43 protein-coding genes (2 of these 43 cut by a window edge) are annotated in these 57,671 nt (G+C 44.5%); 16 read left to right on the top strand and 27 right to left on the bottom strand.

Going from position 1 to position 57,671, the window contains the following annotated elements; translation table 11 throughout:
- From HCJ96_RS12775 to HCJ96_RS12765, 3 genes are all read left to right on the top strand, one after another.
- Nucleotides 1–1,421, top strand: partial view of a hypothetical protein gene (locus HCJ96_RS12775; protein WP_169211445.1) — the 3' portion only. 247 nt of this gene lie to the left of the window's left edge; only the last 1,421 of its 1,668 coding nucleotides appear in the window; its start codon lies off the left edge, out of view; its stop codon occupies nt 1,419–1,421.
- Nucleotides 1,418–3,184 carry a tetratricopeptide repeat protein gene (locus tag HCJ96_RS12770; RefSeq protein ID WP_169211444.1) on the top strand — a complete coding sequence of 589 codons (1,767 nt, stop codon included), beginning with the start codon at nt 1,418–1,420 and terminating at the stop codon, nt 3,182–3,184. The genes HCJ96_RS12775 and HCJ96_RS12770 overlap by 4 nt, the downstream gene beginning before the upstream one ends.
- 85 nt (nt 3,185–3,269) lie before the next feature.
- Nucleotides 3,270–5,036, top strand: a complete 1,767-nt coding sequence (locus HCJ96_RS12765) for a tetratricopeptide repeat protein (protein ID WP_169211443.1) — start codon at nt 3,270–3,272, stop codon at nt 5,034–5,036.
- 56 nt (nt 5,037–5,092) lie between these two features.
- Here HCJ96_RS12765 and HCJ96_RS12760 read toward each other — a convergent pair whose 3' ends face one another.
- Genes HCJ96_RS12760 through HCJ96_RS12750 form a run of 3 tightly spaced genes read right to left on the bottom strand, consistent with a single transcriptional unit; the run spans nt 5,093 to nt 7,164 of the window.
- The gene (locus HCJ96_RS12760; RefSeq protein WP_169211442.1) at nt 5,093–6,082 is read right to left on the bottom strand and encodes a DUF4097 family beta strand repeat-containing protein; all 990 of its coding nucleotides are present in this window, start codon (nt 6,080–6,082) and stop codon (nt 5,093–5,095) included.
- 16 nt (nt 6,083–6,098) lie between these two features.
- The gene (locus HCJ96_RS12755; RefSeq protein ID WP_169211441.1) at nt 6,099–6,596 is read right to left on the bottom strand and encodes a hypothetical protein; all 498 of its coding nucleotides are present in this window, start codon (nt 6,594–6,596) and stop codon (nt 6,099–6,101) included.
- Nucleotides 6,589–7,164 (bottom strand): RNA polymerase sigma factor, encoded by a 576-nt coding sequence (locus HCJ96_RS12750; RefSeq protein WP_211162813.1) that lies wholly within the window; start codon nt 7,162–7,164, stop codon nt 6,589–6,591. Before HCJ96_RS12750 ends, HCJ96_RS12755 begins: the two co-directional genes overlap by 8 nt.
- 119 nt (nt 7,165–7,283) lie before the next feature.
- On the opposite strand from HCJ96_RS12750, the gene HCJ96_RS12745 reads away from it, so the two are divergent.
- Nucleotides 7,284–7,925 carry an MOSC domain-containing protein gene (locus tag HCJ96_RS12745; RefSeq protein WP_169211440.1) on the top strand — a complete coding sequence of 214 codons (642 nt, stop codon included), beginning with the start codon at nt 7,284–7,286 and terminating at the stop codon, nt 7,923–7,925.
- Between the two features lie 332 nt (nt 7,926–8,257).
- On the top strand, nt 8,258–9,316 hold the full coding sequence (locus HCJ96_RS12740; protein WP_169211439.1) for a sensor domain-containing diguanylate cyclase: 1,059 nt from the start codon (nt 8,258–8,260) through the stop codon (nt 9,314–9,316).
- A 42-nt stretch (nt 9,317–9,358) separates the two neighbouring features.
- Here the strand turns inward: HCJ96_RS12740 and rplI are convergent, their stop codons facing one another.
- From rplI to HCJ96_RS12720, 4 genes are all read right to left on the bottom strand, one after another.
- Nucleotides 9,359–9,811 carry a 50S ribosomal protein L9 gene (rplI, locus tag HCJ96_RS12735; protein ID WP_169211438.1) on the bottom strand — a complete coding sequence of 151 codons (453 nt, stop codon included), beginning with the start codon at nt 9,809–9,811 and terminating at the stop codon, nt 9,359–9,361.
- Nucleotides 9,812–9,832: 21 nt separating this feature from the next.
- Nucleotides 9,833–10,060 (bottom strand): 30S ribosomal protein S18, encoded by a 228-nt coding sequence (gene rpsR, locus HCJ96_RS12730; RefSeq protein WP_073316739.1) that lies wholly within the window; start codon nt 10,058–10,060, stop codon nt 9,833–9,835.
- 11 nt (nt 10,061–10,071) lie between these two features.
- Entirely contained in the window at nt 10,072–10,479 is a 408-nt protein-coding gene (gene rpsF, locus HCJ96_RS12725; RefSeq protein WP_169211437.1) for a 30S ribosomal protein S6, read from the bottom strand.
- 153 nt (nt 10,480–10,632) lie between these two features.
- A complete protein-coding gene (locus HCJ96_RS12720; RefSeq protein ID WP_343034717.1) occupies nt 10,633–11,505 on the bottom strand; it encodes a DMT family transporter in 873 nt (290 codons plus the stop codon).
- Between the two features lie 128 nt (nt 11,506–11,633).
- Between HCJ96_RS12720 and HCJ96_RS12715 the strand changes: the two genes are divergently transcribed.
- Nucleotides 11,634–11,969: a DUF3392 family protein gene (locus tag HCJ96_RS12715; RefSeq protein WP_169211436.1), complete on the top strand. Its 336-nt coding sequence runs from the start codon at nt 11,634–11,636 to the stop codon at nt 11,967–11,969.
- Nucleotides 11,970–11,991: 22 nt separating this feature from the next.
- Here the strand turns inward: HCJ96_RS12715 and HCJ96_RS12710 are convergent, their stop codons facing one another.
- The 6 genes from HCJ96_RS12710 to HCJ96_RS12685 all read right to left on the bottom strand — a co-directional run bounded on the left by HCJ96_RS12710 (nt 11,992) and on the right by HCJ96_RS12685 (nt 24,124).
- A complete protein-coding gene (locus HCJ96_RS12710) occupies nt 11,992–14,481 on the bottom strand; it encodes a leucine-rich repeat domain-containing protein (protein WP_169211435.1) in 2,490 nt (829 codons plus the stop codon).
- A gap of 414 nt (nt 14,482–14,895) precedes the next feature.
- A complete protein-coding gene (gene acnA / locus HCJ96_RS12705) occupies nt 14,896–17,610 on the bottom strand; it encodes an aconitate hydratase AcnA (RefSeq protein WP_169211434.1) in 2,715 nt (904 codons plus the stop codon).
- Between the two features lie 147 nt (nt 17,611–17,757).
- Nucleotides 17,758–20,151 (bottom strand): carbohydrate binding family 9 domain-containing protein, encoded by a 2,394-nt coding sequence (locus HCJ96_RS12700; protein ID WP_169211433.1) that lies wholly within the window; start codon nt 20,149–20,151, stop codon nt 17,758–17,760.
- 113 nt (nt 20,152–20,264) lie between these two features.
- Nucleotides 20,265–21,773, bottom strand: coding sequence for a trehalase family glycosidase (locus HCJ96_RS12695; RefSeq protein WP_169211432.1), 1,509 nt, complete (start codon nt 21,771–21,773; stop codon nt 20,265–20,267).
- On the bottom strand, nt 21,763–23,010 hold the full coding sequence (locus tag HCJ96_RS12690; protein WP_343034716.1) for an MFS transporter: 1,248 nt from the start codon (nt 23,008–23,010) through the stop codon (nt 21,763–21,765). Before HCJ96_RS12690 ends, HCJ96_RS12695 begins: the two co-directional genes overlap by 11 nt.
- Nucleotides 23,011–23,110: 100 nt before the next feature.
- Nucleotides 23,111–24,124, bottom strand: a complete 1,014-nt coding sequence (locus HCJ96_RS12685) for a LacI family DNA-binding transcriptional regulator (RefSeq protein ID WP_169211431.1) — start codon at nt 24,122–24,124, stop codon at nt 23,111–23,113.
- A 246-nt stretch (nt 24,125–24,370) separates the two neighbouring features.
- Between HCJ96_RS12685 and HCJ96_RS12680 the strand changes: the two genes are divergently transcribed.
- Nucleotides 24,371–26,644 (top strand): TonB-dependent receptor, encoded by a 2,274-nt coding sequence (locus HCJ96_RS12680; RefSeq protein WP_169211430.1) that lies wholly within the window; start codon nt 24,371–24,373, stop codon nt 26,642–26,644.
- 58 nt (nt 26,645–26,702) lie between these two features.
- Here HCJ96_RS12680 and HCJ96_RS12675 read toward each other — a convergent pair whose 3' ends face one another.
- Complete coding sequence (locus tag HCJ96_RS12675; RefSeq protein ID WP_169211429.1) at nt 26,703–27,392, bottom strand: SOS response-associated peptidase family protein; 690 nt, start codon at nt 27,390–27,392, stop codon at nt 26,703–26,705.
- Between the two features lie 38 nt (nt 27,393–27,430).
- Nucleotides 27,431–31,429: an ATP-binding protein gene (locus HCJ96_RS12670; protein WP_169211428.1), complete on the bottom strand. Its 3,999-nt coding sequence runs from the start codon at nt 31,427–31,429 to the stop codon at nt 27,431–27,433.
- Between the two features lie 419 nt (nt 31,430–31,848).
- Here HCJ96_RS12670 and HCJ96_RS12665 point away from each other — a divergent pair, with 419 nt between their 5' ends.
- Nucleotides 31,849–32,136 carry a YebG family protein gene (locus HCJ96_RS12665; RefSeq protein ID WP_169211427.1) on the top strand — a complete coding sequence of 96 codons (288 nt, stop codon included), beginning with the start codon at nt 31,849–31,851 and terminating at the stop codon, nt 32,134–32,136.
- Nucleotides 32,137–32,313: 177 nt separating this feature from the next.
- Here the strand turns inward: HCJ96_RS12665 and HCJ96_RS12660 are convergent, their stop codons facing one another.
- From HCJ96_RS12660 to HCJ96_RS12645, 4 genes are all read right to left on the bottom strand, one after another.
- Nucleotides 32,314–33,402, bottom strand: coding sequence for a methyl-accepting chemotaxis protein (locus HCJ96_RS12660; RefSeq protein WP_169211426.1), 1,089 nt, complete (start codon nt 33,400–33,402; stop codon nt 32,314–32,316).
- A 97-nt stretch (nt 33,403–33,499) separates the two neighbouring features.
- Entirely contained in the window at nt 33,500–34,507 is a 1,008-nt protein-coding gene (locus tag HCJ96_RS12655) for a LacI family DNA-binding transcriptional regulator (protein ID WP_169211425.1), read from the bottom strand.
- A gap of 45 nt (nt 34,508–34,552) precedes the next feature.
- On the bottom strand, nt 34,553–35,881 hold the full coding sequence (locus tag HCJ96_RS12650; RefSeq protein WP_169211424.1) for a glycoside-pentoside-hexuronide (GPH):cation symporter: 1,329 nt from the start codon (nt 35,879–35,881) through the stop codon (nt 34,553–34,555).
- 22 nt (nt 35,882–35,903) lie between these two features.
- Nucleotides 35,904–37,241: a GH1 family beta-glucosidase gene (locus tag HCJ96_RS12645; RefSeq protein WP_169211423.1), complete on the bottom strand. Its 1,338-nt coding sequence runs from the start codon at nt 37,239–37,241 to the stop codon at nt 35,904–35,906.
- Between the two features lie 427 nt (nt 37,242–37,668).
- Between HCJ96_RS12645 and HCJ96_RS12640 the strand changes: the two genes are divergently transcribed.
- Together HCJ96_RS12640 and HCJ96_RS12635 are read left to right on the top strand one after the other, a co-directional pair.
- Nucleotides 37,669–38,913, top strand: a complete 1,245-nt coding sequence (locus HCJ96_RS12640) for a sugar MFS transporter (RefSeq protein ID WP_169211422.1) — start codon at nt 37,669–37,671, stop codon at nt 38,911–38,913.
- Nucleotides 38,910–41,432, top strand: coding sequence for a glycoside hydrolase family 3 protein (locus HCJ96_RS12635; RefSeq protein WP_169211421.1), 2,523 nt, complete (start codon nt 38,910–38,912; stop codon nt 41,430–41,432). Before HCJ96_RS12640 ends, HCJ96_RS12635 begins: the two co-directional genes overlap by 4 nt.
- A gap of 22 nt (nt 41,433–41,454) precedes the next feature.
- On the opposite strand, the gene HCJ96_RS12630 is transcribed toward HCJ96_RS12635, so the two are convergent.
- Nucleotides 41,455–42,318, bottom strand: a complete 864-nt coding sequence (locus HCJ96_RS12630) for a cation diffusion facilitator family transporter (RefSeq protein ID WP_169211534.1) — start codon at nt 42,316–42,318, stop codon at nt 41,455–41,457.
- Between the two features lie 159 nt (nt 42,319–42,477).
- On the bottom strand, nt 42,478–43,419 hold the full coding sequence (locus tag HCJ96_RS12625) for a hypothetical protein (protein WP_169211420.1): 942 nt from the start codon (nt 43,417–43,419) through the stop codon (nt 42,478–42,480).
- A gap of 157 nt (nt 43,420–43,576) precedes the next feature.
- Here HCJ96_RS12625 and HCJ96_RS12620 point away from each other — a divergent pair, with 157 nt between their 5' ends.
- Nucleotides 43,577–44,380, top strand: coding sequence for a sulfite exporter TauE/SafE family protein (locus HCJ96_RS12620; RefSeq protein WP_246261363.1), 804 nt, complete (start codon nt 43,577–43,579; stop codon nt 44,378–44,380).
- A 26-nt stretch (nt 44,381–44,406) separates the two neighbouring features.
- Here the strand turns inward: HCJ96_RS12620 and HCJ96_RS12615 are convergent, their stop codons facing one another.
- Nucleotides 44,407–45,723 carry a methyl-accepting chemotaxis protein gene (locus HCJ96_RS12615; RefSeq protein ID WP_169211419.1) on the bottom strand — a complete coding sequence of 439 codons (1,317 nt, stop codon included), beginning with the start codon at nt 45,721–45,723 and terminating at the stop codon, nt 44,407–44,409.
- Between the two features lie 619 nt (nt 45,724–46,342).
- Here HCJ96_RS12615 and HCJ96_RS12610 point away from each other — a divergent pair.
- The 3 genes from HCJ96_RS12610 (at nt 46,343) to HCJ96_RS12600 (ending at nt 48,180) form a co-directional block, all read left to right on the top strand.
- On the top strand, nt 46,343–46,627 hold the full coding sequence (locus HCJ96_RS12610; protein WP_169211418.1) for a BON domain-containing protein: 285 nt from the start codon (nt 46,343–46,345) through the stop codon (nt 46,625–46,627).
- Nucleotides 46,628–46,760: 133 nt separating this feature from the next.
- Nucleotides 46,761–47,945, top strand: a complete 1,185-nt coding sequence (locus HCJ96_RS12605; protein WP_169211417.1) for an MFS transporter — start codon at nt 46,761–46,763, stop codon at nt 47,943–47,945.
- Between the two features lie 58 nt (nt 47,946–48,003).
- On the top strand, nt 48,004–48,180 hold the full coding sequence (locus HCJ96_RS12600) for a hypothetical protein (RefSeq protein WP_169211416.1): 177 nt from the start codon (nt 48,004–48,006) through the stop codon (nt 48,178–48,180).
- A gap of 67 nt (nt 48,181–48,247) precedes the next feature.
- On the opposite strand, the gene HCJ96_RS12595 is transcribed toward HCJ96_RS12600, so the two are convergent.
- From HCJ96_RS12595 to HCJ96_RS12575, 5 genes are all read right to left on the bottom strand, one after another.
- Complete coding sequence (locus HCJ96_RS12595; RefSeq protein ID WP_169211415.1) at nt 48,248–48,616, bottom strand: YidH family protein; 369 nt, start codon at nt 48,614–48,616, stop codon at nt 48,248–48,250.
- A 10-nt stretch (nt 48,617–48,626) separates the two neighbouring features.
- Nucleotides 48,627–49,091 (bottom strand): hypothetical protein, encoded by a 465-nt coding sequence (locus HCJ96_RS12590; protein ID WP_246261361.1) that lies wholly within the window; start codon nt 49,089–49,091, stop codon nt 48,627–48,629.
- A gap of 761 nt (nt 49,092–49,852) precedes the next feature.
- Nucleotides 49,853–50,746 (bottom strand): hypothetical protein, encoded by an 894-nt coding sequence (locus tag HCJ96_RS12585; protein ID WP_169211413.1) that lies wholly within the window; start codon nt 50,744–50,746, stop codon nt 49,853–49,855.
- A 225-nt stretch (nt 50,747–50,971) separates the two neighbouring features.
- Nucleotides 50,972–51,457 carry a hypothetical protein gene (locus HCJ96_RS12580; protein ID WP_169211412.1) on the bottom strand — a complete coding sequence of 162 codons (486 nt, stop codon included), beginning with the start codon at nt 51,455–51,457 and terminating at the stop codon, nt 50,972–50,974.
- Between the two features lie 433 nt (nt 51,458–51,890).
- The gene (locus HCJ96_RS12575; protein ID WP_343034715.1) at nt 51,891–52,424 is read right to left on the bottom strand and encodes a CC0125/CC1285 family lipoprotein; all 534 of its coding nucleotides are present in this window, start codon (nt 52,422–52,424) and stop codon (nt 51,891–51,893) included.
- A 207-nt stretch (nt 52,425–52,631) separates the two neighbouring features.
- Here HCJ96_RS12575 and HCJ96_RS12570 point away from each other — a divergent pair, with 207 nt between their 5' ends.
- Both HCJ96_RS12570 and HCJ96_RS12565 read left to right on the top strand, forming a co-directional pair.
- A complete protein-coding gene (locus tag HCJ96_RS12570) occupies nt 52,632–57,125 on the top strand; it encodes a PAS domain-containing protein (RefSeq protein ID WP_169211410.1) in 4,494 nt (1,497 codons plus the stop codon).
- A 138-nt stretch (nt 57,126–57,263) separates the two neighbouring features.
- Nucleotides 57,264–57,671 carry the 5' portion of a GNAT family N-acetyltransferase gene (locus HCJ96_RS12565; protein WP_169211409.1) on the top strand. Its footprint extends 105 nt past the window's final position, so 408 of the gene's 513 nt are visible here — the first part of the coding sequence; its start codon is at nt 57,264–57,266; its stop codon lies beyond the right edge, outside the window.

Here is a 57,671-nt window from a genome sequence, read left to right as displayed (position 1 = left end):
CAGATAAGATTGCCGCGCTTGAAACCATGCTCACACGTGCGGAATCGCAAGGTTGGCCACGTCTGGTACGCTGGTTTTCTGCGTTACTGGTTGAGTTGGAAATGAAAACGGGGAATTACGGTCACGCCCTCTTTCGCTTGTACGAAGAAATTGATTTTGCGCCTGACATAGGGCTCAACGACACCTACTTTGAATATCCAAAGTCTCTTATGCTCAGAGATATGGCGGCAACACTCTACTATCTCGGCGAATATGAGAAATCACTCGATTACTGCCAGCGCTTTGCAGCATCCCTGACTGACACTGGTGAGGGTGAACTACAGGGAGCACTGTGTGAGATTAGGGCGCAGATTCGATTAGGCCAACATGACGTAGCATTTGCCTCGCTAGAGACCCTGCCTACAGATTCAGTTTACGCTCCTTATGCTTTCACTGCCTCACTGCTACACGCAGAAGCTCTTCTTGAATCAGAGCGATTGAAAGAGGCGAAGAATTTGGGTGAAAAGGCGCATGCCCTACTTAACGAGAAGCCCAACCCACAGTCAGACGATATTTTTGACGTTAGCCTATTACTTGCGCAGATACATTTAAAGGTGGGCCACATAGAAGAAGCGGAAAAATACGCAGGCGTCGCAGAGCAAAACATAGGGTTGTTGGAAAATAGTAAACACCATATGCAAAGATTACTACGAATTCAGGGAGAGATTGCAGAGGCGAATGGAAATTTTGAATCTGCATTTCAGCTTTATGAAAGACTATATGATGTTAAATATGAAACTATCCCTTCTTTACCTTGGAAAAAAATTGAGAGTATATCGTCAGAATTAGACAATCAGGAAATCGAGTATTTGCGAATAAAAGCAAAGCAGGAAGAGTCTCGCCTAACTATTCTCAAAATAATTCTGATGACGGCTGTTATAACCACCCTTTTCAGCATTTTGCTTTATTACAATGCTGCAAAAAATAGGGTCATAGCAGACAAGTATTTAAAAATCGACCATTTGACCGGTGTATATAATCATGGGTATATATCAAAATTAGTTGCACAGAGAGCGCAAAGCGAGAAGACAGGCACGATAGCACTACTAAATATTTCCAATTTTATAATCGATGAAAATATTACCAACCCCTTAGCTGAATGGTCAAAGCTTATACAGCCTATGCTTGGCAAAGGCGATATAGTAGGGCGTTATGAAGGAAATACTTTTTTATTTTGGTTTGGAAAAAAATCGCAAATAGATGCTCAGGAACGTTTAGATAAAATAATGGCCCTGGCGATTAAAGGTCTTATCGGTGAAACAAAAACAGCAGTTGTGGTAGCTAAATATTGTGACCAAATGAACCTTAATCAACTGATTATAAAATGCGCTGAAAACATGGAAGAACAATTGCAGCAAAGCGAAGGGAATCAATTTTCGTGACGGCTTATCCGCATTTTTCACTGCTTAAATTTATTTTTTGTATAGTAGTCTTATACTTTTCATCTTTGCGTGTTGATGCATCAGAACAAATTAAGTATGAACAAGAACGTTCAAAAATTCTTAGATTAAAACATCATGAAATTTATGAAGCACTTCAAAATTCCACTGTCTTTGATAGCAGTACGCCGCTAGGCAGGTCTTTTATTTATTCAATTACAAGTCTTACTCATCGCGCACAAGATGCTACAGAATTAAGCGCAGCTGATCTAATTTCGCTTAAGCGTGAATATCCTGAAATCGAACTTGAATATAGAATTCACATAGTTAACGACAAGGAAACAGTGATTTCAAAACAGATTAAAAAACTTGAAATGTATGCGCATAAAGCGAAAAATGCGGGTTGGAAGAGGATTTATCATTACGCAATAGGCAGCATCGTTGATATAGAGCTTGGACAGGGAATGGTTCTTTCGGCATTAATTCGAATGCTTAAAATAGTTGATAGCGCCCCAATCTATGAGCATGTAGAACAAACTATGGACTACCCCCTGCAAAGTGTTTACAACGATCTTTCGATTGCATTTTACCAATTAGGTCAGAATGATCGAGCCATTACTTACTGTCAAATGTTTAAAGATTCACTGCCAAAAACCGACACCTATTTTCCTCAAGTGGACAATTGCCAGGTCTGGCCGCTCGCCGCATTAGGTCGATACAGTGAAGCCCTGCAACTTTTGTCTAAAAATATTCACCAAATTAAACAAGAGAACGATGCCCTCGGGTTGATAACAAATTACTTATACTCCGCAGAAATCGCACGAAGGATGGAACAGTACGATTTAGCAGAAGAATTGGTACATAATTCATTAAATTTGCTGCAGGAGCATAACTACGCAAATACAGGTGGTTATGCTTATGGATATTTAACACTTGCACGCATAAAAACCAAAACAAATGAAATAGCTCAAGCTAAAAAGTATCTTGAATTATCACATCAAGCAATCAAAGTACCTTCAATAAGCAACGTGATTAACAATGATTTTATGTTAGCGGAGGCACGCATTGCAGAATCTGAAGATGACTATGAAAAATCGGTAGTCATTTATAAAAAGTTAATAGATTTGATCGCTGACACTCAACAATCATTTCGCTGGGAAACCATAAGTGATCTGACATCTAAATTAAATGAAAAAAGAATAGCTAATCAAACTATTTACTCTGAATTCCTAAGCGATAAAAGCCGAATTACTTTTATTGCAGGTATAATATTGCTAGTGACCGGTATTATTATCTGGCTGATTTACCTCAATGTTTACCGTCGCAACCAAGACACCTATATTTCTCAGCAGGTAGATACAAATACCGGCGCCTACAATATGTCGGCTTTTTACCAGCGAGCGAAAGTCGTACCTGCAATATATAGCAACAGTTACGTTCTACTTATTGAATTAAAATTACATAACGATCTAAGTCTATTTGAAAATCTGTTCTCATCGTTTGCAAAACAAATTCGATACCAGCTTAAACCAACTGAAAGTATCGGTCGCTTCAGTGGTACTTTGCTCGCGTTAATACTAGAAGGTGATGACACTGACAAAGTGCATGACAGAATAACTAAAATACAAGGAACTTTAATAGCAAGCGACTTTGTCTTCAGAATGTCACCGATGCAAAGATTAAATAGAAAGAAGACTAAAAATGCAGTAGATGCATGCTGGCAATGCCTTAGAAATGAGTCTTTTGCAGATAAGTTGAAAGCATGAGACTGCAAAGCGTTAACGTGATTAGTTAGAAGTCATTTTTACCATTGACGACCAAGAAAATAAATTAGCAAGGGTAAAAGTTTACATGAGTACTTCTACACTTTTTTCACAGCTTAAATTTATTTTTTGCGCAGTGATTTTATGTTTTTCGACTATGAGCGTTAGTGCGTCTGAACAGCTGAAGTATGAACAAGAACGCTCAAGAATTCTTAGATTAAGCTATTATGAAAGTTTCGAAGCACTTCAAAACTCCTCCATCTTTGATAGCAGTACTCCGCTTGGCAGATATTTCATTAACTCAATAACAACGGTTTCTCATCGTGCAGAAGACGCTGTTGAATTAGATGAGACTGACTTAATTTCGCTTAAAAGTAATTATCCTGAAATCGAACTTGAATATAGAGTTCGTCAAATTATCTACAATGAAAATACAATTGCTGAAAAAGTTAGACAACTTGAATACTACGCAAGACAAGCGGAAAGTAATGGTTGGGAAAGGATTTACCTTTATGCAATGGGTATCATCGTCGATCTAGAATTAGGGAATGGTTTTGCGGTTTCGGCATTAATTAGATTGCTTGAAATAGTTGATAATGCCCCTCTCTATGAATATGCAGAAATATCCTTCGACTATCCGCTGCAAAGTGTTTACAACGATTTGGCATCTGCTTTTAATCAACTGAAACAACATGAAAGATCCATTACTTACTGTAAAATGTATGAAGATTCCCTACCCAAAAATTATCATGATATTCATACCGTTGCGCATTGTATGGTTTGGCCACTCAGCGCATTAGGTCGGTATAATGAAGCTCTGCAGCTTTTATTAAAAAGTGTTCAACTAGCTAAACAAGACAATGATATATGGGGCATAAGTAAAAGCTATCTATACTCCTCGGAAGTCGCATTAGAGATGAGACAATTTGATTTAGCGGAGGAGTTTGTACGCGAAGCCATTAAAGTTCAACAGGATAATCACTACGCAGGTATGGAAGGCTACGCTTACGATTACTTGCTTCTTGCACGCATAAAAATCAAAAAAAACGAAATTGCTGAGGCTAAAAAGTACTTAAGATTTTCGCGCGAGGAACAGAGTCTAGGCAAGCTAAGCAATTATTTAAATTATGACTTTATTTTATCTGAAGCCCGCATTGCAGAATCTGAAGGTGACCATGAAAAATCGGTCAGCCTTTATAAAAAAGCGATTAATTTGATCGCTGACACTCACCAGTCCATTCCCTGGGAAACCATAAGTGATCTGACATCTAAATTGAGTAAAAAACGAATAACTAATCAAATTAGTTCCTCTGAATTTCTTATCGGTGAAAGTCGGACGACTCTTATTGCAGGTATAATATTGCTGGTGACCAGTATTATTATCTGGCTGATTTACCTCAATGTTTACCGTCGCAACCAAGACACCTATATTTCTCAGCAGGTAGATACAACTACCGGCGCCTACAATATGTTGGCTTTTTACCAGCGAGCGAAAGGCGTACCTGCAATGTATAGCAACAGTTACGTTCTACTTATTGAATTAAAATTACGTAACGATCTAAGTCTATTTGAAAATCTACTCTCATCGTTTGCAAAACAAATTCGATACCAGCTTAAACCAACTGAAAGTATCGGTCGCTTCAGTGGTACTGTGCTCGCGTTAATACTAGAAGGTGATGACACTGACAAAGTGCATGACAGAATAACTAAAATACAAGGAACCTTAATAGCAAGCGACTTTGTCTTCAGAACGTCACCGGTACAGAGGTTGAATAAAAGTAAAGTGAAAAGAACGATAGATGCTTGCAGTGACAACCTTAAAACCAGACTTTTTTTAGGCGAAATAAAGGCATAAAAAAACAGGTGCAGCAGCACCTGTTTTTTTATGTTCAAGTGGACATTGAAGCTAAGTTAATTATTCAACACAACCCGACCACTTACCGTAGAAATATCCACGTTTGCAGAACCACCGTTATGGGAAAACTCCAGCCAGCGACGGGGGCCGTACTTGGCTTTCATCATGCGGTCTGAACTGATGTTGTTGTCAATACTGCCACCTGCGTGTGCTTCTACGTCAAATCGTGCAGAAACATTCTTCTGAAAAGTAAGCTCAACTCTGCCACCTACGGTTGAGGCATTTACATCGCCACTGTCGAGCAAATTCATTGAAGCCTCGATACGGCCATTTACCGTATTTAGCCTGGCTTGTTTGATATCAGCCAGTTTCAATTTCATATCGCCGTTGACGGTATCTACGGTTATGTCTGGACTTTTTGACGTTACCTCTATTTCACCATTTACTGATTCAAATCGGGCTTCTTGTTCCCCAATGTGGTCGCCGGTAACATCACCGTTAACCGATTCCAATCTTAACAGCGCATCGACGCCTTTCATGTCTATATCTCCATTAACCGATTCAACGTCCACTTTGCCGGTTAATTCATATAGGTCGACATTACCGTTCACTACCTCAACATTAGTTTTACCTGAAATTTCATACACTTTGACTGACGCATTAATCGAGGTGTAACTTATTTTGCTGCCAAAAGGTACATAGATTGTCAGATCATCGCCGTCGATATCGTTATTCCATTTCCATCCGTTGCGATGGCGCTTTACTTCCACTTCAATCGTAATCTCATTATTATTTCCGGTGAATTCAAAGTCTTCTGTGTGATCACCCAATTCACCCGTTACCCTGACTTCATTTTTGTTCCATCCTTTGATGACCGCTTTGCCATTCATATGCTCAATTTCTACAAATGGCTGGTCGCTGGCTTCCAGGGACTGGTCAACTTTTTGTCCAGCACTGACCCCCCAACTTAATAAAAACAGTCCTATACCCAGCGTCCACTTTAATTGCACGCTTGTGTTTGTTTGACAATTCTTAATGAAACTCATTTTATTCACCTTTACCTTAAATTTGCTGCCATTTGGGCGCGTGCACTCGCTCAACTAACATCATTTGTTGCTGATAGACGTTCTGAAGCATTTTAAGTAATGCTGTATTGTCAGGATCTTCTTCCAACGCGGCCTTAATTGCATTTGCCGCGCTGTCTAATTCTTGCAGCTGCTGTTTCCAATTCTGGGTCACCGCAGGCTGGCCTTCGAACTTCACCAGCAATGCGTCCATTTGTTGTTCATGTTGGTTGCTCAATGCCTGGACCAGTGTTTGCCCATTAAGAGTATCTTGAGAGTCGGGCGAGAAAGGTTTTAGCGTAAACCAACTCACCATCGCTACCAATGCGACACTGGCTGCCAGGGCAACGTGTTTGCCATGAAAACCGGATTCAGTTACTTCCTTACGATCGGCCTCAAGACTTAACTCAATGCCTTTCCACAAGTCTCGTTGCGGTTGTTTTTCTTGCGACAGCGAATCAAGCTGCTGCTGCAAGTCATGTTCAAATTTACTCATCACCATACCCCATCCACTCTTTCATCAGTTGCTTTGCACGATGAAATTGCGCCTTACTGGTGCCCACTGCCATATTTAGCATGTCGGCAATCTCTTCATGTCGATAACCTTCTATCGCATGCAGTACAAAAACCATTCGTGCCCGTTCAGGCAACTGTACAATGTATGATTCCAAATCCACCTCGGCACTGGACGATTCTGCCTGCTCGTACTCTGCAGCAGAATCTTCAATATTAAACATCCGCTGAAACCAGCCTCTTTGCTTGCGCATATATGACACAGTCACATTGGCGGTAACACTGTGTAACCAGGTGGTAAAACGACTCTGGCCATCAAAGTTAGTTAACTTTCGCCACAGCTGAATAAACACTTCCTGGGTGGCGTCTTCAGCCAATGCTCGATCCCCTGTCAGCCTGTAGCACAGCGCATATACACGTTTAACATGCAATTCGTACAACGTGTGGTATGCATGTTTATCTCCTTTTTGTGCAGCCTGGATCAGCGCTTTTTCTTTTGCCTGAGAGAAAGTTTCGCTGGCATCCACTACACTCGCCTGAGCATCAATCATTTCGCTAATTAATTATTGGATTGTTGAGTAGTTAGTCGTAGCCTACTTGATGATGGTTTAAATGGGAAAAAAGATTTTTTACTATGAACAAAAAAATCAAGAGTAATCAGGAAGCTAACATGAAGATACTTGGACTATACGCAGGTAAACCACAGCCTTTTGGTCCCCGTAAAGCGCCAAGCAGCATCATTAAGTCAGCGGTACCCATGTTAACTGTTCACAAGCATGGCACCTTAGAGGACGAACAAGGAAATAAAAAACTGCATGGCGGGCCTGAAAAGGTGTTACACCAATACGCTATGGAAAACTATGAGGTGTTGAAAGCGCATTACCCTGAGGGTCACTTTCCCCCCGGCAGTATAGGTGAAAATTTACTGGTCGAAGGTATGCACGATGGCAATGTGTGCATTGGTGATCGCTATCTGTTTGGTGAAGTAATTCTGCAGGTCAATGCTCCGCGTAGTCCGTGTAACAAGATTTCACATCGGTATGGCATCGCCAATCTCGATCGTTTTGTCAGTCAGCAGCAAATTACAGGCTGGTATTATCGGGTAGAACAGGAAGGGAAAATCCACCAACACTCTTCGGTTTCCCTGTTATCGCGAGTAGATAATGCCACTACCATCAAAGAGATGATTGCCTGTCTGTTCGTCACCAAAGATAAAGCAATGGCGTCTTCGCTGGCGGACCACGATGGATTGGATCCTGAGTGGCGCGAAAAATTGCTTCGCCTTGCGCATGCCTCGCGACAATCCCAATAGCTTACAGCTTTACCGTTTCGGCGATACGTTGAAATAATCTAGTTGAGCGAACCGAGCGCACTGTCGCTAGTTTTGATAACCATGGCAGTGTGCAACGACTGATCGCAGCGCGCTGATTATCGTATTAACTAGTCGTGCCTGAATGTAGCGCTGCAATCATTTGGTTGTGAAAGTAAAAGCTTAAATGTTTACTTAAGCCTGCATCTTAGAAAAGGTTTTTCTCGTTTAGATGGGTAAAAATAGAAGTCTGATTCGCGCACACCATATTGAATGTCGCAAATCGGTCGCGTTATAAATTATGGGCATTTTTTGTCGTATTCACCGGGGGAGTCATGCCCACTCAAATTCAACTGTTTGAAGTAATCGCGATCCAGCGTGATATCAGCAAAATTGGGATGGATGTAAGCTCTGTATTGAATCTTGTCGTTAAACGAGTCCTCAACCTACTTGATACCGACGGCGCTGCTATTGAACTAAAAGAAGGCAATCTGATGGTCTATCGCGCAGCTTCCGGGATTGCTGCGTCACATCTTGGTTTACATCTGGATGTTAATTCAAGCCTTTCCGGACATTGTGCCACCACAGGTAAGGCGCAATTTTGCGATGATACCAGCGACCACCCTTTAGTGGATAAAAAAGCGTCTTTAGCCCTCGGTATCGGCTCAATGCTGATGGTCCCCCTTACCCACGAGACTCAAACAGTGGGCGTATTGAAAGTGATGTCAAAGCAGGTGTCGGCTTTCAAACGAACTGATCTTGTGCTGCTGAACCTGTTGTCAGAGCAAATTGCTGCGACAGTTTATTTTTGCGAGCAACTATCAGCTGACAAGCTGTTGCGATTGGCAAGAAGAGATGAAATGACCGGTTTAGCCAACCGCTCTGTATTTATGGAGCAATTACGGGCGTTAATCAGTGTCAATCAGGATAGCCGGACACCGTTTAGCATTCTTATTATAGATATGGATAACTTGAAATATGTTAATGACACGTTCGGTCATCGAGCCGGTGATAAATTAATCATCGAATTCACAGCAAGATTAAAATTGGCGTTACCGGAGGTAGATACTATTGCGCGTTTGGGTGGTGATGAATTCGGGATTATTTTGAACAGCTTAGCGGGGCATAAGGAGCTAAACTTACTGCGCAAAAACCTACGTGAACACTTTTTAGATGACCTTGATTTTGAAGGAAATGTTTTGCCTTTAGATGCCAGTATAGGCGGGGCTACTTTTCCTGAAGATGGTGATAATATCGCGGAGTTGGTTGAAAAAGCAGATCAGCGTATGTATGCGCAAAAGCGATCAAAAAAAAGAGAAAGAGCCGTAGAGACAAGCGAGCATAGGTTTGCAAACCAAATAGGCACGAAGCCCAATCCAGTAAAACCGAATTAAAAAAACCGCTCAAAAGAGCGGTTTTTATCGAAATTGCTAAACTTATGCTTCAGCGATGATGATAACTTTAATCGTTGTCATGACATCAGAATGAAGCTGAATATCAATTTCATGTTCGCCAGTTTCACGCAATGTACCAGTAGGAAGCTTAACTTCAGACTTAGATACTTCAACGCCAGCAGCAGTAATTGCTTCAGCGATATCACGTGTACCAACAGAACCGAACAGTTTGCCTTCGTCACCGGCTGGTGCAGCGATGGTAACTTCGCCCAATTCATTTAATTTTTCAGCACGGCCTTCAGCACCCTTTAACTCGTCAGCAATTTTTGCTTCAAGTTCAGCGCGGCGAGCTTCAAATTTCTCAACGTTGTCTTTAGTTGCTGGAACTGCTTTACCCTGAGGGAAAAGGAAGTTACGAGCAAAACCAGATTTAACGTTTACCTGGTCACCCAGTCCGCCAAGGTTGGCGATTTTGTCTAGTAGAATGATTTCCATTTGCTAGTCCTCTTTCGCCAATTACTTGTGTGAATCAGTGTAAGGAAGAAGCGCTAGGAAACGAGCACGCTTGATTGCGCTCGAAAGCTGACGCTGATACTTTGCACTGGTGCCAGTGATACGGCTAGGTACGATTTTACCGCTTTCGGTGATGTAGTTTTTCAACGTAGCGATATCTTTATAATCAATTTCCGTCACACCTTCTGCAGAAAAACGGCAGAACTTACGACGTCTGAAAAAACGAGCCATGATAGTTCTCCTTACGCGTTGTCTTCAGTAGTTTCAGTTTGCTTCTCTGAACGCTCAGTGCGCTCTGTACGAGGAGCAGAATCTTCACGACGCTCACGACGCTCTTCTTTCATCATAGGAGAAGGCTCAGTGATCGCAGACTTGGTACGCATTACCATGTTACGCAGGATAATATCGTTAAAGCGGAATGCATTCTCAAGCTCAGCAACCGCTTCAGTAGTCGCTTCTGCATTGATAAGTACATAGTGTGCTTTATGAAGTTTTTCGATTGGGTAAGCCAGTTGACGGCGGCCCCAGTCTTCTAAACGATGAATTTGTCCATCGTCTTGCTTCAGGATAGTGGTATAACGCTCGATCATACCAGGTACTTGTTCACTCTGATCAGGGTGAACCATAAATACGATTTCGTAATGACGCATTGTTGCTCCTTACGGTTGTAGTCTCCACAGCACAGCCAAACTGCATAGAGACAAGGAACGAAGTTGTTGTAGCTGTAAGGGCGCGCATTATATAGATCAACCCTGCACAGCACAAGGATTAATCAACACCGATTCCTGTTTAGCTGAAACTTTTTATGTTGCTACCAGAATCCCCACGCCAGACAGCGCCACGAAAGACCATATCCACACCTTCTTGCTTACCCGTTCACCCAACACCAAGCCCACTAGCAGCGAGATGATCACGCTGGTAGCAAATAAGGTTTCGGCAATTGCAGCTTTGGTGTAAGTGAACGACACCATCTGCAGATACAGCGCTGCAAAGGTGCCCACCGCCGTGGCTAAAAAGAAATACCGCCAAAGCCTGGCTGAATTGGCCGTTTTTGGCAACCAGTTTTGGCGCAATAACAACATCAGGGCAACAATGACAACCATGCCCCCGGCCAGGCGAATTTGACTGGCGTTAAAAGCGTCCAGTTCGTAGCGAGTCAAAATGTCTCGCGAAATCACGGCTCCAACCGATTGGCACAACGCCGCCAGCGCCGCAAACACATAGCCACTGGGTGCAAACAAATGCATCTGTGTGCGCTTTTGCAGTTTGATAATCACATCCACTGACAAAATGATAATGGCAATACCCAGCCATTGTGCCCAACTTAACCACTCAGCAATCCATGCCATGGCCAATAAGGCAGTTAAGATCGGCCCCATGGTTTCAGCAATGAGTAATGCCTGACTGTCACCGATTTTATTCAGCGATTTAAAGAAAAAGGTATCGCCCAGACCTATCCCAATGATGCCGCTTAAAATCAGCCACCCATAAGCACTGACAGGCAGATTCACCGGCGGCATAAACCACTGGGTGATTATAAGCAGCAGTCCCATTGCCAACAGGCCTTTCCAGAAATTCAGCGCCAGCGGAGAGAATGAACTCCCTAACACCTGAAACATTCTAGCCGCCACAGCCCAGCACACTGCAGTTATCAAAGCGGCAGTTTCACCCATCATAAATACTTAGCACTTGGTTTTAAATTGTCAGGCAGAATAACAAAACCAAATCGTGTCACAAGCGTCTTTTTTCTGCTGCGATTACGCTATACACTCACGCCTTTCAATTTCTACTGCGAGAAGTAGTCATGCTTGCGCCTTTTTATTCTGTCTTAGCCAGCATCAGCAAAGCGTTATCCGCTTACTTTCCTGAAATGAGTTTAATGGTAATGGCTACCCTTTTAGTGATTTACGGCGACGTTATCAATGGCCATCTCAAGCGACTTTTTTCACCGTATCACTTTGTTATTCGGACCATTTTATTTGTGTTGGTGTGTGCGTTTGGTTATGGTGCACTAACCCTATATGGCGCGCCCTTGATATTGCATACCATCAAGTTCCTTCCGTGGGTTTGGCAGGGCATTGGTTTTGTTGCGGTATTTATTGCGCTCGGCATTTTGGCCGAGCGCAGAAGGTATATGTGACTAAATGCTTCACGATAAGGATTTATCGTCCATAACGAAGATTCCGTAGGCGATATACCAATCGATCTAGCTCCTCCAATGCTTCGTCGGTGAAAAATATATTATTTGTGAAATCTATCACTACTGAAGGATCTAATAACTCAAGTCCTATGGGGACATCGCGAAGGCGACTGTCACGTTGCTCTAGTACTTCTAATTTCAAGTTCGACGATACATCTAAGGCGTTAATCGGAGTTCCATTTGCTCTAAGATTAGTTAAAGCAGTATTAGCAGAGATATCGAGTGATGCTATATCGGTATTACTTATCGTCAACAACTCCAATTTTTCGTTATTAAGCAAATTTAATGAGTCGATGGATGTACTTTCCATAAAAAGTACTCGCAGCATTGGGTTGCGAGTAACATCTATCCCCACCAAGTTTGTTCGATCAACGTCTAAGTGTTCAAGCCTTTCGTTGGCGGAAACGTCAATAGATGCTATATCTGTGTAACCTAAAAGCAGTGCTTTTAACGAAGGGTTCGCTGAAACATCTATTTCGCTAATCTGTGTGTAACTTAAATAAAGAAATTCTAGAGATTGATGGGCCGAAACATCAAGATATGAAATATCAGTGCCATCTAAGTCCAAAGATTTAAGTAGCAAATTTGCAGATATATCGATCTCCGCCAATGGCGTATATCCGGCATGCAATACTTCCAGCTTAGTGTTGTTTTTAACGTTAAGCGAAGATATTTGCGTGTTGTTTATGAACAGTTCCTCTAAAACTGGAGCATTTATCAGATTTATGTCTACCAGTTCTGTGTCATGTACTACCAACTCTCTTAAGTTTGTATTTGATGCTAAATTGATGTGGGTCAATGGGGTGTGCCCTAAAATAACTTCTTCAATGGCCGGGTTGGCAGATAAGTCTAATGAAGCGAGGGATGACCCAAAAGCCCACAAAGATCTGAGTGAGGAGTTTCTGCCTAAATCTAACTGCGATATTCGAGTATTGTCTAATTTAAGTTCGGTCAAAGCTGGATTGAAAGACAAATCCAACTCAGTTATATCCGATTCGCTTACGTTCAACACCTCTAGTAAGCGATTAGTCCTAGTATCTATTGAAGTGATTTGAGTTCTGGATGCGGATAGTTCTTTTAATAATGTATTAGCAGTTAAATCAAGTGATTCAATAGGTGTTCCCGACACATCTAACGCCAATAGGGCTGGACAAGAAGACACACCAATAGTTGTTATTGCTGAACCGTTTAAAGAAATGTTTTGTAATTCAGAGTGAGAGCCGAATTTCACAGAAGATAACGATGTTGCCGATGCGTAAACCGATTCCAATTGGCTGTTATTCGAAAAATCTAACGATGTAACTTTGGTATTTGCTAGATTCAGTTCTTTGAGTTCTGGTGTATGTGATAAATCTAGCGATGTAAGATTGGTGTCATGAACTGTTATTTGCTGCAAGGACGGATTCGCAACACTAATTGATTGAATCTGAGAATTTTGGAGTTGAAGCAGACTTAACGATGTATTGTCAGATACATCAAGAAACCTGAGCGCACTCTTGCTTGCATCAAGAGAAATAAGGCCGGGATTTCCTGATAGATCAATATCTGTTAAAAGCGTTTCACTGATTTGAAGATGCTGTAAGTGAACATTATTTCTAACGTTCAACGACTCCAATGGATTTTGACTGATACCGAGGATTTCGAGCAACGGAACGTCACTTAAATCTAACGAGGTAAGCAAGTTTTCAAACAAATAGACCACTCGAAGATGTGTAAAACCATCAATGCCTGCAATGTCTTCAATATTTTTACCTTCGCAATAAATACCATAGACTCGATCAGCATATTTCTCGGAAAGAGTTTCGGTTAAACAAGCTCGCAAGTTTGCGTCGCTGAGACCTGCTATAACATCTGAAGTCAGAGGTGAATTTTTGCAATTAATCTCAATTGCAGGAGATTCAGATGTCGTGGTACCCTCGAAATTTTCAATAGTACACATCTGGTGTTCGGGGAACTTGACTAACTCCGCTTTATAATTCCATCCCTTTCTGGATTGTATTTCAAAGATTCCGTTGTATTTGAACTGAAAGTTGTCTTCAAGTGCATGAATAGTTACGACTCCGTCGAGCCCTTGAATATTTACTTTCAGCGGTATTGTTGCTATGGAATAAATGACCTTTATTGTACAGTCGGTTATTACTTGCTTAATTTCATAGCTTTTTTCATTAAGGATTCCATCACAGCCTGATATTGAATCTACTTCAAATCCAGAATCTGGCTTTAAGTCAAAGCTTACAGCTTCACCGTGATTCACTAAAGCAGACTCAGGTGAGATAGTCCCATAGTCAGATACTGACGTCGATACTCTGTAGGTCCTGACTTCCTCGGTTGGCGCTTCAGTTTGCTCGGAAGTTGCGGGTATTTCGGTAGATTCCGACCCACCACATCCGAAAAGCGATGTGTTCGCCACAAGCATCAATGGTAAAAGCAATTTTTGATTAGATCTGAGCATTTCCCTGCCTCAATATAATTTTGTTATTTCCCTATTAGGCGTAGCCATTTAGAGCGTTTATTGCAGACCTTAGATAAGATTAATGCTCTCGCAAAACTGCACTAGAGCCCGAATCGAAAAGATTTGCTGATGATTGGTTAACGAGAAAATTATAGTGCTGGAGACAAGACAACCCTCAATCTCTTCTCTTAAGTATAACTTCCCGTCATCCTTTGATTTCAGATGCCGTTCACCGGATGCCAATATCTCCAAGGCTCAACGACGAAATTATCAATAAGTGGCCAGGTGCGCAAGATTATTTATTCAACAAAATTGTGCGTATGACGAGGTCATTGGGAGGCAAGCAAATTTGCGTGCAAACTTGCTCGGAAATGAAAAGCGCTCGGTTGGAAGACCGAGCGCTATAAACCTAACTTAGCTTTTCTGCAAATACTGCCTAATCACATACTGTAAGATCCCGCCATGTTCGAAGTAGGTAAATTCGTTTGCGGTATCGATACGCACATCTACATCAAATGTCCGTATTTGACCGTCAGCAGATTCCACGGTTACCTTAACGTCTTTCTGACCGCGGTCGACTTTTTCGATGCTGAAACGTTCATCACCTTTAATGTTTAATGATGATGCGGTATCTCCCTGTTTAAACTGTAATGGCAAAATGCCCATGCCGATTAAGTTCGAGCGGTGGATGCGCTCATAACTTTCTGCCAGCACAGCTTTTACGCCGAGTAATGAAGGGCCTTTCGCAGCCCAGTCTCGGCTGGAGCCGGTACCGTATTCCTTACCGCCAATAACAACAGTCGCAACGCCATCATCTTTGTAGCGCATCGCAGCATGAAATATCGACATTTCATCACCACTGGGGTAGTGCGTAGTCGCACTGCCGGTAGTGCCTGGTGCCAGCTGATTTTTGAGCCTGACATTGGCAAAGGTGCCGCGCATCATAACTTCGTGGTTACCTCTACGCGAACCGTAAGAGTTGAAGTCTTTAGGCTTAATGCCGTTTTCCTGCAGGTACTCACCTGCCGGGCTGTCTGGTGCGATTGCACCGGCAGGAGAAATGTGGTCGGTGGTGATGGAATCGCCTACTTTTACCAGGCATCTCGCGTTGTTGATAGCATGCACAGGGTCAGGTTGCGGCCCCATATCAGCAAAAAACGGCGGATGTTTGATGTAGGTAGATTGTGGCCAGTCATACACCGCACTGCCTGACACTTTCAGCTCATTCCATACATCGTTGCCTTTAAAGACGTCGGCATACTTTTGTTTGAACAAGTCGGCAGACACGAATTCATCAATGTGCTGATGAATCTCTTCTTCGGTAGGCCAGATATCTTTTAAGTAGACAGGTGTGCCGTCTTTGGTTTTACCCAGCGGCTCACTTGAGATATCAATATTCATGTTGCCCGCAAGTGCGTAAGCTACCACTAATGGTGGCGAGGCAAGATAGTTGGCAGCTACATCTGGGTGTATGCGACCTTCAAAGTTTCGATTACCTGATAATACCGACGTTACCGTTAGCTTAGCTTTTCTGACGGCATCAGATATTTCATCTGGTAACGGGCCGGAGTTACCAATACAGGTTGTGCAGCCGTAGCCGACCAAATTAAAACCTAACTCACGCAGTGGCGCCATCAGCCCGGCATTTTCCAGATATTGAGTGACCACCTGCGAGCCTGGTGCAAGCGAGGTTTTTACCCAGGGTTTACGTGACAGACCGGCTTCGCGCGCTTTCTTCGCCAGTAAACCTGCGGCCATTAACACTGAGGGGTTTGACGTGTTGGTACAGCTGGTAATCGCCGCGATAACAATCGCGCCGTCTTCTAAGTTAAATTTATTGCCTTGAAATTCAACGAAAGAAGCGTGGTCTTCATCCAATTCGGGCGTCGCTCCGCCTTCTGCGACAAAGTCGGTTTTTTCGTCCACCACTTCAACATCAATTTGTTTGCGATACCAGTCCTTGAATGCCCCGGCAGCTTCATCAAGCCGAATCCTGTCTTGTGGCCGTTTAGGGCCGGCGATGGAAGGGACCACATCACTGAGCTCTAATTCGAGGGTTTCGTGATACACGGCATCTTTAGTATGGTCATCGTGCCATAAGCCAGCCTTTTTCGCGTAGTTTTCCACCAGCGAGAGTTGCTCTTGACTACGACCAGTTAAACGCATGTAATCCATGGTTACTTCGTCTACCGGGAAAATACCGCAGGTTGCACCGTATTCAGGTGCCATATTGGCAATGGTAGCGCGGTCAGCCACGGTCAGATGTTTAATGCCCGGGCCATAAAATTCAACGAATTTGCCCACGGCCCCGTGTTTACGAAGCTGCTCTGTAATAGTTAGTACCATATCTGTAGCAGTAACACCGGTAGCTAATCGCCCCGATAATTTGAAGCCAACTACTTTAGGCACCAGCATACTTACAGGCTGGCCAAGCATCGCAGCTTCTGCTTCGATGCCGCCGACACCCCAGCCAAGTATTCCCAGCCCATTAATCATTGTAGTATGTGAGTCAGTACCTACTAACGTGTCCGGATAGACCCAGTTTTGACCGTTTTCAGATTTACTGAATGCACAGCGGGCAAGGTATTCAAGATTAACCTGATGAACGATACCTCTACCGGGCGGTACCACCTTGAAGTTATCAAACGACGACTGTCCCCACTTAAGGAACTGATAACGCTCTTCGTTACGCTGAATTTCTACCGAAGTATTCTTCTCCAGTGAATCTTCAGAGCCAAAGTAATCCACCATTACTGAATGATCAATAACGAGTTCTACCGGGCTCAATGGGTTTATTGACTGTCCTTCGCCACCTAACTTTTGCATGGCATCACGCATGGCCGCAAGGTCAACGATAGCAGGAACGCCGGTAAAGTCCTGCAAAATAACCCGGGCAGGTACAAATGAAATTTCCTGTGAAATTTCGGTGCCGGTATCCCATTTGGCCACGGCTTCAATATGTGCTTTTTCAACAAAGTCATCCTGCTCGTGGCGGAGTAAATTTTCCAGCAGAATTTTGATACAAAAAGGTAGTCGGTCTATATCGTAGCGCTCAGCTACTTTGTCAAAACTGACCATCTGATAGTCGGTGTTATTGACCTGTAATGTGTCGATTTTTTGATAGCTCACAAGGACTCCTTCCAAAATAGTTTGCCAGTGCGACAGATTCAACCTGTCGCACAGTTAGAATAAGAGTTTGTGATAGGTACGTAGAGGGCAACACAAAAGGTTCACCCACTTGATGAGCAGGTGATTTAGTTATAGAAGCTGATGCGGTTATTGTAACCAGGCGTAACTGAATTTCATAAAGACAGATTGTTCATAATCCCGCAGCCCGTCAAGGGTAGGCTCATCAATTGCTGCACTTCCCACTCCAACAAAAAACTTTGTTAACGGATTCACCTTGTAGGAGTAAAGCAACTGTGCTCCCAATTGGCGTGAATAGCTGTCCACTGGCGCAGCATAATTTGCCTGGTTTCTGTAGGTATTATTGTAAATCATGATCAGTCGTAAAAATTGTCTGGCATCAAATTGATAGGTAAGACGAAGATCGCTGATACGCGCGATAAATAATTTAGCATTGTCTACATCCAAATCACTATAGATCTGACGCGCACTGAGTTGAGCATGACTACCAATGTTCACATCCATGCGTGATTCGACGTAAAGCTGTTCGCCCAACCGGTTATTGGCAAAATCGATTTGGTCGCCGATACGGGCAAATGTACTGACGAAAAGCAGGGAGTTAGGCCGGGTTTCCATATAAAAACTATTGGATGATTCGTTAAATAAATCGGTGTTTCCATCGATTGCCAGAGACGAAGGGTCGAAACGTAATCCAACCCGTTGACGCTTAACATGGCCTATCTCAACAAAAGACTGGTAGGTACCGCGGATACTCAGGTAAGCCTCGACTTCTCGTTCCAGCAATTCACCTTCATCACTGTGAGTGATGTCCCAGTCACCTTTTAAACGTATCCTGTTCCACCAACCGGTATCGTTCCACCACATGTAGCCAGCTCCCAGAATAGATTTATGGAAATCGGCTCTAGACTCAAACCCCAAATCAGCGCGAAAATCTCTATCATTGGCAAAGTGGTCGGCATTGAAAAACCAGTCGCGCTCTTGATGAAAATAGTTAACACGCCAGGATTGCCCAGAGAACGCATCATCTTGTCGCGTCCGCAAAACTATCTCACTGTTATCCTCTGCTGAGGTGCAATCGTTGGCACAAAAATCCTCATACAAGGTAAACGGATACTGCGTATCAGAAACCACATACTGCGCACGCAAGGTATCCTGCTCGCTTATCCGAAACTTCACATCGGCACCATTGACGTAATTGTGATATTCATCGGCATCGCGCAGCGTAGAAACCCAGCCGATGGAAAAATCATCGCTCATATCGTATCGATAGCGCAACGCGGTATTAATTGACTCGGTATTCAATGAGGCAACACTGGAACTTAAATTACCCGGCACAAGAAATTGGGTGGTTTCATCGTTGGCGGCGAAAATGCCAAAGGTGTGGTCGCCAGTTTGGCCGGTAAGCTTCGCACCATAGTCGGGATTACTAATGTTACGGGTGTAAACCAGCTCCTGATTGGATGAAAAGTAACCTGCATTTTCCACAAAGAATGGCCTAAGCTCATCAAAATACAAGGAAAACGTATTGTTAATACTAACCTGAGCCACGTCCGCCTCTACTTGTGAGAAGTCAGGGTTTATTGTTGCCTGCAATGACATTTGCGGGGTGATCCCCCAATTGACATCTACGCCAACCTCCTGATTATCAAACGATTTCCAATCTTCTGCGCTAAAAACGTCCCGCTTTCGGCCAGCCCCCACCACCAGAGTAGGAATAATGGCCAGATTATTACCCTGGCTGGCATTATTAAAGCCCTCTATCTCACCTAATTGGCATAGCACGCACTCATTGTTTCGGTCATACGGTAAGTTCGAAATACGGTAATTCTCGTTGCGCGGGTAGAAGCGCACAAATTCCGCGCCCCAAATTTTGCGTTCCGATTGCTCGTCAAAATTCATCGCACGCAGTGGAATAGCCATTTCCACCACGTAGCCAGTTTCGGTGATTTGTCCGGCTGAATCCCAAATTGCGTTCCAGCTATCACTCTCTGACTTGGTCATTTCATTTTCGATTGCATCAGCTTGCACACCGTGCGGATTGACAAAAAACTGATAAGCCAGGCGTTCGTTATTAAACGTGTCCAATTTAATGCCAACCAGATCATTGCTCCAAATCTTGTCCCTATCCCGGTAGAAACCGCTTATTTCGTGTGGAGCAGGATCGTATGCGATGAAACCGATATAAAGCGTTTGCCCGTCTTCAAATATGTAAACGTCGGTTTTCACTGGTGCTGCAGTATTGTCGAACGGCTGCGTGACAAAATCCAGGGTGAAGTGGTTTGCTTGCTGCCATTGCGGCTCGTCAAGCGTGGCATCCACCGCAATATTTCCGCTCAAAAATGGGATAAAAGCCTGTTTGAGCTCTTCTTTCCCAAATAGGTTATCAGCTCTTGAATCAGTATGCTCAGCGTTAGTTTGCTCTATTTTTGAATTGTTATCAGGTAACGTTTCAGGTGCAGGTTCATCTGCGTACACCGAAAAAATGAAAAGGCTGGCCAACAGCGCACTTAGCCGCGTAAGCATACTTCACGTCCTCATAGGTAAAATGCGGGCGAAGTATGCCAGATTGTTAAATTAATAGAATAATTTCACGATGATTAAGCTTATCAGTGCGACCAGAAGAAGCCACCCGGTTTTTATGCCACTTGTTTTTTCAATTTGGACAGAAACACCCGGGTTACGCCATTGGTCCAGCCGAAACCTGTTTGCACTGTGTACTCTCCCCCTTCTGCACGCTCATTAGGTTTGAACATATTATATTTTTCCATCATCGCATTAAACTGCCTGTACCCCTGTTCGACCCCATCGACCCAATTTCGCATAATATTGTTTGCTAAATCGTGATAGTTATACTTTGTAAGACCATCCACTACGAACCATTGCAATGGTGCCCACCCGTTGGGTGAGTCCCACTGCTGTTCACTTGCACTTAGCGTTGTTACAACGCCGCCAGATTGTAAAAACCGGGTAGCTACCACGTCAGCAACATAATTTGCTTGTGATGACGTTGCAAGACCAGCGTAAAGCGGCAGCACGCCTGCAAGCGACCATACGGTTGACTGCGTTTTATGCTTAACATCGTAGTCAAAGAACATGCCTTCATCCTGCGACCAAAAATACTTCTGCATCGCCTGTTTACGTTGGGCTGCGGCGAGTTGATAACGGACAGCTTTATCACTATACCCCGAATGGGTACATCGCATTGCCAGTTGATTTTCCAGTATCAAGAGTAAGCAATTGAGATCTACCGGTACAATATCGGTAGTACAAATACTTGTGAGCTCATTTGGATTTTTTAACCAGCGACTGCTGAAGTCCCATCCTGATTCACAAGCAGCGCGCAAATTACGGTAAAACTGCGCGCGATTTTCTTCTGCTAGGGAATCTGCCAGCGCCCGATCTTCTCGATAGGATTCTGGTCGTGGTGTAGTTTGACTGTCATAATACCTGTTCAGAATTTCTCCATCACCAAGAGTAACGGTCCTCGGGGATACTGGCAAACGTGGGTCCGCAGCACTTCCCATCCAGAATAAATATTCCTGCTCCAGAACTTGCACGACCTCTTGTTTATCAGGTTCTACTAACAACTGGGCAATAAGCGCCATCACAGGTGGTTGGCTGCGCGAGCGATAGTAGTGTCGGTTGCCATTTGGTATATACCCGTTTTCTTTTTGCAAAAATACAAAGTTATCCCACATGGCTTTGATAAGGTCGTGGCGACCATCTTCTGCCAACCCCAATGCAGTAAAGAAACTGTCCCAATAATAAATTTCACGAAAGCGCCCTCCCGGTACGACATAGGGTTGAGGCAAAGGCAGCAAAGTGTCACGCTTAATGGTGTCAGGTTGGCGGGTCAGTAACCGCCAGGTATCATAAATGTAATCCTGTAAGTCAGCCGGATGAGGTTGATTGTTTCGCTCGGTCGCCATCGGAAATTCAAAGTGTCGCAATACGAATTGCCTGAGATCGAAATCAACCAGTTTTTTTTGCTGATTATATGCGTCCTCAATCTGCTGCCAGGGATAGCGCAAGACTGCGTCGGCAAGGGTTTTACTGTCGTCAAAACATTGCTGCATTTGAGCGTTATGAAAGAGTTCACTCGTCAGAAAATATTCTATTTCCGAACGATTGATTTTATGCTGCATTGAGCGTCCCCTCTGTCAAATTCAGAATGCTTTTGCGAAAGAGTGCGAGGGTAAACAGAATAGTCACAATCGGTAGCACCAATAAATAAAAAGCATTCTGACCACCGAAATGTTCAAAAACCGCACCAGTAATAATTGAGCCCGTGGTACCACCCAGCGCAGAGAACACCACAATGAGTCCGGTCATTGATGCGTGCTTGTTTTTTGGTAGCGCACTTAACATGGCCGAATTGATAACAGGATAAATTGGTGCCATAAACAAGCCGATGAACGGCAGCAGCATCGCACTAACGGGTAGCTGAGACAATGTGGTGGAATCGCTACTGTCCAGCGGCTGTGCTAAAGGAAGAGTTAAGAGCATGAAACTTGCCATCAATATCACACAGGTATTTAAAAACGGGTACCAGTGAACATAGCGCAGTACGGCACCAGCCAGCAATCGACCAACCGCCAGCGCAACGGCAAATAGGCTGGTAATTTGCACGCTCAGACTTACCGGTAGGCCAATAACTTCCCGGTTAAAGGTGGGTAGCCAAGTGCCAATACCCTGTTCAATCAATACGTACAGAAAGATGGAAATTACAAACACCAGAACAATAGGCTGCCAGGCGAGTTTTAACATGGCAGCAAAACCATCAACAGTTTCGGGTAGCGGCTCACTAGCATCCGCATGGGTCGAAACGGGGGCAATTATGACGGCCACGATAGTAGCCATAACTAGCACGGCCAGCAGATAATAGACATTTAACCAGGTAAGTGAGGATACATCTTCGTTTATGTAAACACTGAAAATCCAGTAGCCGGACAACACGCCGAGCATAAATATACCTTCAACAATATTCATCAACGATGTGTGTTCTTTTACCGTTCGGCTAAGCTGGCCAATAATGGCGTAAACCGAAATCTTCACTAAAGCAAACGCCGTCCCCACACCTGCAAACAGTACTTTAATAAACCAAAAAGATGCAATCCATGGGGTAAATAAGCACAGCAGTCCCACTATTATCAACCCAATAATTATGGCCATTTTGTATCCAATCTTGGGCACAAACGAGGCAATTAGAAATGACACGATGGCGATTGAAAGATCTTTATAACCCTCAAGCGTGCTTGCTTGAATTTTGGTGACCTCGAAGCTATTAATGGATTGCAGGATGACGGTACCGACGCTGTTAAGAAGAACGGCAAAAATAAAATAGCTGGCAGAGATAGCTAAAATAATTAACAGTCTGGACACGATTTACTCCTCACTTGGCTTCTAGCGGGAGTGTAGTCTACTGATTTTCTTTATGCAATCGTTTGCATAGATATAATTTTACTTTCAGTTAACAATTGCATCATGAAGAACTACGAATAACCAGGTCGATGTTAACCATAACTGAACTCGCATCTTCACCGGTAATCCGCCGCAATAATTGGCTTACCATACATTGCGCGGCTTGTCTGGTGTCCTGGCGGATGGTTGTCAACGCAGGATGCATCAGTTCTGCAAGAATTATGTCGTCATACCCTACCAGACCGACGTCCGCTGGCACATTGATGTATCTTTCTTTTAACGCTTTGAGTGCACCAAACGCTACCATATCACTGACTGCTACGATGCCATCGAAACACAGCCCTTTTTCTTTTACATAGCGAGTAATGTACTCGTAAGCGGCCTGGCTGGTAATATCGATTGGAAAGGTGAGTATACTGTCTGGCGTAATACCGCGCTCAACGTGAGCCTTAAGGTAACCCGCGTGCCGTTCATTCATTTCCGCGTGGCCTGGATCGCCCAAAAAAGCGATTTTAGATTTACCTTGCTCAAACAGGTGTTTCGTAGCCTGATAACCACCTGAACGATTGTCACCACCGATAATGGGATAGGTCGTTGAGGAAGTGGGGTCGCCCCATACTACCAGCGGTACCCCGGTGGCAGCTGCGTGGTCGATTCGCGTACTGCTTTTACCCTGCCCTATTACAATCAAACCATCAGCGCGGCCACTGGTAATAAAATAGTTGGCCCAGTCATTACTGGCCATTACCGAATTTGACAATAATAAATCGTAACCGTGTGCATTTAGCGCCTGATTCAACTCTCCGACCAGTTTCAATAAAAAGGGGTCGGTAATGCTTTGCTCCGTCTCCTCAATCAAATTGAGAATGACCGCAATTACATGGGTTTTTTTTGTTCTCAATCGGCTTGCCGAGGCATTTACCCGGTAATTGTGCTGTCGGGCCAATGTCTGCACTTTTTCTCTGGTCTCTTTTTTAATTAGCGGATTGTCTTTTAGCGCGCGGGATGCAGTTGACGTAGACACACCGGCCAGAGCCGCTAAATCAGCTAATGTAAATGCGGATTCTATTTTCAACGATACGTTTCTTTTTTAAATTACGGACAAATTCAATTTTCACTATATCGTGAATAATTCACTTTGCCTACCTTGTGACTGGCCGTCTGATTATCTAATTCAATAATTTTGCAAACGATTGCAAAATTGCCTTGCAATCGTTTGCAAAGCGATCTACTTTTACTCAAAAGAAACAAAATAAACATTTATTTTATATTTTTAACTCAACCTGTTTACATTTAACTGAGCAGTGATCAGGAGCACAACATGAAACCACGGTTCACCCCAAAACGTTTAGCCTCTGCGGTTACCCTGGCGCTGGTAACGCTAACGGCAACGGCGCAAGAAAACGCAAACGCAGCTAAAACCCGCGCTACTGCAGAAAACACTGAAATTATTATTGTCAGTGGCACGCCGGGGGGTACCGGCATTCGAAAAATTGATGCCAGCTATGCTGTTACCAATATTGATGCGTCGGATATAGCTCGCCTTGCTCCTAAATCTACTGCTGATTTATTTAAAGCCATTCCGGGGGTTTGGGTAGAAAGTTCCGGTGGTGAGTCAGGTGCCAATGTATTTGTAAGAGGCTTTCCAGGCGGTGGTGATGCACCATTTCTAACGATCAGTCTGGAAAACTCGCCGATATACCCTGCTCCTACCCTGTCATTTCTGGAAAACTCACAGTTATTTCGAATCGATGAAACGATTGAAATGGTAGAAGGATTGCGGGGGGGACCTAACCCTGTGGTAAGTAATGGGCAGCCTGGATTAACCACAAACTTTCGCCTCAAACGGGGAAGTGAAGAACAGTCGACTACGGGTAAATATAGTGTCACAGACTACGGACTGAACCGGGTAGATTTAGTTAACAGTGGTGAAATTTCTGATGACTTTTACTACATGATCGGGGGTTATGTGAAAAGCTCGCCGGGAATTCGCGATGCCGGTTTCCAATCGGAAAAAGGGCATCAGTGGACCCTTAATCTGACTCGCATTTTTAATAGTGGAGAGTTAAATCTGTACACTCGCCAGACCGACGATCACGGTACCTGGTATTTACCCACCCCCTTAAACATAGAGGGCATTGATGCAGAATACACACAAATTGGACCGCGTAATCGTCAAGCCATGATCACTTACGGGGCGGATAACCAATCAGATACATTTGATTTTGGTAACGGCCGCGGCTGGGATGGCCACGTGAGTGGCGGAAGCTTGCGTCTTGATCTGGCCAATGACTGGCAGTTAATCGATCGTTTTAATTTGACGAAAGGCAAAGCTAATACCTTCGGTCTAGTTCCTAATGGCGCAGCAACGACCATAGGCGCAGTGGCAGCAGATGAAGAGGACGTAACTGGTGCAGTTACTGGCAACGCCTATAGTGAGGCGACTGCAATCCAACAAATTGGGCGCTGGGTCGTGCTTAAAGATATTGAATCATTTACTAACGACATTGCGTTATCCAAACAGTTCGGTACAGTCGCCACCGCGTTTGGTATTTATTCAGCTTCAACTGAGGCAAAAGACTGGTGGAGCCTTGGTAATACTGCCTACCATGTATTGCAACCGGGCGGTGAGCTGTTATCCGGGATTGCGTGCAACAGCAGTGCTGCCGGTTGCGATTGGAATTACGATATAAATTCTGTGGGTGACGCGAATACCCTGGCTGGCTATTTCACCACCAAATGGTTTGTCACAGAAAACTTGGATATTGATGCCGGTATCCGCCGGGAAAATCATGAGGTCAATTATTCCGTTGATGAAGGTCTGGATGGAGTTATTACCAAAACCGTTGATTATGATGAAACGAAAACCTCATGGACTGCTGGAATAAACTACGCATTGAACGACTTCAGCGGCATCTTTGCCCGCATCAACCGTGGCTACAAGATGCCCTACTTCGATGATTTTAGGGACAACTTCGGGGCCTTTAGCGGCGGAAACGATCTCATTAAAGAAGTGACCCAAGGTGAAGTAGGTTACAAATTAATGAATGAAGAATTTCGTTTTTTTGCCACCGCTTTTGCTAACGAGGTCAGAGGCGATACTTTTGTTCGTCGCCCTGGGGCACCAGCCGAAATCCTTACTAATGAAGCGTACGGCATAGAGTTAGATGGTAACTACCTGCACGAATCTGGCTTTGCACTTAACCTGAATGCAACTCTTCAGGAAACAGAGATTACCGAGAGCCCAAGTAATGAAAGTAACGAAGCGCAACGTCAGCCTGGCTGGCAGGTGCGCTTAACACCCAGTTATGAGTTTGAAGTTGGTGACATGTTTGCAACCATTTTTGGCACCATCTCGGCAGTGGACGATCGCTTTGGTGACAACGAAAATACAGTGGTGCTCGAAGGGTATGAAAAGTTTGACGTAGGCCTTATGTTAGAACCCAACGACTCGTTGAAACTGCAATTGGTGGTAGACAACATAACCGACGAACAGGGGATTACGGAAGGTGATCCACGTAATCCTGACGCACCGAACGGGCGTTACATTTTACCTCGAAGCGTTAAATTTAGTGTGTCTTACACGTTATTCTAAAAAACCAAGTAATCGAATTCGGCGTCGTGCAGCATCGCATGACGCCGTTTTTTTATGTTTAATTGTCAATATGCAGTGTATGCACCGAACCGACTTTCTCTGCACTTTTAAACGTCTTAACCGGTGTCACTTCAAGCTCCATGTGTAGCTTTGGATTATCAAGCTCCTGCATTGCTGCTGGATGTAATGGTTCTCCTGATAGCCAGTCAGCGACAAATTGCCCGTCAATCGGCAAAAAAAACGGAAAGGACTTTTCATGAAACTGGCTGAAGCGTTCATGCGGTGGACGGGTAATCACAGCGCTGGCATAGCGCCCGTTGTCGAAAGGACGGTATAGCGCACCCAACATAAACGCGCGCTTCCCTTGCATGAAATAATGCTGCTTGCCATTACCAACCGGATTGGATTCACCGATGGCGGTAGCAATAACGATACCGCGGTGGTGGTTAAGGGCATGTCGCCAAAACCCGCTGTCCAGGTTTCTGGCATTAAAGGTTGTGCGCTTACCCACTGCCAAATGATCTCCTTCTGGCTGACAATCAAACCACCAGGTCGCATCAATTACGTTATCTGCACCGGTTATCAACGAGGTCAGCTGACGTGAGTCGTTACCACCGAAGGCCGGATAAAAATTGAGAGTTGCCGGAGGTTGCTCTGCAAAATGTGGTACTAAATCTCCTAATCCTACTTCTTCCAGCAGATCGATAATGGTGGGGTTGTCTGTGACACGTTGGATAAATCCGCACATAGTTCAATGCTCTGATGTTTTTAATCCAGCCTAGCTTATTATGCGCGCTTTTTCTCTTCTGCGTAGGAATCCTGATATTGACTTGGACTCATCCCGTATTTTTCTTTAAAGCGGGAGGAGAAGTAACTGGTAGAGTTAAAACCTACTTCCAGTGCAATTTGGGTTACTTGTTCGCCACTGCGTAAAAGCGCTTTTGACTTATTTAAGCGATAATTTTTCAGATACTCGGTGAAGTTATATTCCAACAAGGCTGCAAGTTTGCGGTTCAACTGCCGCTCGCTAACGGCTAATTCACTGGCTGCCTGAGCACGATTGAAGGTTTCTTCCTGATAGTACTTTTCTACTATCGCTATAAATTTAACGTAAAAGGCCTGGTCTTTTTCACACTCGTAGGTCGGTATATCAATTGATTCATCCTGAAAATTATCCGGCTCGGTTAAATGAGGAATCGCTTCAACACAGCGCTCTCGAAGCGCCAGCAGGGTTTCAATACGTAGCAAGAGCTCATCATCAGCAATAGGCTTGGTTAAACAGTGATCAATGTGCGTGGCTAAACTTCTTGCCTGAGTTTCGCTATCCCCTCTGGCAGTAAGTAAGATTATGGGAATATGCGAAATATGTTCCCGTTTACGCAACTTTGCGGCAAGTGATATACCATCCATAACGGGCATCATGTAATCGGTGATCACCAGGTCAGGGTCAATCGTTTTGACAATGTTCATCGCATCCATGCCATGTCTTGCCAATAAGCACGTAAATCTGTGCTTTAACAGCGAATACAGGTAAGCACGCATATCCTCATTATCTTCTACCAGAAGAATAATGGGCTTGTTCTTAGCGATACCGTTGGGTTCTGGCAGTGCGTTGACAATCGGACTTTGCGCCTGCTGGCTTATTCCCGTGCTTAAGAGCAGTGATGTATCAATCAGCGGAAGGTAGACGGTAAAGGTACTGCCTTTACCTTCTTTACTTGCTACATCTATCCAACCTTGATTAATAAGAACCAGTTCTTTGACTAATGCTAAGCCCACTCCCGTGCCGGTTTCTGCAGTGTCATTTTCAGCTCGTGCAAAACGATGAAAAATTTGCGTAATTTGTTCTTCGGGAATACCGCGTCCTGAATCAGACACCTTGATAACCAGATGTAACTCCTGACAGCTGGCCTCAACTTTTACCCTGCCTTTGTTGTCGGTATATTTAACTGCATTCGAGATAAGGTTATGACAAATTTTTTCCAGCGAGTCTGCGGTCAATGTTATTTGGCCTCTGCCTCTGATTACGCTAATAAACTCCTGTTCTTTGAGATCGGCCAGCGGCTGCACGCTAGCTACTATTTTACTCAGGTCAGTTTTAATATCGTACGACTTACAGTCATTTTCGCATAACGATTCTACCTGCTCGATTTCCAATAAGTGATCGACCAGTTTTTCAAGTTTACCCACATTATCCAGCGCTAAATCAATTCGTTGCGGGTTTTCGGCGTCATTTGGCCTGGACTTAATTTGTTTTAGTGGGCCTAACACGAGCGCCAATGGCGTACGCAACTCATGCGATATATTGGTAAACATGACTTGTTTACGTTCCAACAGCTTACGAATCGATAAACTGCTATCCGCAAGAGCCGTCTGCTTTTCATCTACCATGCCACTCAATTCTGTGCCACGCAGAGCGATTTTTTGTTGATATCTTCGGAACAAAACAAACGCTAGGACACACAGTATCGCTAAATAGAGAATTACCGCTTCCAGTGAGAGCCAGAGAGGAGGCAATACACGTAATTTTAAACTGGAGACGGGTTGAATGGCATCGCTTCTCGGATCGACCACTCGGGCTTCAAAAATGTAATGGCCAAATGGTAAGGACGAAAAAACGATTTTGGCTGTTGAATCACTGGCCCTGGTCCATTGCTCTTTCAGACCTATGAGACGATATTCGACTTGCAGGCGCTCACGTTCCATAAAGTTTGCCGCAGTGACTTCAACTTCAAACATAAATTCGTCGTTTTTTAACTCAAGGGGGTTGCCTGACTTTAGTGCCTCATGAAAGCGTTTCCCTGTGGGAATAACCACATTCTTTTCTTCGTCGAAGGCTCCAAATGAAGTAATTACCGCATGATGCTTTATCTGCGATGCATGTTCTATTGACTGAATCAGTTTTTGATTATCAATGATGTAATTTAAATTATCTCCAGCAATCAAGGTGTGGGTATCAGAGGTGTAGATCCCCTTGTAGGCAAAATCGGTATCAGGTATGCCAAATTCATTGCCTATTTGAAAGGATTGATTATCAACCTTGTCGTATAAAAACAGACCTATGTTGGTAGTAACTAATAACCACTGTTGATTAATAGCCGCAATGGCTCTGATATAATTTGCGGGTATCGAATTTACTCGATTAAATTTTGTAGATCCGATTTCTAGCTTATATACACCCTCACCGGAGGTACACGCCCAAATTTCACCATCGTGGTCTTCGAACAAGAAGACCACACTACTCAATTCAAAATTTGAGTCTTTTCCGACCTTCTTAATGCCATTTTTATCGCTGATTTCAAAAATCCCTTCCCCAGATGCGGCTGCCAAAACTGTATCCGCATCTGAGACAAAAAGAGTGGAAAATGCATTTGACAATAATTTCTTTAATGAGCCATCTCTTTCTCCAATTAAGTAGTCTCTTTCCTCCCCCTCTTCGATAAACACTAGTTGTCCTGCTGTATTAACTTCCAACTCAAGAATGGTAGATGATTTATGCAATAATACATTTTCAAATGTTTTTACATCAGAAGTACTAATTTCAACACTGAGATGACTTCCAGTACGTCCGACCAATTCAACCGTGTTATCAGATATATTTCCGATAAACAGTTCTTCACTGGTGGGTAAAATTTTAAAGTCTATACGATTATTAATGACATCATAAATTCCTAACTGACCCTCGGATAGAAAAGCGAGCTGATTTTCACTAACGAACCTTGCCGAACTGATGTGTTTATCGAATATGTCCAAATTGTCATTAAGATATGAAACAGCAATAGATTGAGGAGGGATAACTACAAGTCCTTTACTAGTATCAATTGCAATAAGGTTGCCGAGAGTATCGAACTCGATGTCTAAAACTGTATCCAATTCATCTCTGGCTAAAAATGGGTGAAGTTGTGGTGCTGATTCAAACTTACCTTCTTCAAAATTAACCGTATAAAGACGTTCTGCAGCAACCCACAACACACCAGTGGGGCTTCGTTTAATCGATTTAATTGGATTATATTTTTCATAAATAACCGGGGGTCTCTCACTGATCATTGCTGTGAAACCAGATGAGATATCTACTTCGAAAAGTCCAATTTCAGTTCCTACATATGCCTTTTCTTTTTCGACATGTAATGCTGAGACGTTTTTGCTATTAAGAAAATTTTCATTACTTAAATAAGAGATCCAGTTTTCATTACGCAGTGAATATGAAAAGACCCCTCGTTTTTCGTCAGTCCACCATACTGTTTCAGTATCAGCATGAAAGGCTACATTAAAAACTCTATTCCCAACATTGATTCCTAACTCCCTAAAATCCGCTTCAACCTTAAGAGTATGTGTGTTTAATAGATAAACGTTTGAAATAGATGAGACTACTATATATGCCTCAGAAATTGCGAGTTTCCAAACGGCGTCTAGATCGTGGTTTAGAGCATGCTGAATTTTTTCAAAGGAATGCTCAATTGTATCAAACACATAAAGACCTCCTCCGTAAACGGCAATTAGTAATTTGTCTTTATCAAGTTGTGCTATTGCTGACACATAGTTTTTGTTCAATGAGGACTTTTTATCGCAGAAATGTGAGGATTGTTTACCTACAATCCCAAACAGTCCGTTCTCTCCACCTACCCATATAGAATCATTATCGGTCACTACTACTGACGTTAATACTCCTGTAGCGTTTCCGTCAAACTGATTAATGAACTGGAGTGGACTTGCGTATATTGCGAACGAGACAGACAGCGCTATAGATAAAACGATTCTGCAAATCAGAGCTCTTAGTCTCAGCATTAACAATCCTTGTCTTACACTTGAATGAGTGCATAAATCCTAATCTTAAAATCAATTCCGTTATTTATATAAATAACAAAGCACATTATTTAAATCAATGTTATAAGGATATTCTTATGAAAGGTAATAGGAGATTTACCGATCAACCAATTCATCTAAATTCTGTAGAGCTGAAAATAGTCGTTGGGGGATGCCATCGCGAAACAGATAATGGTCAGATTTGCCATAATCCGTCCGTAAACAGTTATATCGACTTACGAAAACTAAGGCCACCGAAACGTCCAGTCGACAAATAACTGATTATAGGCTGCCTGGCAGCCTTTAATTTCCAAGATTATGTAACTTTGCAAAACAACTGTTTATTTATACAGTTAAAACTGTTACCTTAACTCAACACTATCCAATCAAAAAGGTGAATCATGGCGATTACAATTAAATACGTGGTAACGCATAAAGGGGTGGAGAAGCTGGTGACGACGGATAAGAAGGAAGCCGATCAGTTTGATAAAATGTTAGACACGGCAGATAATCTGGCGGCTTTTATTGAAGCAAAGGGCATTAAGTTAGACGATGCGATTACTGAAGAATTGTCAGTTATGCTGGCAAAAAACAAAGATAATGTGGCTAAGTTGCTAAAGGGTGCTAGTGCTGAATCCGTATTGGAAAAAGATGCGGCTGAAGTGGTAAAGCTTAAAGCAAACGGGTAATGCACGAAGGATGGCAACATCCAAACAGGGTAAGCGCAACATGTGGTATTTTGGCAGCAAATTTATAATGAGATGCCTACCCAGCATTCATTTTAAAAATATAATTTGTGATGGGATTAACGGTTCAAATACTAAAAAGCCCCTGCATTTGAGGGGCTCAATATAGGTTGAAGCGAATCACCCTTCGTGCGATAGCCTGTCCAACAACGACATAACTTGCGAACTGGCCTGTTCCATTTCGCTTAGGTGTTTGTCTCGACGTGCCACATCACCATCTTTATGGGCTTTCATCGCTGCGACACCAGCGGTATGCACGTTGGCATGCTGACGGTCGAGACGTGAAAAAGCATCAGATTTGGCAATTGGCTTACTGATTGACTCTTTATACCATTTTGCCAGACGAGATGAAGCTGAGTCAGCAAAGTCAGACGCTGATTTTTTGCTACGCCCTTGAATAACTGCGTATACCTCAGACTTCCAAACTACGTGATCAAGCTTAACTGTTTGGATAAAGGTTTCGTGTGAACCTCTATGAATGGTGTCTTTCATACTGGTGCAGTGACTGACCATTTGGTCGTAGGCTTTGTTCAAGCTGCCCACGCCTTCAGCCAAATGTGTATTATTAGTTTGTAACTCGGTCACTGAGCCTACTGCCGCACGAGTTGACTGAATAATACCCTGCACTAATTCGGCAACCTCATTGGCTGACTTGTTAGTTTCATTGGCTAGTGCACGTACTTCATCTGCAACCACGCTAAAACCGCGACCTGCATCACCTGCACGCGCAGCTTCGATAGCAGCGTTCAATGCCAGCAGGTTGGTTTGATCAGAGATGCTGGTAATGGTGCTGACAAATTTATTGATGTTGTCGGCGGTATCTGAAAGACCAGAGATACGCTCGTTCATGCGGCTCATTTTGCCACTAAGCTGGTCCATGTCTTTTAATATTTGTGACAACGCGGTTGAGGACTCTGAAAACAGCACATTGATGTTTTCGATTGAATCGCTTTCGTTTTCGATATGCTGATAGGCAGTGAGCACGGTGTCGCGGATGCCTTCAACCTGAGATAATGCATCAAGCATTGATTCAGTCAGCAGCGAGTGACCACTTTTTCCTGTCGTTGCCTGCAATTGCTGGTTTTCTTCTGCCAGCATTTCATTCTGTTCTTCGAGCTGCTTGACTTTTTTCTGCAAGTCGGACTGTTCGCGCTTAAGCGCATGTAATTCTTCGAGTTTTTCTTCGTATGTAGACTTAAGTACGAGCATGTGAACCTCTGTATTCAGGCAAAGGATTAAAGCATAGAAATTTATAGTAACCTGATATCGGCCAAAATAGTAAGAAGCATTAACAAATGTTTTGCATTTATTTTTCAGCAGCTTGTTTAGTCGTTCCGCGCAGAACCAGTTTCGGCTCTAAAACATGAGTAAGTGACATTTTATGATCACCATATGCCCGGTTTAGGATCCATCGCGCCGCCATTTCCCCTATTTCACGCATGGGGTAATCGATTGTGGTCAATCCTGGGGTGAGATAGCTTGCAAAATCGACGTTATCAAAACCAATTACCGAGACATCTTCCGGGACACATTTATTTTGTTCACGCAATGCGTTGATGGCACCCGACGCCATTTCATCATTAGCACAGACAACCGCTGAATACTGGCGCTCCTGCTTAGCTAATGCTTTAATCCCGGCATCACCTGACTGGGCCTGAAAGTCACCCTCGAACATCAACGCTTCGTCAAAGCGCAAACCGGCCTCTGACAATGCCCGCTTATGACCAGCGAGGCGGTTCACACCGTCCGCTTTAAATAACGATCCCGACAGGTAAGCAATTTGTGAGTGGCCCAAATCAATCAAATGGCGGGTTGCCAGATACCCCCCCAATTCGTTGTCCAGGCTAATGCAGTTTTCTTCAATCTCTTTAATGTAGCGATTTACGATCACCAGCGGCACATCTTGTTCAGCTAGATGTATCAGGTAGTCATCACTGATCGCTTCAACATGCAGGATCAGGGCATCACATCGTCGACTTAGTAATGCCTCAATTTCCCGCATTTCCAATTTTTCATCGGAATGGCCCGTCGCTACAAACATATGTTTGTTTGCATTACGCAGTACCTTTTCCGACCCCGCCATCATATTGCCGAAAAACGAACCATGTAATTCTGGCACTACGTAACCAATGGTATTGGTTTTTTTGGAGGCTAGAGAGGCAGCGAGGACATTGTGGCGATAACCGAGTCGCGCCATGGCATCCATTACCTTTACGCGGGTTTTTTCTTTAACCGTATCAGTATTGTTAATTACGCGGGAAACAGTAGCTGACGAGACCCCCGCCATTTCACTGACTTGTTTAATTGTTACCATGTTTTTTCCTGATACCGCCGTTCGGATGCATCAAGGCTGGTTAGCCTAACCAGCTTTACTTAACGACAACGATGCTTGAACCGATTCCATCTTATGGCTGTCTAATGTATACCACCGCATAATAATCGCAACTGCTATTGATGCTAAAGCAGGGAAAATACAGAACGAAACAATAATTCCATTTGCAACGTCTGGCTCAAATACATTTGCCTGATAATCATAAAAGGCTAACAACCACCCGGCCAGTGCGCCGCCTACAGCCAACCCGACTTTAATGAAGAACACTACCGTCGAGTAAGTAATTCCGGTCATTCGTATACCGGTTTTACTTTCGCCATAGTCAACAACATCGGCAATTTTTGCCCACAGCAGAGGTGTGGCCATTTGCAAAAACAAACCCCACAAAAAATGAATTCCAAGGGCACCCAGCCACATGTCTGCAGGGACAAAATAATTAAGTAGGCACATCACTGCACTAATTAATTGCAACACCATATAAGCCCTGACTTTGCACATCTTTTTGGCTAGCGGATTAGCCAGTGCGCATCCAATAATGCTGCCTATCATTCCTGCCGTCACAAACAGGGTGACATCATCCGGGCGCTGCAATACATACTTAACATAATAAATAGCCAAGGTATTTCGTAACACCATACCGGTCAGTAATAATACCGCAACCACGCAGAGCACACGGCACTGGTCGTTATACCACAAGGCCTGCAACTGCTCCCGGATGGATGCTGCGCCCTGATTCGTCGGCCTAACGCGCTCTCTGGTTCCGGCGAAACAGAGCAGGAACAAGATCATGCCAAGTACGCTCATTGCCATCATCGTGCGCTGATATCCCAGCGCCTGATCACCTTCACCAAAAAAATCCACCAAGGGTAGCGTGAATGTGGTGACCAGCAAGCCGCCCACCATCGCGAATACGAATCGATAAGACTGAATAGATACCCGCTCAGTGGGATTTGCACTCATGACGCCACCAAGCGCAGAATAAGGAATATTAATGGCGGTATACATCAACATTAACAATGCGTAAGTGACGAACGCATAGGCCATCTTACCTTCTTCAGGCAGTGCGGGAGAGGTAAATGCGAGGATACTACATAACGCAAAAGGCAGTGCCAGCCATAGCAGATAAGGACGGTAAGAGCCCCAGCGCGTATTGGTTTTGTCGGCCAATGCCCCCATCAGAGGATCGGTGATAGCATCAAACGCCCGCACTACCAAAAACATGGTACCAACCGCTGCCGGCGGCAAACCGATAATATCGGTATAGTAAAAGGTTAAAAACAGCATCACCGTCTGGAATATGAAGTTACTGGCGGTATCCCCTAAACCATATGCGATTTTTTCGCGAGCACTTACCATTGTGGTATTCCCGTTCTGCTGTTTATTGACGACGGTTCGACAGGCTCTTGGTCAGCGCAAGCGCACTGTTTTTTAACGTTCGCTGTTGAGTCTGGTAATCAACATACACGATACCGAAGCGCTTTTCATATCCTAATGCCCACTCAAAGTTATCTAATAAACTCCAGACAAAATAGCCGGTAATGTTTACGCCTTGGTCCATGGCGTCGGCAACTGCATCCATATGATTTTGCAGATAGCGGATGCGTTGTTGATCATTGACTTCACCATCAATCAGGTGGTCATCGCTGGCCAATCCATTTTCCGTAATAATGACCGGAGGCAGACTGAAATCGCGGTGCAATTGTAATAACAGGTCGGTCAATCCTTGCGGATAGACTTCCCAGCCCATCGCAGTTTGTTCACTGGCATCAGGTGCAGGAAGATGAACCGGGTCGCCAGGAGCATCGCATTTAACCCGTGCACGGGTGTAATAATTTACCCCTAAATAATCAATTGGCTGCGCAATGATATCGAGATCACCGGGTTCTACGTCGGGTCGATGAGAGACCGGTATCTGGTCGATTAGCGCTGGATAGCGGCCTTCGAGGATCGGCCGGATGTACCAGTCATTAAAGTGGTCGTGAGCAAGCTGTGTAGCGCGAATATCCTGGTCGCTTTCTGATGCTGGATAAAATGGGGTGAAATTAAGCACTATTCCGCTGTGAGCTTCAGGGGCGAATCGGCGCAGTACCTTCATGCCCAGACCATGAGCCAGCAACAGGTGGTGAATAGCTTTCTTACCGTATTCTTTTTTGGCTTTTCCAGGCGCATGAATACCAACTTCGTAGCCTAGATACGCGCTACAAAATGGTTCGTTTAATGTGGCGTATGAATACACCAGCTCACCAAACGCTTTTACTACCACTTCGGCGTAGGAAGCGAACGCATAAGCAGTATCACGATTTAACCAGCCTCCCTGGTCTTCTAAATATTGCGGTAAGTCCCAATGATAAAGTGTAACGTACGCTTTGATACCCTTGGACTTCAATCTCTTTAGCAGGTTCAGGTAAAACTCTACACCGTCCTGGTTTACGCTGCCGTCCTGTCTGATAATGCGCGGCCATGAAACGGAAAATCGGTATGCATCAACATTTAAACTATCGATAATATCCAGGTCTTGTTGCCAGCGATTGACATGATCGCAGGCAATTTTGCCGTCGCTTCCATCCAGAATTTTTCCGGATTGCTGGCAGAATCGGTCCCAGATTGACTCTTCGCGACGATCGGCGGCCCCTTCAATCTGAAAAGATGACGTCGCTACACCAAAGGTGAAGGTATTACTGCGAAAGTGTGCGTTTAACGTTAAAGAGTTGCTCATACATTTGGCTTAATCGTGATAAGTGTATTTCATAAAAGAAAAAGCTAAGTTTGCTGCCGGATATTCAGCGAAGGAAACTGTAAGCGCTTTCATTACAGTTTTACAATGTTTTAACAGGGTATTGCAAGTATTATTCGCGCACAGATTCAATACGTCACATAACGTTGCCATTACGTTAAGCCCCAATCTATTGATTTATAAAAAATACTGTACGGAAAAGTTTGCTCTAAAAAAGTGGGGCGCAAAGGTTGAAGTCACTTAATTCCCTCATTGCAGGTAACAATGCAGCAAAGTGAGACCAAAATGTAAGCGCTTGCATTTTGCTTGAATGACTTTATACTCACGATATTTGTTAATGAAATGTTTGTTACTACAATTTACGTTTATTAAACAAAAAATGTTTGATACCTAGAAACCGGGAACCCGCATGACAAACTCAGCTTACGTGTCGCCATCGCCAACACACACAACATCATTCTTTGCACTTGCCACGCTTACCTCATTATTTTTCATGTGGGGTTTCATAACTGCACTCAATGACATCCTGATCCCTCATTTAAAAGGGCTCTTTTCACTCAACTATACGCAGGCGATGCTGGTGCAGTCGTGCTTTTTTGGTGCCTATTTTCTGATTTCCGTGCCTGCTGGAAAACTGGTGAATAACGTAGGCTATCAGAAGGGTATAGGGATTGGATTAGTTACCGCTGCACTTGGCTGTTTGATGTTTATTCCCTCCGCATTGGCTGCCCAATACTGGATGTTTTTAACGGCGTTATTTGTATTGGCATCAGGCATTACAATTTTGCAGGTTGCGGCGAATCCATTAGTGACCGTAATGGGGGATCCGGAAACTGCGTCCAGCCGACTGACGATGACACAGGCCTTCAATTCATTAGGCACCACAGTTGCACCATTGGTCGGCGGGATGTTGCTGTTTTCCGCCCATGGTGAAGTAAGTGCACAGGCAGAAGCGAACTCAACCATCATCCCGTATCTGGGCCTGGCCCTGGTTCTGGTGGTAATGGCCTTGATGATGATTAAGGTGCAATTACCCAAGCCCGCTGATACTGAAGATATTGTAATCGGCGAAATAACAGGTAGCGTGCTGAAACATCGCCACCTTATGCTGGGTGTCATTGGTATTTTTGTTTACGTGGGCGCTGAGGTTTCCATAGGAAGTTTTCTGGTCAACTACTTTATTTCTGAAGAGGTACTCAGTCTAAGTGAACGTCAAGCCGCCAACTTTATCGCTTACTATTGGGGTGGAGCCATGGTTGGACGCTTCATTGGCGCGGTCGTCATGCAAAAAGTCAATCCCGGCAAGTGCCTGGCGTTTAACAGCTTTTTATCCTGTGTTCTCATTACCGTTTCGGTAAACAGCTCAGGACACTTGGCCATGTGGTCAATTCTGGCGGTTGGCTTGTGCAATTCCATTATGTTTCCCACTATTTTCAGCCTTGCGCTTAAAGGACTTGGTAAACAAACCGCACAAGGCTCAGGCATGTTGTGCCTTGCCATTGTGGGCGGCGCGATTGTACCGCTAATGCAAGGCGTACTGGCAGACAGTTTCGGCCTGCAAATTTCATTTTTGTTACCCCTCATTTGTTACATTTATATTGCCTACTATGGCTTAGCAGGCTGCAAACCCGTCAAGCAGGAGGTTGCGGCATGAAAAAAACACTAATCACTATCAGCGTCCTATTGTCATGTACGTCATTTCTTTCTGCATGCAGTTATTCAGAAGCAGAAAAAACGGACTCTGCAGCGGTAGCGGCTGAAAAAAAAGCGGCTGATTTTTGGCCGGACATCTCGTTTGCCACAGCCAACCACGACGAAGTCGAGCAGCGGGTTTCAGCATTACTGAAAGATATGACTCTGAAACAAAAAGTTGCTCAGGTCATTCAACCAGAGATTCGTGACATTACGATTGAAGACATGCGTCAATACGGCTTTGGGTCATACTTAAACGGCGGGGGGGCGTTCCCTGAGAATAACAAACATGCATCTGTCGAAGATTGGGTTTCGCTGGCAGAGAAAATGTATCAGGCATCAATTGATGATTCAGTGGATGGCAGCTCAATTCCTACTATGTGGGGAACAGATGCGGTGCACGGTCACAACAATGTCGTCGGTGCAACATTGTTCCCGCACAACATCGGGTTGGGCGCCATGAATAACCCCGGTCTGATTACCCAAATTGCAGAAGCTACCTCTAAAGAAGTGAAAGCAACGGGTATTGACTGGATTTTTGCGCCAACGGTGGCTGTTGCTCGCAACGACCGATGGGGCAGAACCTATGAAAGCTATTCTGAAAATCCTGACATCGTGGGCGCCTATGCAGCCGCCATTGTGAAAGGCATGCAGGGTGATATGCGTGATGGTGTCATCGACGAATATCATGCCATCTCGACGGTTAAACATTTTCTCGGTGATGGCGGTACTCAGGACGGCGATGATCAGGGTGACAACATCAGCACTGAACAGGCGCTTTTTGACATACATGCTCAGGGTTATGTTCACGGCCTGGCTGCCGGTGCACAGAGCGTTATGGCGTCCTTCAATAGTTGGCACGGCAAGAAGATTCACGGGAGTAAATACTTACTTACCACAGTGCTTAAAGAAAAGATGGGTTTCGACGGGTTTGTCGTGGGCGACTGGAATGGTCACGGCCAGATTGAAGGATGTACTAACGAGAACTGTCCGCAGGCAATGAATGCAGGGTTGGATATCTACATGGTTCCTACCAGTGCCTGGAAACCCTTATACCACAATCTCATTGAGCAGGTTCAACAGGGGATTATCCCACAAACGCGACTGGACGACGCGGTTCGCCGTATTTTAAGAGTCAAAGTGCGTGCAGGTTTATTTGAACAACCTTCCCCCGCTAACCGCGTATTAGCAGGCAAAAGTAACCTCATTGGAGCGGATGAACATCGCCAGTTGGCTCGTGAGGCAGTACGTAAATCGTTAGTCATGTTAAAGAATAAAAAAGGAATTTTGCCACTGTCTCCTGCGTTACGCATTGGCCTGGCCGGAGACGCTGCAGATAACATCGGCAAGCAGTCAGGTGGCTGGACAATCACCTGGCAGGGAACGGGTAATACAAACGATGATTTCCCAGGGGGGAGTTCAATATTTGATGGGTTTAAAGCGCAGGTTGAAAGCGCCGGAGGCCAAATTGAGTTGGCTGAAAACGGTGACTTTACGCAAAAACCCGATGTTGCTGTGATTGTATTCGGTGAAAACCCTTACGCGGAAGGTAATGGAGATATCTCGAACCTGGAATATCAGCGCGGTGAAAAGTCTGACCTTGCGCTGCTCAAGAAACTTAAGTCACAGGGCATTCCAGTTGTATCAGTTTTTATTACAGGTCGTCCGCTCTGGGTTAACCCTGAACTAAATGCCAGTGACGCGTTTGTGGTTGCGTGGTTACCTGGCAGTGAGGGCGCAGGTGTCGCAGATGTTTTATTGAAAAGTAACGATGACGAGGTAAAGTTTGCGATGTCAGGCAAATTGCCCTTCAGCTGGCCTGCAGACCCATCACATGATGAAGTTAATTATGGTGACGGCAAAACGCCTCAATTTTCGTTTGGTTATGGGCTGAGCTACGACGATAAAGATAACCTGTCCAATGATCTGAGTGAGTCAATTGAAAATCAGGCTAATGAGGCAGAGCGTGAACTACCTGTATATGTTTTGTCAACGCAAAAACCGTGGCAGCTGGAAATTCGTGCAAACGGTGAATCAAGGATTATGAATAGCAATACTGCGTCACTCAATGATATCAATGTGCGCACAACCGATCGCAAAGTGCAGGAAGATGCACTTCTGATCCGTTGGGAAGATGCGGGTACAGTTGGTTTTTATACGCCTTTTAGTGAGGACATGCGAAACTTCAACGCACCTAATAGTGTTATCGCATTTGATATCAAGGGCTCAGCGATTGCTGGCACCCGCGTAGGCATTAGTTGTGTAAATAGTTGTGCAGAGGAGGTAAACCTGGCAACGTTTACACAAGACACCGAGGAATGGCAGGAAGTGGTCATCCCCGTTCAATGCCTTATCGACACAGGCACCAGCCTGGGTGCGGTGCAATCTGCCTTTAGTCTGCACCGCACACAACCAGGTGAATTGACCTTATCGAATCTGCGTTATACTCAGATCGCCGGGACGCTGCCGGCTTGCGAATAAATCGCAGGCTGCGGCGCTTTCGCTAGTGATGATGGACATGCCCGTTGAGCGTCTCGTCCCGACACGATTCACCGGGCATTTCAATTTCGATGGTAGTATGCCCCAGATTAAAAGGTGCTAACGCTGCATCAACTGACTGTTTAAGCTGTTTTAACGCGGCGGGTGGCAAATCGGTATGGGTAACCAGGTGCGCAGTTAATACGTGATGCTCGCCATCTAATGACCAAAAGTGCAAATGATGCATGTCTTTTACCTGCTCAAGACTCCGCAATTCATGTTGAATTTGTTTTTGCATCCCATCATCCGGCGTAGCCTGAAGAAAAAGTTTCAGGGTTTGGCGAATGTGCCGAACTACGTTAAACAAAATAAACAATGTGAAACCGATACTCAAAATAGGATCGAGGATAGGAAAAGGAAAAAAGTGTAACACAATTGCCACTATCAGCACGGCAACCCAACCAAACATATCTTCAAGCAAGTGCCAGTTAAGAACCTTCTCGTTTAGCGTGTGTCCGCCATGCAGTTTGAACGCCGCCACGCCGTTTACTATCACACCAAGCAATGCCAGCGCCATCATGCCCTCGGTAACCGGCATTTCAGGACTAAGCAGGCGCGGTATGGATTCGGTCAATACCCAAATGGAGCCCCCGACCAATATTACGCCGTTAATCAATGCACCGAGCAGACTAAGCCGTTTGAAACCATAAGTGAAGGTGTCGTCCGCTTGTTGTTTTCCCAATTTAGCTAATATCCAGGCCATACCAATGGACAAGGTATCCCCTAAATCATGCACCGCATCAGCCATGATAGCCACGCTGTTGGTTAGCAGCCCTCCCACAAATTCAACTATGGTAAAAACGAAATTTAACCAAAAGGCAAACCCCATGCGAGAGGTGTCCGTGTGGTCGTGGTGATGGTGGTGATGGTGGTGTTGGTGCACGGCTATCTTCTTTCACATCAAAGCAGAAAAAATGACTGGCGTATGTAATAGCATGCACCGCTTTACAATGAAAGCGTAAATCTGGTTTGCGTAACTAAAGCCGCGTCACCTGATAACGTGTGGGTAGGGAAACGCTTCCAATTTTTCTTGAATATGGTTTAGAATTTCAGGGATTCTGGGTGTTTGATGGCCCACCACAAATCGATTTTCGTTTTCTTCAAAAACAAAAATCTCGGTATTGATACCCTCGTTAAGCAACCATCTAAAGCCTTTGAACTCCACATCGCTGACTGTATTTCTTTTGGCCACCAGCTGTTCCATTCTCTTTTTCTGCTCTTTCTGAGGCAATTTAACGTGAGTATCTACATACAAATCTAACGCTTCTCTAAACTCCTGTTTAGTCAATCGAGAACGACTGAGTGACTGATTAACCGGCAGCAATTTAGTATTCTGCAATTGAGCGTAGGTGAGCGTATGTTTTTTTAAACATTTTTTACAGAAACGATCGTTCTTATTAGCCGCACTGTAACATTCTCCACACACATACGTATTTGCCTTAAATGTCCGCATTTCATCGGTGATCACAAGATAGTAGCCGTACAAAATATTGTCTGAGTGATGATGTTTGTGGACCACTACGAAATCTTGCAGTCTCTCTCCTGCATTGGTTGGGCTATCATGAGCCACTTCCCAGTTTTTATACAGGGGCATGCTGCTCTCCAACCATACCTCGCCAGATATTACGGGATTCTTAGTATCAAAGTAATGAGATGCGGGATAAGTAAAGAAGGGCTGGTTAGGACAGGCTTTTTTCGCCGCCTCAAAGCCCTGCTTACCCTCAAAAGCAACCACGCGGGTTACAATCAATGGCCAGCTTTTCCGCTGATTTACCACTTTATTGATTGCACTTGTTTCCAGACAACGCTTTGGGCAAAGCGACTTACATTTCGGACAACTAATGATCACTGTATGATCATGGTCAGTGTTGGCTGAAAACTGATGCGTGCAGTCTGGGCAAAAATAGCGTTTTACAGTCTTTACAGTCATGGTTACGTCGCATGCAATTCATCTATAAAATTACGTAATATTTAATCGTAAGCTTAACTGCAGATGTTGTTTTAATAATATTATGGGTAAAACTAAATAACCCTTACGTATATTCTTAGTATGATTCTTAAAACTGGGATGGCAAGTTTTTATATAGTTGATCTTAGCGCGTACACATGCAAAAGGAGCTCCTTTGGTCGTACTCATTGATTGGTTGGGCGCAGGTCAAGTTTCTGCTGTCGTTCTTTTTATATTAATCCTCGCCTCGGCGATTACATCATTTGTGACCGCCGCATTTGGCATCGGTGGCGGGGTCCTGCTGCTCGCCATCATGGCGCATTATGTACCGATTGAGGTTTTAATACCTGTTCATGGCCTGGTTCAACTTGGCTCGAACGGTTACAGAGCATGTAAAACGCATTTACACCTGGACAAGACAACGTTTAACTCGTTTGGCTTCGGTGCTGTGCTGGGGGCGGTGGCAGTATCTTTTATTCTGATTCAGCTACCATTGCAGTGGATCCAGTTAAGCGTTGGTCTATTTATTTTGTATCTGTTATGGGGGTTTAAACCCAGACCACACCAGGTATCGGCTACAGGAATGTTTGCAGTAGGTGTTGTCACAACCATGTTATCTACTTTCGTCGGCGCTACGGGGCCACTGCTGGCAGCTTTTTTACACCAGAACAAAATGGGAAAAATGGCGCATACAGCAACGTTTGCATCCTGTATGAGCTTACAAAATACGTTGAAGTTAGTTGTCTTTCTAGTAGCAGGCATTTATTTTGTTGACTGGCTTCCTTTAGCCGTTTTGATGATTATCAGCGGATTTATCGGAACGAGTGTCGGTTTAAATGCACTGGAAAAATTCTCAACAGAACTGTTCACCGTTCTGTATAGCACGATAGTGACGTTGCTGGCGCTTCACCTGCTGGTAAAGGCAGTTGTAGAACTGATTTGATGCTATCGCTGGTTTAGTTAAGCGGATCATTTTTCAAGTTTATTGGTGACCTGACTCACCGCATCGACTACCTGCCGAGCGCCCTGACGAATTTCTTCAATAACCTGTCCGGCATTTTTGGCTAATTCCAGACCTTTTTCTGCCTGCTGCTTGCCGCTGTCAACCAGACTTACAGCATCAGCTGCCAGTGACTGATTGCGCTGTACAACGCCAACAATCTCTTCCGTCGCGGCGGTCGTCCGAGAAGCAAGCTGTCTCACTTCATCTGCCACCACCGCAAAACCACGTCCCTGATCTCCGGCACGCGCCGCTTCGATTGCTGCGTTCAAAGCCAGAAGATTAGTTTGTTCGGCGATGCTGCTGATGCTTTCTATAATTGTCGCAATTTGCTGCGACTGTGTGTCCAGGTCATTAATACCCTGACTTGCTTTAACCATTTGATCGGCTAGTGAATTCATTACCTGCACAGTTTCTTTCACCACCGCACTACCACGACTGGCGGCTGCTTCAGTTTTATTAGATGTTTCAAATGCAATATCTGCCGCTTCATTAATGGTCTCTTCACGTTCTACTTGTGTGGTCACTACAGTTGCCAGCTTAACGACTTTGTACAGTACATCATGTTGATCATGCACGGGATTGTAGCTTGCCTCCAACCATACCGGATTACCGCGGCTATCAATGCGTTTGAACCGACCACTGATTGATTCACCGTGGCGTAACCGCTGCCAGAATCGGTCATATTCTGGCGAACTGGCTTCTTCTGCGGTGCAGAACATTTTATGATGCTTGCCCTTGATGTCCTTCAGCGAGTAACCCATAACATTTAAAAAGGGAGTATTTGCGGTATCTATATTGCCCTCTAAATCAAATTCAATTACAGCGGTTGAACGTTGTAAGGCTTGAATTAAATTTTCATACTCTCGCGATGTAGTAATTGTGCGAGTGAGGTCATTACCGTGCAGTGTGAAGTGCTTTAGCTCGCCCTGTTGTGACATTACAGGCTGTAAAATTACCCTTAACCACGCTTCTTCATCATTACCACGCGTACATTCAAACACTCCCACGTAATGCTTTGCTGACTTCAGCGCCTCTTCGAATCGATTGTAGTGTGGCGTGTTGCGCGCAATAGAAGGAACAAGTTGAAGGATCGGTTTACCAATCAGTTCCCTTTCGTTGAAATTCATGTCATTTTCGAACTCGCGATTTACCGAACGAATGCTGCCATCTGCATTTAATGTAACAAACAGCATTTCTTCTTCAAGGCTATCCCTTACCTGCCGTAAGCTATACAGCTCATCTTTCAATTCCTGAATTTCAGCTTTTAGATGTTGATTAAACATTTATCAACCTGTTAGATGATGTTTTTTAAAAGACTATTAGTAAAAAGTATCACTGATTTAAAAAAATGCTAACGAATCTGTCAAAATACTGAACCGCTTAAATTGTCGCCATTTAAAATGGAATGCTGCAAGTTCCTCCGTCCTCGTCCTCGATAACTTAGTGTATGAAAGAAACGACAGCGTGATGTGAAAAAACTACACAGCGAGGTTCAATGATATTTATGGCCAATATTGAAAAAACGTAAAAACTCCGTATTTTCAAAGTGATAGGCTTAGTCATATAGCAATAAGAATAGTGGCACAGTTGTCGCATAGTAAGAATCGACGGCAACGAGCAAAAGAGCAAGTGTGAAACGCTTAGGTATATCCTGAACTTCATTACTTCCTTACTATGCCCTCTTAGTTTTGTTTAGCTGATACCACGGATTTTGGAAAGTATCAGTCAAGGATGCACGGATTGATTGCAAAGCTGAGCCAACTTTTTTGCTTGATGGAAAAATGAATAGTTTGACAATTACATGGACGTCACAGAGGACAAGGTTAGATTAACCTACGACGTTGACATTGAGGTCGACAAAGCGCGGGCAAGGGAACAGTCAAAGCGCTTAAGGGAGTCAAATTGGTCGTAAACAGACCAGCCGTTGCAGCACCGTACAATGTTGACAGAAATGGATATACGTTCGCCAACAGCTTGCAGGAAGCAAAAGTAATAATCGCGATTAAGTCGGGTTTATTACTTGAGTCAAGCACTACTGGTGTCGACATAGATGTCCATGTTGAACAAAGGACTGTTACTCATTACGGCAAGGTGAAATCCTATCGCGAACAGGATTTGGCCATGGCCATTGCGAAGAACACTGATGACGTCAATGACGTAACAAGTGAACTGTCGGAAGGCAGTTAATCTCCCCTAGGTCTTCAGGACCTAACAATACCTCTGATTTTCACCCGTCATTTGGCGGGTGCTTTTTTTTGGGGCAAATTAATGTGTTAGTATGGGTACTCTTCTTGGGCGCGCATAACCTTAGTATTATTCGATGATTTTCAGCGTATTGTTTTTAGCGCTTTTTACCACCGCGATTGGACAAAGTGTCGTTATCACTACGCTGCCCTCGCTGGGACGAGAGGCGGGTTTAAGTGAAATTCAAGTCGCCATTATCATGTCCAGCTCTGCGGTCATGTTCGCGATCGGAACTAATTTGTGGAGCCGCGTAGCCAGACGCAAAGGATATCGTCGCACCTTAATGATAGGGTTGTCCGGCTATAGTATCGGCACTTTATTGTTTGCCTCCATGTGGTATTTGGGGATCCACTCTATTCTCAGTGGGGTCGGTCTGTTCCTGGCACTACTAATTTCGCGAACGCTGCAATCAAGCATTATGTCGGCTACGCCCCCTTCTGCAATCGGTTATGCCATTACGAACAGCGCACATACAGACCGAGTTAAAGCCATCAGTAAGGTAACCTCGGCAAATAATTTAGGTCAGGTGTTGGGTCCTACTTTCGCCGGAGCATTAGTGGGATTCGGTATTCTTACTCCACTCTACAGCGTTATTGTTTTGACCGTGTTGGCGTTCTTTGTCGTAAAGCGTTACCTGCCTAAGCAAATCAGCACAGTCGAACAAACCACTGCTGAGCAACCAAGTGAGCATAGTTACGTTACAGTTAAACCAATTACCGCAATGTTGGTGGTATTTTCCGCCTGCGTTTTTTGCTCGATGGCGATGCTGCAACAAACGCTGGGGTTCTTCTTTATGGACGAATATGGCGAATCAACCATTGCAGCCGCTCAGTCGGTGGGCATTGCTATGATGATAAGCGCGGCCAGCTCTTTTGCGGCTCAAATTGGCATTATTCAACGGGTCCGAATTCGGCCGGAAAAATTAATACAGCTCGCTCTGCTATTACTCGCAGTTGCTTACCTACTCTGCTTCCTTCACCAGAATACAATAGTACTTTATGTTGCTATGGTATTACTCGGGAGCGGATTAGGAATGGCCTATCCATCAATTGCTGCAATCGCTTCAAGCCGGTGCGACCCTGATAAGCAGGCGAAAGTTACCGGGCTCATCACCTCCACACCCGCGCTGGGTTATATTGCAGGCCCTCCCATTTCAGCGCTTTTATACAGCTACGATCATCGTTATCCGTTTTTGTTCGCGTGTTTGCTAATCCTTGTCATTTTCACGCTGGCGTTCATAAAGCTGCGTCCGCACAAGTAAACTTTTTAGCGTGGTTTTGCGACTTACTAACAAAGCGCCCCAAAATTCTGGTATTGTCATGCGACAGAAAAAACAGCCTCTATCCATCGATTTTCGTCAATGCATTATGCTGCCCATTTTGTGTATTTTAATCTGCTGTCTGGCCATGTTAAGCGAGCAGGCTCATGCGTTAGGCACTAATTACATGCAAGACGTTCTAAGCCCCGCTAGTGCAATGTATTTAGAGATATTTTAATAAAAGGTAACGTAAGCAAACACACCCAGACGCTACCGGCTCTATATTTGCGACAACCTGTTTAAGCTCAAAAATGCAGGGAATATAGCAGCATGGTTAACGCCAGGCTAAGTATTGCAAGCATTATATTGACCATCATGCCCCAACGAGTCTGGTAGCCAGAAGGTATCTCATCTTCATTTAATGTTTTTAGCACCTGCGCAAACTGATACGATGAAACCAATGCACATGCGCCGCCCAATAAAATAAAGGCAATACCTAATACAAACGCGGGTGTGACCAGAGATTCGTCAATATTCTGTTGCAACAATCTAACCAGTAAGCCCGCACGCTCTAAGATAAAACCAAATGCAATCAAACCTAAACTGGTCCGATTCCAGGCTAGCAGGGTGCGTTCTGCCGCAAATAAAACTCTTGGGTCCTGTAGATAGCCCATTGCTCCCCCATTAGTCGTTCTTAAACTGGAATTGCTTGATTTTCATCGGTTCAAATCGCCAGCCCCAAAGACAACCGGATGTGGCTCTTAGTGTGATAGAGCCTGATATTTTTTCATCGTCTTCGTGGGTCAATACCACCACGTAGTTAACCAAGCCTTCCGGCTCAACTTTTGTCAGTTGAACGTAGGCATCAACAATTTTAATTTCGGAGAACTGACTGACGTCGGTAAGCTCTTCCAATTGGGTATACACTGTTTTAAGTGAAGAAACCGGCGTTTTATCGGCTATATCTTCACATAGCAACTCATGTGCATTTTTAAAATCATGTTGATGTAGATACAGTTCGATAAAATTATGAGCAGGCCGTTTGGTTTTAGATATGGCGTTTTCGAAGTAAGCACTGGCATTGAACGACTCAGTCGCACCTGCTGTCATCGTGCAAAAAAAAGTTGCTACAAGCGCTATTTCTTTCATCCTGAAACCTTTGTTCAAGTTTTTCGAGAAGTTTCCACTCATCAATACGTAGTTATTAAGTAAATAGATACTTCGCTGGATAACAGGGTGGATCGTAGCGCATTTTTGATCTAATTCAATCGTGCAAAAAACACCGATTGAAGGGGTAATTTTGATGTCTGTAAAAAGGGGGGGCTAAGTAGGTTAATGAAACGCTCTTGAAGTGGCTTGCGTTTTCTCAGCCAAGATTAGCAGATTTTTTCCACGGAGAGCCGCGCTAGTCCCAACCATTAATTAAGTTGCTAGGTAGCGTTTTGAAAAACACAGATACATGGGGTAGACACCCATGGTTGACTCATCTTAATCATAAAGTTAACCAAAGACTTGATTGCTTCCATTTTTCACCTGCACTGGCTGCTTTATGTAGCGTCTGGCAAAAAAATAACATTCCAACACCACTGCTAGCGCGACGATACTCTCCATTGATCACTTCCTGATTCTAAACATCTACTTATGGTTAAAGAGAGTTTTGCAAGTAGCGGGCCAATGAGATGAATGCGCAACAAGCTGATTTTAATAGATTTTTTTGTTTGCTATTTTTTTGTCAGCCATTTATTTTCACACTGCCGGGAATATTTTACTTTTGTCTGAATCATCTGCAAGCGATTAAAACAGCGATAAGGATTCACTCTGATTCGTCGTTCAGATTCATGTCAGGTGTGATTTGTTAATTCAGCTGATGACGTGCCTATCTGATTGTAGCGCGCCATTGCATGACCAATTCAGTCACCTACTGCAGCGGAGGACAACGTTTGGTTTTGCTCAAACGAGGTTTTCGCATGCATTATTGCTTCGTGTAATGATTGACGCAGTTCATCCGGGGTATGTCGCTGTTGGGTCGCAATATAATCCTTATCCTCGTACAGCGCTAATATTCCCTGGTTAAATGCCTTCAGAAAAGCATCATTTTGAGTAAATTTGTTGCACATTAGTTTGCCACCCATAATAGCGGGCACCCCTTCAATACCATATGAGAAAAACGGTTTTTCATCCTCCTGCTGACTTGCCAGATATTGTTGCGCCTCCTGCGGGTAAACCAGGGCCATTTGTGTGCGGTCTTTGAAGAACATTTCGGATACCTTGTTGTGTCTGTCGCCGCTTGCTCGCCAAACAATGTTTCGAGCTGGTATCTGCTCAATAAAAGCGTCCAGCTCATCGCCGTAGGAAATACTTTCGGTGAGCAAAATTACCCCCCCCGGCTGTGCTTGCACGGTATTGGTCAGTGACTTAATTTCGCCGCGCTCATTTAACATTCTTTGGTCAACAGGCACCCGCGTATAAACGCGCGGAGAGGGAAGAAATGTCATGGGTAATGAAAACAGAAACTGATTTTTACGCTCACCATTTTCCAGCGCGTAATAATGACATGCGGGTTCGTCATCCACTAAATGCCGGAGTATGCGTTTGAAGGGGGCATAAACAAATTCGATGGGAAGCTCAATTTTAGGCAGTAACAGACGATACGTTTTGGGTAACGCATTTTGGTCGGCGGGGTTTGCGACATCCCTAAGAAAGCTTTCCATACCATAATAAACGCGGGTTTTAGCGTCTTCCGTCGCAGCCAGTGAAAATGTGCTGCAGCTCATAAGAAAAATGACAAAAGCTAGCGTCTTCATAAACAGCTACCTACATCTTGTACTTTCATGTTCGCCACTTTACCCGTTGCCCTATCCGTAACGCAAACAAAAAAATTATCCCACTGCAGAAATAGAGGCTGGCTATTTTCCCACAGCTGGGCTGGGTGGAATGAAGCGCGACAGCCCTGCTGGCGATAGTTGGCATTGCTCGCAATCCTCAACTTTGTAATGAGGTGGTCAAGATGACCAAAGTTCAACTGATAACTATCTATAAATTAGAGAGAAAAACCAGCGCTTAGATAATTTCATATCAAACAGCACTGCCTTAGATGGGAACTTGTCGTTAATCACGCTTTCATCAATCTGCTCAAAGCGATGAATAGCAGCGTTATACGGCATGGGTTTGCGAATATTGTAACGGTAAGCAAACTGTTGTTGCCGATCATCTTGCTCCCCATTCCATACTGGCATAGACAATTGACAGCGATTATTGATTCTTTGATAACTAATCACTTTAACATTAACGCGATCAGCCAGCTCTAATAGCGTTTGTTCTTCTTCGGTGTTCCCACTTATCGCATAAGAAGGTAAGTCGGATTTTTCTCCTATTTCGCACGCAATGGTAGCGATCATCGAAAAAGTTGGCTTATTATCGTTGAAGTTGTCGACCATAAAGTCGTAGCTTGGCTGCGGCGAGCATCCTGCTAAAAAAACCGATACAGTCAACAATAAGGTAAAGCTTACTTTCATTGCAGGTTCTTTGTCTGTTTTATTTATTTACTAAGTATTTCTTCTTTTATTTGTTTACTTATTTTACTGAAAATCTTTATTTTCAATCACATGATGCCAAATGCGTCGGCCATGCGTCAACCTATGTCGGATTGACCGCAGCTAAGCACTTGTTTTACACCGCTCATGTATTCAATCATCCACTTCATCACGTAGTCTCATTTACATTTATGCCGTACACCGTGTTCACCCATTGCGAAAAAGTATAAACCCTGATTTAACCGTATGATTTTTCATGCTTTTAACCCGAATATAGTTTGGTAAAGTCCATCGCATTACAGCAGAAACAACGATTGATTTTGCTGTTTTAACTTCATGATAATACCTTTGGAACGTCCATTGGACCTATCCGACCGTGAAGAGTGGCTGGGGAGCATACTCTTCACGGTTTTTTTTATTCCACTTTTTTTGGCATCAAGTTGTTTCTGACCTGTCGTGCATCATAAGTATTCTCTCGTTGTGGTTGTTCACCACGCCCTACTTCAATACTTAATACACTTTCAATTTCGCTTCGGTCAGATCCGCCAACAAAAATTCCAGTGTTGAATTGGGACGATGGGTACAAGGTCGTACGGCATCCTAATGCACCACACTCAGTGACGCGCGAATAGCGTTGCTGAAAGCCAAATTGTGGACCTGTCTCTACGCGCTCTTTATCCACCAGCGTTTCTCTGTCAGTGACCACAAACCAGTCGAAGTCGTTCAAAATTGTTACTTCGGCCGCTCTCAACATTGCGTAGTCCATTGCCTTGGCCCGATCGGTTCCACGTGCTTTGAAATGTACGCGATACTGGGTATCACTTAACTTTGTTTCAGTGTAGCCAAACCCACCGCGCGTAGCTTCCCGGTAATCTTTTGTATTGCCAGCGCAGCCTAACAGCGTCGTTGTTGTCAGCACGGCCGCCAGCAAGAAATGGTGTCTTTTCACTAATTCTTCCTTCTGTTTAAACAACGTGTTCTCACATTTTGTACTGTCAAGCCGCACTCGCAGTTCACAATCACCTGTTCCAGGCCGTTAAAACCGCGTGTTTGATATTGCTTTTCATACCTACTCATAATGAGCAGACTAAAATTCCAGCAGTTTTTTCGTATAGTAGAGACATTGTCGTTTTGTCATCGTATTGAAGGAATTAATATGAAAGGGTGCGCCAGCCGCTTTGTCGCGCAGTTAATCATCTTCATCAGCTGTTTGCTGACCTTTTCTGCAAACGCAGCCATCAGTGATGTTGTCAATACCATTCAACAACGTCCTCAGTTCGCATTTTACGTTGGTATGATAACCAGCGGAGCGTTTGCGTTGTTAACCCTGACGTTCTGGGTAAAACACTTTTTCGCCAAACGGATGGCAGCGCGCGTACAGGGTGTGAATGTCAAACTGCAGGCGCAGTTGGATACGCTTCCCTCAGGTGCGTTGTTTATCGACAAGTCCGGTACGCTGTTAACTGCCAATAGAACCGCACTGTATTTGCTTGGTTTAAAACAACAGCACAGCTATAACGACAACTTGCTGGCATTACTGCCCGAATGCGATGAGGAGGCACTGAAACATGCCCTGGCCAGTGCCAGAGAAACGCGTTTGCAAAGCAGAATGCCGCGCCGTGATCGTACTTACCAAATTAGAATATGCCCGAATGTCGACGCTTCATTGGGTGCTCACGCGGTCGTGATGCTGGAAGATATTCACGGCCTTCAGGATAAAATTGATAATCAGCAACATCACCTTGCTCACCTCACCAGAGAAGTGGGAAACAGCGGACAAGGTATCATTACCATTGATTACGCCCGCGATTTGGTAGAAATTAATGCTGCTGTTGCAACCTGGATTGACGCCCAGCACAGCGCCGTATTTACTGTCGACGATCTGCCCAGTTGGTTTACCGAACAAAGCTGGCAGGCATTAAATTCGGCATTGATGGGCCTGGGAGAGTGTCAGCAATTTGAACTTTTTGCCGATTTAAACGAGCACAGTGCATCACGCCCGGTCCGGATACTAGGTTCTATTATTCCCGTGACCGATACTGACAATGCGACATTTGTGCAGTTAGTCATGGTTGATTTAAAAGCTGAAAAAAGCCTGAAGGCACAGTTACAGGGTGCGCTTAAATTACATCATCAAACCACCAGCATGGCACCTTTTCCCATCTACCGAGTGGACGAAAAGGGTCTGTTTCTGGAAGGTAATCGTGCATTCAGTGAATTGATCGGTTCAGATTTAAATAAGTTTAGAGGCAAACATTTTGCCACCCTGCCAACCGTTAATGACCAATGGGTTAAAGCGCATCAAAGTGAACTGGGCTCAGTGCCAGTCAAGATATCAATCAACCCGCAAGCCGACTTGTTTTTAAAACTACACTTACAAAAAGTGACCGATCCCGGCTCGCCAGCTTCGGTGATTGCAATTGTGCTTAATCAGTCGGACGAAATAGCCGCTAAAGCGGCACAAAAAGTAGCAGAGACACGGTTAACCGGTCTGGTCGACCGCTCACCTGCAGGAATCGTTATCTTTGATGACCAGTATAAAGTTATCGAAGTGAATCAGACGCTGGTGACTCAGCTGGCGAGCGAGGTAACCGCAATCAGTGGCACCCGCTTTAGCGCATTATTTAAAGATTCTACGCAGGCAGAACAGGTATTTGCTCGTCTTGCGCGCCACGAGCGCTGTGCCGAAACCGCGGTAACCTTGCTTGATAGTGACGGCCGACCGCTTGAGATGACATTGAGTGTCAGCAAAATAAGTGAAGTGCCCTGTCGTTTTGTCGCCTGGCTAAGTGGTCGCGAAGAACAACGTTACTTGAGTAGCCGTTTCGAACGCCTGCTTAATTACGCCAGCATACCGATGGCGGTAATCGAACAAGATGCGTTTACCCACCTGAATGCTGCTGCGTGTGCTTTTTTTGAAATAGAGGATGAAAGTACATTAATCGGTAGCACGCTATACAGCAACGAGTTGAACAAATCTGACGATAACGCCAGGCTGTTGCGCGATAAGTTTACTGCTGCCAAGGCCCATGGTCAGGTGGTCACACTAACCTGGCATCACCAGTTCCAGCAAAAAGCGCTGCCCTGTGAAATTACCCTCATCCCGGTATTTAAGGGCAAGGAACTTTGCAGCATCATCTGCTTGTGGGTTGACTTGCGGGCACTGAAAGAAGCGAATGCTGCGAGGGCCCAAGCGCAACAGTTACGCGATCTGGCTCAGCAAGAAGTGGTAAAAAAAGATGCTGAACTTTCCACCAGCAAAGATGCGTTGGCGAAACAACATTTGACCTTGACCCAAACCGAAGAAAACCTGGCACAAACGCAATCAGAATTGAGCGAAGTACAAGGGACGCTATCAGATAAATTGTCTACCCTGACTGCGCTGGAACAGGCTCACCAGGACATTCGCGCAGATTTTGCCAAACTACAGGGTGATTATAAGCAGCACCAGCAATGGCTGGATGAAGCGAAAGCGGCTAACACAGAGCTGGAAACACAGCTGGAGCGCAGCAGTGAAAAAGTGAGCCGTCTGGAAACTCAGCGCCATCAGATTGCCAATGCACTGCAATATAGTGAAAAACAGTATCGCCAGACGCAGCAGCAGTTAGAGCAAAGCCGCGCTGAATCAGAAAAGTTAAAGCTGGCACAGAACGAACAAACCCGGGTCATGGCGCAGTCAGAACAAAAAATCGCCGCACTTAAACAGTCACTTGGCGAGAAAGACTCACAACTGCATGAGATCAGCGACCAGATACAAGGGCTAAATTCGCAATTAAGCAGTTCGGCGCAAGTACAAGAAACCCTCAGGGAGCAGTTAGCCAACCAGCGCAAGGCAAGTGAGATCGCTGAAAACGAACGGCGGGCACTCGAGGAGAGTTGTGCGCATGCGCAGGCAGAATTGGCAAGTAAAGCCCGCCACATCGATCATCTGCAGCATGAAATGCAGGCGCTTGAAGAAATGTCGAACCAAAGTAAAGGTGAGATGGAGTCGCACAAACTGCAACTTGAAAATGAGTTAAAAGCCAAAGAGGCGCAGTTGGCCACATCGAAGCAAGAGTTCGCTGATTTGAAACAACAATCTGCCGTCGTGCATGCTGAGAAAGAGCAAAAACAAAGCGCGTTGGACAAATTAGCAGAAGAACTCAACAAGCTGCAGACAACAGCACAGGAGCAACAAACTGCCAATGCAGAAGCGCAACGAGAATGGCAAAGCCAGCAACAAATACTGCAGGAAACACTTAAAGCCAAAGAGTCGCAGCTGAAAGAGAGCGAAGCGGCACTGCATCATACGATTGCAGAAAGTGAAGCTGAAAAAGCAGAAAAAGCACGCCACCAGCAGGCGTTAGATACCTTACGCGCTGAATTTGAACAAATGCAGGAAGCGGCGAATGCCCAGCAACGAAATATCATGTTGAATGCTCAAGAGTGGGAAACCACCCAGCAAGACCTGGCAAAGTCGTTGGAAGCCAAACACGCTGAATTAAGTGAGGCGCAACGATTACTTGAGAACCATCAACAGCAAGTTGCTGCTGAAAAACGTGCGAAAGAGGAACAACAAAGTCGTCTCGCTCAGTTGGAAGCAGAACTTTCCGATGTCGCACAACGTGCAGCGAAGCAAAAGGCAATGATGGAAGGAAGTGACGAGCAGTGGCGCAAACACCGCGAAGAAATCGAAACACAAAAAGCGCAATTGCTTGCAGCCCTGGAGTCAGCGAAACAGGAAAATGCGCAAATGAAGGAGAAATTGCAGACCAGCCAATCAAATCTGGTTTCCGCTGAAAGCAAAGTGTCGCAGACACATAGTGAAGAGCAAAAGCTCACTCAGGAGCTCAGCAAAGTTAAAGCCGACGCCGACTCGCTACAGCGCCAACTTTCTGATAAACAAGCGAATGAAGAAAAGCTGCAACAACAAATCGAGTCACAGCACGATACCTTACAACAGCGAGAAGAGAGCATAGCCGCACTTAAACTTGAACAAGCGCAGCTGGAACAAAAACTTAAATCCGCAGAACAGGAATGTGCCGCAGCAAAACAATCGATGACCAGTGCCGACACGGACCAGTCAGACTTACAGCAGCAGTTGGCAGCGCTTGAACAAAGTCTGCACGACAGCAAAGCTCAGCTGGCCCAGAAAGAGCAGGCACTGAGTGGCGCGCAGCAAAAATTGCAGCAGCAAGAATCTCAACTGCAACAGCAAGCGTCCGCTTTGGTCGAAGCGCAAAAAATAGAGTTACATGAAAAGCAAAAGGAACGTCCCGCTGCTAAAACCAAAGAACTTCCCGGTTACGCTAAATTCGACATGCCACTAGACTCATCGGTCTGGTTCGACCTACTACCTTACTTACAGGCTAACCAGCAGGTCGACTCTTTAGCGGTTTCTCTCAAATCATTATTAACACAGCTGGAATGTGCGGTTGAAGACACCAACAACGCGGTGTTAAACGATGACAGAAGTCAGATGCTGGCTAACATCCGTAAACTGATTTCTATCATTCGCCCGGTCAATTCCGCCCCACTCAATGACATGGCAAACCGATTGGAAGCGGATTGTGAGCATGGGAACCTGGATAATATTTCAATTTTCTGGCCCATCGCGCAACAGAACCTGAGTAAAACAATGAGAGTGATCTACGGCCATCTGAATGACTGAGCTTACTGATATAGCTGGCCCGCCTGATTGCGCGGGCTTTTTTGTGTGTGATATAAATTTAATAATTGTAAAGTGGACGATATCTAATTGACTGTGCTATCTGTATAAAATCACTATATTTCAATCAACTGTGCAGCAATGATCCTCACTATCCGCCCTGAACACCCAGAAGACATTTCTGCTATTCGCGAAGTGATTAAAATGGCCTTTAAGCCGCTTTCGCAGTCAAGCCATACTGAACATTTAATTGTTGATGCATTACGCGCAGAACGCGCGTTGACCATTTCGCGGGTGGCCGAGGAGCAAGGTAAAATTATAGGCTTCATTGCGGTTTCACCGGTCACCTTGTCAAACAATCAATCGGGGTGGTACGGTATCGGTCCGCTTGCTGTTTCTCCCCACGCACAGTCAAAAGGCGTTGGCAGTAAATTGATGCTGAGTGTATTAAATTGGTTAAAAGATAATGCCAAAGGATGCGTACTGCTAGGCGAGCCGGGCTTTTATTCTCAATTTGGCTTCAAAGCTATTGAGGGATTAACATTACCG

Source organism: Alteromonas ponticola, from assembly GCF_012911815.1.
Taxonomy (GTDB): domain Bacteria; phylum Pseudomonadota; class Gammaproteobacteria; order Enterobacterales; family Alteromonadaceae; genus Alteromonas; species Alteromonas ponticola.
This window is presented reverse-complemented; position numbering and strand designations above follow the sequence as displayed.

Coding starts and splice junctions, on each gene's coding strand:
- HCJ96_RS12615 (WP_169211419.1), bottom strand. CDS start 45,723: ATGTTTAATCAACATCTAAAAGCTGAAATTCAGGAATTGAAAGATGAG.
- HCJ96_RS12700 (WP_169211433.1), bottom strand. CDS start 20,151: ATGCTTACGCGGCTAAGTGCGCTGTTGGCCAGCCTTTTCATTTTTTCG.
- HCJ96_RS12645 (WP_169211423.1), bottom strand. CDS start 37,241: ATGAGCAACTCTTTAACGTTAAACGCACACTTTCGCAGTAATACCTTC.
- HCJ96_RS12680 (WP_169211430.1), top strand. CDS start 24,371: ATGAAACCACGGTTCACCCCAAAACGTTTAGCCTCTGCGGTTACCCTG.
- HCJ96_RS12660 (WP_169211426.1), bottom strand. CDS start 33,402: ATGCTCGTACTTAAGTCTACATACGAAGAAAAACTCGAAGAATTACAT.
- rpsR (WP_073316739.1), bottom strand. CDS start 10,060: ATGGCTCGTTTTTTCAGACGTCGTAAGTTCTGCCGTTTTTCTGCAGAA.
- HCJ96_RS12600 (WP_169211416.1), top strand. CDS start 48,004: ATGCGACAGAAAAAACAGCCTCTATCCATCGATTTTCGTCAATGCATT.
- HCJ96_RS12605 (WP_169211417.1), top strand. CDS start 46,761: ATGATTTTCAGCGTATTGTTTTTAGCGCTTTTTACCACCGCGATTGGA.
- rpsF (WP_169211437.1), bottom strand. CDS start 10,479: ATGCGTCATTACGAAATCGTATTTATGGTTCACCCTGATCAGAGTGAA.
- HCJ96_RS12585 (WP_169211413.1), bottom strand. CDS start 50,746: ATGAAGACGCTAGCTTTTGTCATTTTTCTTATGAGCTGCAGCACATTT.
- HCJ96_RS12625 (WP_169211420.1), bottom strand. CDS start 43,419: ATGACTGTAAAGACTGTAAAACGCTATTTTTGCCCAGACTGCACGCAT.
- HCJ96_RS12635 (WP_169211421.1), top strand. CDS start 38,910: ATGAAAAAAACACTAATCACTATCAGCGTCCTATTGTCATGTACGTCA.
- HCJ96_RS12595 (WP_169211415.1), bottom strand. CDS start 48,616: ATGGGCTATCTACAGGACCCAAGAGTTTTATTTGCGGCAGAACGCACC.
- HCJ96_RS12640 (WP_169211422.1), top strand. CDS start 37,669: ATGACAAACTCAGCTTACGTGTCGCCATCGCCAACACACACAACATCA.
- HCJ96_RS12655 (WP_169211425.1), bottom strand. CDS start 34,507: ATGGTAACAATTAAACAAGTCAGTGAAATGGCGGGGGTCTCGTCAGCT.
- HCJ96_RS12715 (WP_169211436.1), top strand. CDS start 11,634: ATGCTTGCGCCTTTTTATTCTGTCTTAGCCAGCATCAGCAAAGCGTTA.
- HCJ96_RS12740 (WP_169211439.1), top strand. CDS start 8,258: ATGCCCACTCAAATTCAACTGTTTGAAGTAATCGCGATCCAGCGTGAT.
- HCJ96_RS12695 (WP_169211432.1), bottom strand. CDS start 21,773: ATGCAGCATAAAATCAATCGTTCGGAAATAGAATATTTTCTGACGAGT.
- HCJ96_RS12720 (WP_343034717.1), bottom strand. CDS start 11,505: ATGATGGGTGAAACTGCCGCTTTGATAACTGCAGTGTGCTGGGCTGTG.
- HCJ96_RS12570 (WP_169211410.1), top strand. CDS start 52,632: ATGAAAGGGTGCGCCAGCCGCTTTGTCGCGCAGTTAATCATCTTCATC.
- HCJ96_RS12760 (WP_169211442.1), bottom strand. CDS start 6,082: ATGAGTTTCATTAAGAATTGTCAAACAAACACAAGCGTGCAATTAAAG.
- HCJ96_RS12745 (WP_169211440.1), top strand. CDS start 7,284: ATGAAGATACTTGGACTATACGCAGGTAAACCACAGCCTTTTGGTCCC.
- HCJ96_RS12650 (WP_169211424.1), bottom strand. CDS start 35,881: ATGGTAAGTGCTCGCGAAAAAATCGCATATGGTTTAGGGGATACCGCC.
- HCJ96_RS12665 (WP_169211427.1), top strand. CDS start 31,849: ATGGCGATTACAATTAAATACGTGGTAACGCATAAAGGGGTGGAGAAG.
- HCJ96_RS12755 (WP_169211441.1), bottom strand. CDS start 6,596: ATGAGTAAATTTGAACATGACTTGCAGCAGCAGCTTGATTCGCTGTCG.
- HCJ96_RS12675 (WP_169211429.1), bottom strand. CDS start 27,392: ATGTGCGGATTTATCCAACGTGTCACAGACAACCCCACCATTATCGAT.
- HCJ96_RS12670 (WP_169211428.1), bottom strand. CDS start 31,429: ATGCTGAGACTAAGAGCTCTGATTTGCAGAATCGTTTTATCTATAGCG.
- rplI (WP_169211438.1), bottom strand. CDS start 9,811: ATGGAAATCATTCTACTAGACAAAATCGCCAACCTTGGCGGACTGGGT.
- HCJ96_RS12590 (WP_246261361.1), bottom strand. CDS start 49,091: ATGAAAGAAATAGCGCTTGTAGCAACTTTTTTTTGCACGATGACAGCA.
- HCJ96_RS12710 (WP_169211435.1), bottom strand. CDS start 14,481: ATGCTCAGATCTAATCAAAAATTGCTTTTACCATTGATGCTTGTGGCG.
- HCJ96_RS12630 (WP_169211534.1), bottom strand. CDS start 42,318: ATGGGGTTTGCCTTTTGGTTAAATTTCGTTTTTACCATAGTTGAATTT.
- HCJ96_RS12765 (WP_169211443.1), top strand. CDS start 3,270: ATGAGTACTTCTACACTTTTTTCACAGCTTAAATTTATTTTTTGCGCA.
- HCJ96_RS12750 (WP_211162813.1), bottom strand. CDS start 7,164: ATGATTGATGCTCAGGCGAGTGTAGTGGATGCCAGCGAAACTTTCTCT.
- HCJ96_RS12580 (WP_169211412.1), bottom strand. CDS start 51,457: ATGAAAGTAAGCTTTACCTTATTGTTGACTGTATCGGTTTTTTTAGCA.